At 56.2% G+C, this 57,671-nt stretch carries 36 protein-coding genes and 1 riboswitch (2 of these 37 only partly in view); of the genes, 16 read left to right on the top strand and 20 right to left on the bottom strand.

Annotated elements, in window-relative coordinates; translation table 11 throughout:
- Positions 1–3,492, bottom strand: the 5' portion of a protein-coding gene (locus tag ABEA92_RS09260; RefSeq protein WP_345683533.1) for a DUF4465 domain-containing protein. The gene continues 2,520 nt to the left of window position 1, outside the view; 3,492 of the gene's 6,012 nt are visible here — the first part of the coding sequence; it begins with the start codon at positions 3,490–3,492; its stop codon lies off the left edge, out of view.
- A gap of 82 nt (positions 3,493–3,574) precedes the next feature.
- Positions 3,575–4,423 (bottom strand): DUF1559 family PulG-like putative transporter, encoded by an 849-nt coding sequence (locus ABEA92_RS09255; protein WP_345683532.1) that lies wholly within the window; start codon positions 4,421–4,423, stop codon positions 3,575–3,577.
- Between the two features lie 298 nt (positions 4,424–4,721).
- A riboswitch (cobalamin riboswitch) is annotated at positions 4,722–5,010 on the bottom strand.
- 135 nt (positions 5,011–5,145) lie between these two features.
- Between ABEA92_RS09255 and ABEA92_RS09250 the strand changes: the two genes are divergently transcribed.
- From ABEA92_RS09250 to ABEA92_RS09240, 3 genes are all read left to right on the top strand, one after another.
- Entirely contained in the window at positions 5,146–6,024 is an 879-nt protein-coding gene (locus ABEA92_RS09250; RefSeq protein WP_345683531.1) for a 3-deoxy-manno-octulosonate cytidylyltransferase, read from the top strand.
- 62 nt (positions 6,025–6,086) lie between these two features.
- The gene (pyrG, locus tag ABEA92_RS09245) at positions 6,087–7,727 is read left to right on the top strand and encodes a CTP synthase (protein ID WP_345683530.1); all 1,641 of its coding nucleotides are present in this window, start codon (positions 6,087–6,089) and stop codon (positions 7,725–7,727) included.
- Between the two features lie 51 nt (positions 7,728–7,778).
- On the top strand, positions 7,779–8,273 hold the full coding sequence (locus ABEA92_RS09240) for a DUF1844 domain-containing protein (RefSeq protein WP_345683529.1): 495 nt from the start codon (positions 7,779–7,781) through the stop codon (positions 8,271–8,273).
- A 657-nt stretch (positions 8,274–8,930) separates the two neighbouring features.
- Here the strand turns inward: ABEA92_RS09240 and ABEA92_RS09235 are convergent.
- A complete protein-coding gene (locus tag ABEA92_RS09235) occupies positions 8,931–10,049 on the bottom strand; it encodes a DUF1559 family PulG-like putative transporter (protein ID WP_425572410.1) in 1,119 nt (372 codons plus the stop codon).
- Positions 10,050–11,000: 951 nt separating this feature from the next.
- On the opposite strand from ABEA92_RS09235, the gene ABEA92_RS09230 reads away from it, so the two are divergent.
- Complete coding sequence (locus tag ABEA92_RS09230) at positions 11,001–12,275, top strand: tetratricopeptide repeat protein (protein ID WP_345683528.1); 1,275 nt, start codon at positions 11,001–11,003, stop codon at positions 12,273–12,275.
- Positions 12,276–12,319: 44 nt separating this feature from the next.
- A complete protein-coding gene (locus tag ABEA92_RS09225) occupies positions 12,320–14,143 on the top strand; it encodes a CRTAC1 family protein (RefSeq protein WP_345683527.1) in 1,824 nt (607 codons plus the stop codon).
- A gap of 150 nt (positions 14,144–14,293) precedes the next feature.
- Here ABEA92_RS09225 and ABEA92_RS09220 read toward each other — a convergent pair whose 3' ends face one another.
- From ABEA92_RS09220 to ABEA92_RS09195, 6 genes are all read right to left on the bottom strand, one after another.
- A complete protein-coding gene (locus ABEA92_RS09220) occupies positions 14,294–15,403 on the bottom strand; it encodes a DUF1559 family PulG-like putative transporter (RefSeq protein WP_345683526.1) in 1,110 nt (369 codons plus the stop codon).
- Between the two features lie 129 nt (positions 15,404–15,532).
- Positions 15,533–15,748 carry a hypothetical protein gene (locus ABEA92_RS09215; protein WP_345683525.1) on the bottom strand — a complete coding sequence of 72 codons (216 nt, stop codon included), beginning with the start codon at positions 15,746–15,748 and terminating at the stop codon, positions 15,533–15,535.
- Positions 15,749–16,186: 438 nt separating this feature from the next.
- Positions 16,187–19,213, bottom strand: a complete 3,027-nt coding sequence (locus ABEA92_RS09210) for an FG-GAP-like repeat-containing protein (protein ID WP_345683524.1) — start codon at positions 19,211–19,213, stop codon at positions 16,187–16,189.
- Positions 19,214–19,305: 92 nt separating this feature from the next.
- Entirely contained in the window at positions 19,306–22,359 is a 3,054-nt protein-coding gene (locus tag ABEA92_RS09205) for a CRTAC1 family protein (RefSeq protein ID WP_345683523.1), read from the bottom strand.
- Between the two features lie 353 nt (positions 22,360–22,712).
- Entirely contained in the window at positions 22,713–27,491 is a 4,779-nt protein-coding gene (locus ABEA92_RS09200; protein WP_345683522.1) for a PVC-type heme-binding CxxCH protein, read from the bottom strand.
- Positions 27,492–27,634: 143 nt separating this feature from the next.
- A complete protein-coding gene (locus ABEA92_RS09195) occupies positions 27,635–28,621 on the bottom strand; it encodes an NAD-dependent epimerase/dehydratase family protein (protein WP_345683521.1) in 987 nt (328 codons plus the stop codon).
- A gap of 636 nt (positions 28,622–29,257) precedes the next feature.
- Between ABEA92_RS09195 and ABEA92_RS09190 the strand changes: the two genes are divergently transcribed.
- The 5 genes from ABEA92_RS09190 to ABEA92_RS09170 all read left to right on the top strand — a co-directional run bounded on the left by ABEA92_RS09190 (position 29,258) and on the right by ABEA92_RS09170 (position 38,236).
- Positions 29,258–32,530, top strand: a complete 3,273-nt coding sequence (locus ABEA92_RS09190; RefSeq protein WP_345683520.1) for a tetratricopeptide repeat protein — start codon at positions 29,258–29,260, stop codon at positions 32,528–32,530.
- Complete coding sequence (locus ABEA92_RS09185) at positions 32,530–33,480, top strand: MotA/TolQ/ExbB proton channel family protein (protein WP_345683519.1); 951 nt, start codon at positions 32,530–32,532, stop codon at positions 33,478–33,480. The genes ABEA92_RS09190 and ABEA92_RS09185 overlap by 1 nt, the downstream gene beginning before the upstream one ends.
- 8 nt (positions 33,481–33,488) lie before the next feature.
- Positions 33,489–33,911, top strand: a complete 423-nt coding sequence (locus ABEA92_RS09180) for an ExbD/TolR family protein (protein WP_345683518.1) — start codon at positions 33,489–33,491, stop codon at positions 33,909–33,911.
- 153 nt (positions 33,912–34,064) lie between these two features.
- Positions 34,065–36,746 (top strand): hypothetical protein, encoded by a 2,682-nt coding sequence (locus tag ABEA92_RS09175; protein WP_345683517.1) that lies wholly within the window; start codon positions 34,065–34,067, stop codon positions 36,744–36,746.
- Positions 36,747–37,033: 287 nt separating this feature from the next.
- Entirely contained in the window at positions 37,034–38,236 is a 1,203-nt protein-coding gene (locus ABEA92_RS09170; RefSeq protein WP_345683516.1) for an FG-GAP repeat domain-containing protein, read from the top strand.
- Between the two features lie 99 nt (positions 38,237–38,335).
- Here the strand turns inward: ABEA92_RS09170 and ABEA92_RS09165 are convergent, their stop codons facing one another.
- From ABEA92_RS09165 to ABEA92_RS09145, 5 genes are all read right to left on the bottom strand, one after another.
- A complete protein-coding gene (locus ABEA92_RS09165) occupies positions 38,336–39,118 on the bottom strand; it encodes a carboxylesterase family protein (RefSeq protein ID WP_345683515.1) in 783 nt (260 codons plus the stop codon).
- A gap of 66 nt (positions 39,119–39,184) precedes the next feature.
- Positions 39,185–41,014, bottom strand: coding sequence for an alpha/beta fold hydrolase (locus ABEA92_RS09160; RefSeq protein ID WP_345683514.1), 1,830 nt, complete (start codon positions 41,012–41,014; stop codon positions 39,185–39,187).
- Positions 41,015–41,085: 71 nt separating this feature from the next.
- Positions 41,086–41,781, bottom strand: coding sequence for a 3-keto-disaccharide hydrolase (locus ABEA92_RS09155; protein WP_345683513.1), 696 nt, complete (start codon positions 41,779–41,781; stop codon positions 41,086–41,088).
- 552 nt (positions 41,782–42,333) lie between these two features.
- A complete protein-coding gene (locus tag ABEA92_RS09150) occupies positions 42,334–43,011 on the bottom strand; it encodes a CDP-alcohol phosphatidyltransferase family protein (protein ID WP_345683512.1) in 678 nt (225 codons plus the stop codon).
- A 30-nt stretch (positions 43,012–43,041) separates the two neighbouring features.
- Positions 43,042–44,256, bottom strand: a complete 1,215-nt coding sequence (locus ABEA92_RS09145) for a M14 family metallopeptidase (protein ID WP_345683511.1) — start codon at positions 44,254–44,256, stop codon at positions 43,042–43,044.
- A gap of 341 nt (positions 44,257–44,597) precedes the next feature.
- On the opposite strand from ABEA92_RS09145, the gene ABEA92_RS09140 reads away from it, so the two are divergent.
- A complete protein-coding gene (locus tag ABEA92_RS09140) occupies positions 44,598–45,767 on the top strand; it encodes a DUF1559 family PulG-like putative transporter (RefSeq protein WP_345683510.1) in 1,170 nt (389 codons plus the stop codon).
- Positions 45,768–45,854: 87 nt separating this feature from the next.
- Here ABEA92_RS09140 and ABEA92_RS09135 read toward each other — a convergent pair whose 3' ends face one another.
- Positions 45,855–46,343 carry a hypothetical protein gene (locus ABEA92_RS09135; protein ID WP_345683509.1) on the bottom strand — a complete coding sequence of 163 codons (489 nt, stop codon included), beginning with the start codon at positions 46,341–46,343 and terminating at the stop codon, positions 45,855–45,857.
- A gap of 396 nt (positions 46,344–46,739) precedes the next feature.
- Here ABEA92_RS09135 and thiC point away from each other — a divergent pair, with 396 nt between their 5' ends.
- Both thiC and ABEA92_RS09125 read left to right on the top strand, forming a co-directional pair.
- The gene (thiC, locus tag ABEA92_RS09130) at positions 46,740–48,092 is read left to right on the top strand and encodes a phosphomethylpyrimidine synthase ThiC (protein ID WP_345683645.1); all 1,353 of its coding nucleotides are present in this window, start codon (positions 46,740–46,742) and stop codon (positions 48,090–48,092) included.
- 82 nt (positions 48,093–48,174) lie between these two features.
- Positions 48,175–48,516: a hypothetical protein gene (locus ABEA92_RS09125; protein ID WP_345683508.1), complete on the top strand. Its 342-nt coding sequence runs from the start codon at positions 48,175–48,177 to the stop codon at positions 48,514–48,516.
- An 80-nt stretch (positions 48,517–48,596) separates the two neighbouring features.
- On the opposite strand, the gene ABEA92_RS09120 is transcribed toward ABEA92_RS09125, so the two are convergent.
- The 4 genes from ABEA92_RS09120 to ABEA92_RS09105 all read right to left on the bottom strand — a co-directional run bounded on the left by ABEA92_RS09120 (position 48,597) and on the right by ABEA92_RS09105 (position 53,109).
- A complete protein-coding gene (locus ABEA92_RS09120) occupies positions 48,597–49,898 on the bottom strand; it encodes an MFS transporter (RefSeq protein WP_345683507.1) in 1,302 nt (433 codons plus the stop codon).
- 272 nt (positions 49,899–50,170) lie between these two features.
- Positions 50,171–50,536 carry a hypothetical protein gene (locus ABEA92_RS09115; RefSeq protein ID WP_345683506.1) on the bottom strand — a complete coding sequence of 122 codons (366 nt, stop codon included), beginning with the start codon at positions 50,534–50,536 and terminating at the stop codon, positions 50,171–50,173.
- Between the two features lie 45 nt (positions 50,537–50,581).
- Positions 50,582–51,394, bottom strand: coding sequence for a 4-hydroxy-tetrahydrodipicolinate reductase (gene dapB / locus ABEA92_RS09110; RefSeq protein ID WP_345683505.1), 813 nt, complete (start codon positions 51,392–51,394; stop codon positions 50,582–50,584).
- Positions 51,395–51,591: 197 nt separating this feature from the next.
- Positions 51,592–53,109, bottom strand: a complete 1,518-nt coding sequence (locus tag ABEA92_RS09105; protein ID WP_345683504.1) for a pectate lyase — start codon at positions 53,107–53,109, stop codon at positions 51,592–51,594.
- A 501-nt stretch (positions 53,110–53,610) separates the two neighbouring features.
- Here ABEA92_RS09105 and ABEA92_RS09100 point away from each other — a divergent pair.
- From ABEA92_RS09100 to ABEA92_RS09090, 3 genes are all read left to right on the top strand, one after another.
- Entirely contained in the window at positions 53,611–55,209 is a 1,599-nt protein-coding gene (locus tag ABEA92_RS09100) for an OprO/OprP family phosphate-selective porin (protein ID WP_345683503.1), read from the top strand.
- 75 nt (positions 55,210–55,284) lie between these two features.
- Positions 55,285–55,830 carry a hypothetical protein gene (locus ABEA92_RS09095; protein WP_345683502.1) on the top strand — a complete coding sequence of 182 codons (546 nt, stop codon included), beginning with the start codon at positions 55,285–55,287 and terminating at the stop codon, positions 55,828–55,830.
- A 69-nt stretch (positions 55,831–55,899) separates the two neighbouring features.
- Entirely contained in the window at positions 55,900–56,529 is a 630-nt protein-coding gene (locus ABEA92_RS09090) for an HAD family hydrolase (protein ID WP_345683501.1), read from the top strand.
- Positions 56,530–56,570: 41 nt separating this feature from the next.
- Here the strand turns inward: ABEA92_RS09090 and purD are convergent, their stop codons facing one another.
- A protein-coding gene (purD, locus tag ABEA92_RS09085; protein WP_345683500.1) for a phosphoribosylamine--glycine ligase crosses the window boundary here: on the bottom strand, positions 56,571–57,671 show its 3' portion. The gene runs 198 nt beyond the window's last position; only the last 1,101 of its 1,299 coding nucleotides appear in the window; its start codon lies off the right edge, out of view; it ends in the stop codon at positions 56,571–56,573.

Here is a 57,671-nt window from a genome sequence, read left to right as displayed (position 1 = left end):
CAACAGCAGGTAGTCGGGATCGTCGCCCGATTCACCACCAAACTTCTTGGCAAACGCGTCCCCTTGGATCATCGACAACGCCGCATAGGTGGTGTTGGTGACCATCAACGAATCGAACAATCCGTCACTGTTCTTTTGAATCACGGCGGCCGAGCTGCCGGTGACTCCGGTGCCCACCGCGTAGGTCGACGAGCCATTGGCACCACTGCCCGCAAACGCACTGAACTGGTTACCGTAGCCGGCCGTCGTTTGGTCGGTGGTGTTCGACAGCGCCCAACCGGACCATGATCCCCAGGCCGGATTGTAGCTGTTAGCAAAGACAAGGTTTCCGGATTGGAAACTTCCCGCACCGTCCTGGCCTTTGTAGAACGAGTTGTCGATCAACCGCTGTCCGGCATCTTCAAAGTCAGCATTGGCCGTCCCAAACGACTCGTCGAGCTCTTGCGAACCGAGCGTGACCACCACTGTCTGCTGATCATCATCGGCGATCGTGAGGGTCGTTTCGCTCGAGAGCGAATCTGCGGTCGCCGTGATCGTCACGACCGCGTCGCCGTCAACGACGATATCATCCACGATGTCCAACCGCACCTCGACCGAAGCTTGACCGGCGGGAATGGTCACCTCGACCGGCACTCGCACTTGGCTCGCGTCACTGACCGAAAGCTGTACGTCGAGCGGTTGCGAAAAGTCCATATTTTGTCGTGACACGGTGATCGACGGAGCCGGGTTGGCGGGGTCACTTGGTTCGGCGATGACGACGTTGTCGACGGCAAAGTAGGCAGGTGTGTTCATCCCAAACCCGCCGACATCCGAAGAACTCAAAGCGAATTCGAGCTTCACGGCGCCCTCGAGTGACGACACATCGACCACCGTCCAATCGTCGACGATGTAATCGAGCGAGTCATCATCGAAACGATAATCCGCCAAATAGAACTCGACCGTCCCGACCGAATCGCCTGCTTCGTCGACCCCTTCGATCGTCAACAAAAACCAATCCGGATCCGATCCATCGGCGCCGCCAAACTGCTTGGCAAACGCATCGCCGTTGGCCATCGACAACGCGGCATAAGTCGTATTGGTGATCGACAACTGCTCGAACCCAATCCCGTTATCACTATCGCGAGTGATGCTAGGCAAATCGGCAGCGTACCCTGACGACACGGCATACGTCCGCGAACCATACGCTCCGCCACCCGCAATCGCACTGTATTGATTCAGGTACCCGGGGGTCACCGTATCGGTCGTGTTCGAGATCGCCCAACCCGACCATGAACCCCAAGTGGCGTTGTAAGCGTTATTGAACGTCAAGCCGTTACTGATGAATTGGCCATTGCCGCTAGCCCCGTTGTCGAACGACTCGTTCGCCAAACCGACCCCCAAATCTTCAAACTGGGCGGTGGGGACAGCGTCGGATTCGCTCAGCGTGTTAGTGTTAGCGGTCACCTGGATCGCGGGTTGGTCGTTGTCGTTGACGGCCACCGAACTTGGCAGTGACAAGAAACCGGTCGCCGTCGCGGTGAACTGAACCGTGGTCGTGCCGTGATCGACATCATCATCGACAGCCGAGATCGCGAACGACGCCGAAGCGGCGCCTGCGGGAATCGTGACCGTCGAGGCAACCGCAGCAATCGTCGGCGAAGAACTCGAAAGCTGGACCGTCAACGCCTCGGTCGTATCCGAATAGATGCGTGTGAGCGTTCCGTAAACCGTGGTCCCTTCGTCAATCGATTCCGGTTCCACCGACACCATCAAGGTGGGCAACTCGTCGTCGGTGATCGTGATCGCACGAACCGCGCTCAAACCGCCTGAGGTTGCGGTGATCGAGGCGACGATATCCCCATTGCCGATGGTGTTATCGGTGACGCCGATGTTGAAATCAACAAAAGCCTGGCCTGCAGGAATCGTGACCGATGGCGGAATGATCAATCCGGCCGTGTCGCTCGAGAGTGAAACGGTCATCGCAGCGGACAAGTCCTTCTCGCCCCGCGTCACCCGTCCGGTCGTCGCGGTCGCACCAGCGTTTTCAACGATTGCATGATCGAGCACATCGACGGCAATTCCTGGTGTCAAAAACGACAACTCATCCATGGCAAAGTAGGCAGGAGTGTTCATCCCAAACGGGCCGACATCGGACGAAGTCACCCAAAATTCGAGCGAACTCGCATTGCCTAGCGAACTCAGATCGACGTCGGTCCACGTGTCGACGATGTAATCCAACGACGAATCATCACTGCGAAAATCCGCGAGGTAAAAGTCGACGGTGCCAACACTCGTTCCCGAATCGTCCTTTCCTTGGATCGTCAACAGGAACCAATCCGCATCGGTCCCCGAGGCGCCGCCGAATTTCTTTGCAAACGAGTCGCCGTTTTGCATCGACAAAGCGGCGTAGGTCGTATTGGTGATCTGGATCGACTGCAGTGCCCCGGCATCCTCGGGCAACGTAATCGTCGCGACGTCTTCCCCGGTCGCGGAGGCAAAGGCGACACCGTAGGTAGCGGAATCGTTGGCACCACCACCGGTGATGGCGCTGAATTGGTTCGCAAACCCAGGGGTCGACGTGTTGGTTTCATTGGAATACGCCCAACCCGACCAAGAACCATAGTCAAGCGAGTAGGCATTGTTTAACTGTGCTTCGTCGCTCGTGAATTCGCCCTTGGTGACTTGGTCCCCATAAGGCCCTTCGCTGGTCGTGCCACCGGAAACAGGCCCGTTCCAGTGCGACTCAGGCGTCAGCGATTGCCCGACATCTTCGAACCCAACCGACGAAACGTCATAGGCGGCTTGATTGATCACACCGATGGCATCCAGATCAAACCCCGCACTGCCCACCGTCGGATAGGGATCATAAACGGTATCGCCATTGGAATCGGTTTGTGATCCATCACCAACGATATCAATGATGCGAACGTAGCTGATTGCGTTGACATCTAAATCGGCACTCACGCCCGCCAAGTCATTCAGGTCAAAGGGCGTTCCAAAGCCTTGCCGATACTTTCCGGCAAAGCCATCAATGTTCGTCGGGTCGACGCTGCCAAAAGCGCCTACCGACGAACTGGTCAACGAATCGGTATCGAAACGGAAAAAGTCAGTGCCGTTGGAGGAGACTTCGACAAACGCGAGTTCGAGAAACGTGTCGGTCACACTGTTTTCGAAAACGGCGAAATCGGCCCCAAGTCCGTCACGAATCGGAATTTCAAACTGCAACGTGATCTCGCCGCCTCGGCCGAGCGAGACGATATCAAAACTGTTTCCCGCCGCCGGGCCCAACGCTTTGTCCGGTGTCTGGAACGTCTCGCTGACGTCGGAACCAGGAGCGTACTGCTGCCAATCGGTTGCCCAGGCGATGATGGCGGGATCATCCATTGCGATCGCCGTGCTGCCGGATTGGCCCGCTGCCGGAGCGTAAGGTCCGGCGGCCATCAAACGGCGGTCCTCGAGTCGTTCGGTAATCAGTCGGCGGCGACGGCGAAGTTGGTTTGTACGTTGACGCATAGGAGGTGTTTATCGTGTAGAGAGTATCTGTGTGCGAATGCTCAATCTCGAGCGACACAGGATGTTGCTAACCGTGTAAAAACTAAAAATCCGAGACCACTTCGTGACCCGCACGCGTGCAAATGGCTGCCAGCAGTGTCAGGTCCATGCTCTCGTTAAGAAAGCGAACCGATCCATCGGCAAAAGCTGCGTTGACGCCTTGCGGATGAAAACTTCGCATGTCGTTTTCAAAACTTGGCGCCTTGTTGATCGGGAAAGCTTGGTCAAACAAGTTCTTTCCGTTGATCCATTGCCCATCGGGAAAATCAGCGTCCTCGGACACCACGACGGTGGTGGAGGTGCCGTCCAAAATGTCGCGAAACCGGATCGCTCGGTCATAAATCATCACTCCCGAGGGCGGATTGTTGGTGCTGCGAATTCGTTCGCCATAGATGCCACCGTAATCGGTCACCCCGCGACCCTTTTTCAAATTGTCGCTGCGAGGGGTCGAAGGACAGATAAAGGTCGAGATGACCGATGCAGCGGCGGTGGCGTTTTTGGGATCATCGTAGGGAACCCCGAAATCAATCTGCTGCCAAACGGCGGTCTGTTCGATTTGCGGCAACATCATTGCCGACCAGGCAATCTCTTTGCCTTTTGGCCACAGCGGACGTGGTTGGATCACCCCAATGGGAAACTGACTGAACGCAGCGTGATAGTTTTGCAGCCCCAGCCCGATCTGATGCAAACGATTGTGGCACTGCATCCGACGTGCGGCTTCGCGTGCGGCTTGCACCGCTGGCAATAACAATCCCACCAGTGCTCCGATGATGGCAATCACGACCAGCAACTCGACCAGCGTGAAACCGCGGTCGCGATTGCGAACGTTGGATCGACCGAGGTGTGAAAACGAAACCGACTGCGGACGACAGGCCGCGAGCCTGTCCCGCACCGGGTTTGTTCGTTCACAATCGAGGAACCTCATCGACGTACCGCCAACGATTTAGAGGGGAAAGACCGATTGGATGTCGCCGAGCGTCCTCCGCCAAACTCGCAAAGGCGAAGGGCAGGGGGAGAGCCAATCGACGGCATTCATGCCAAGGAAAATCAACAACAGCGGCTCACTGCAAAACGCCCTTTGCACAGCGAGACGGTTCGATCGCGACGCTAACCTCACCCAAGAAGGTTTTTTTCAGAACGCAAAGTGAGCGACCGGGTTGCAGACAACTCGATCGCACGCAGCGCGTTCTAAAGCATCCGGTGACGCGGTAGGTCTTCTGACTCGGGATGCATGCCATCTTCTTCCGCCTTCTCATTCCTAAATGATCCGACGCCCAATGGCGACAAACACAATTTCAAGAACAATGGCACGAAAGAGTGAGAAGTTGGCGGTTCGCGAAAACGTCACCCCAAAGTGACATTCCCTCGCGAACAACATCCGTTACAGCGGCCGGGCCGTCTCGGAATTTCACCGAAGTTCCCTGTTTCCGCAAAACCCAAGATCCGTTGACTTTGCGGCACCGCTCACCGTTAACTGACGACTCTATCGGCTTGCCAAATCATTGTCAAACGCCCAACTTGCAAGGTCGCCCCGGTTTACCTTGCCCCACTTTTGACGGGATGATAGTGGGCGAGAGTAGGACTTTTCTTTCACACGAGGACTTCGGAAATCTGATGAATAATCGCTGCATGATCGTCATCCCCGCTCGCTTGGCGTCAACGCGACTCCCCGAAAAGCTGCTTCGCAGAGCGGGGGGCAAGTCGATCCTCCAGCACACGTGGGAAGCGGCGTCGAAAGCCAGCATTGCCGACGCCGTCGTGGTTGCCGTCGATGACGAAAAACTGGCCGAGGAAGTCAATTCGTTTGGCGGCCGCGTGGTCATGACCCGCGTGGACTGCCCGAGCGGGACCGACCGAATTGCCGAAGTTGCTGCCCAATTCCCCGATTTCGACGTCTTTATCAACGTCCAAGGCGACGAACCCGAAATTGATCCACACACCGTGGATCTTGTCGGCACGATGCTGATCCACGATGCGAACGCGGACATTGCCACCGTTGGGACCCCCATTCGCAGCGAATCACTGCTGCACGACCCGGCCTGCGTCAAAATCGTCGTTGCGGCGGGAGGATGCGAAGCAGGGCAGAGCAGGGCAGGGCAGGTGGACAACGCCGAGGCCAATAACACAGTGGGCAAGATTGCGAAGGACAACCAAGGGGATGCCGGCACCACACCGGCGGCCTCTCAATTCGCCGGCACCGCAATTTATTTCAGCCGCGAAGCTGTGCCGCATTGTCGCAGCGGGATCACCCCAGAGACGCTTGCAATGGAACCGCCTCTGTTTTGGCACCACGTCGGTTTGTATGCCTATCGCCGCGATTTTCTGGATTGGTTCTCCAAACAACCGCCCAGCCCGCTGGAGCAGTCCGAGCGTCTGGAGCAACTGCGAGCGATCGAAGCGGGCAAGCGAATTGTCGTCGGCCGCGTCCAATCGGCCGCCTCGGGAATCGACACCGAAGCCGATTTCCAAGCGTTTGTCGGGCGGATCGGCTAAAAGCGATTCGCTGGGCCTGCGACGACTTCCGTCTTTTTCCCATTTCGTTATGATTTCGTTCCATGACGAAACACATTTTTGTAACCGGTGGCGTTGTTAGTTCGCTTGGCAAAGGCTTGACCAGCGCTTCGATGGGGATGCTGCTCGAGCAGCGAGGGTTGCGGGTCCGCATGCAAAAGCTGGATCCCTATATCAACGTCGACCCTGGGACGATGAGTCCCTACCAACATGGCGAGGTCTACGTCCTGGATGACGGCAGCGAAACCGACCTCGACCTAGGGCATTACGAGCGGTTCACCTCAGGCCGACTTTCTCGCGACTGCAACTACACGACAGGGCAAATCTACCTGTCGGTGATCGAAAAAGAACGCAAAGGCCAATTCCTTGGCAAAACCGTTCAGGTCATCCCGCACATCACCAACGAGATCAAGTCCGTGATCAAGCGGATGGGTGGTGACGACGTCGACGTCGTGATTACCGAGATCGGCGGCACGGTTGGGGACATTGAAAGCCTGCCATTCCTCGAAGCGATCCGACAATTTTCGCTCGACGTGGGACGCGAAAACTGCCTGTACATGCACCTGACGCTGGTGCCGTACCTGAAGGCCGCCGACGAACTGAAAACCAAACCGACCCAACACTCGGTCGGCCAATTGCGTGAAATCGGGATCCAACCAGACGTGCTGGTTTGCCGCTGTGAACATTCGATCAGTCGCGATGACCGCGAAAAAATCGCTCTGTTCTGCAATGTGCCGGTCGAAGCCGTCATCGAAGAAAAAGACAAAGACTTCTCGATCTACGAAGTCCCGCTTTCGTTAGTCGACAACAAGCTTGACGAACTCGTGGTCAAGAAATTGGGATTGTCCGCATCGAGCTTGGATATCTCGCCGTGGACGGATCTACTGCACCGGCTTCGCAACCCGCACCACGAAGTCTCGATCGCAGTGGTCGGCAAGTACGCCGAACACAAAGACGCCTACAAATCGATCTACGAAGCGATCGATCATGCGGGCATCCATCACCAAGCTCAAATTCGTATCGGACGAATCCAAAGTGCCGATATCGAACGCGAAGGCGCCGAACGACTGCTCAGCGGTTATCACGGCATCCTGGTTCCCGGTGGATTCGGCGAACGAGGGGTCGAAGGCAAAGTGCAAGCGATCCAATTCGCACGCCAACGCGGTATCCCATTCCTCGGTATCTGCCTGGGGATGCAGTGCGCCGTGATCGAATACGGCCGCAACGTCGTTGGACTTGATGCCGCTCATTCGAGCGAATTTGACAAAGACACCCCACACCCGGTCATCTGCCTGCTCGACGAACAGCAAAACGTCACGCAAATGGGCGGCACCATGCGACTGGGCAGCCAACCGACCAAACTGGACCGCGACAGCATCTCGGGCAAGGCGTACGGAAGCGATCAAGTGGACGAACGCCATCGCCACCGTTATGAATTCAACAACGAATTCCGCCAGCAATATGAAGCCAGCGGAATGCGTTTTGCGGGCACAAGCCCCGATGGCGGGCTCGTTGAAATCGTCGAACTGCCTGACCATCCTTGGTTTGTGGCCGTTCAATACCACCCCGAATTCAAGAGCAAACCGCTGAAGGCACATCCGTTGTTCGCTGGGTTCGTCCAAGCGGCAGTCAACCGACGCCTGCATCGCGAAGACAAAGAAGCCCCCAGCGTCAGCCAGCGCTAAGCACAACTGAAATCAAACTCTCGACACATCATCGATTTCAAAGGTATTGTCATGAGCGACCCCAACCACGACGAAACTCCGTCCGAAGAACCAAAAATCATTGTTGACAGCGACTGGAAAGAGCAGGTCGCCAAAGAAAAAGAAGCCGCCAGCGCGAAAGCGGAATCCGAGTCAAGCGGCGACAAGGACGCGTCGGCGGAAGCAGAAAGCGACGACAAATCGGTAGCCGCCGAGCAAAAGACTCCGGCCGCAGGCGAAGCCCAAAAAGCGGACCAAGAGGCGGCACTGCAGAGCCCACCTCCGGCGTCGTTCGAAGTGCTGATTTCGATGCTGTTCACGCAAGCGATGGCGACACTAGGCCAGATCCCAGATCCAGCCAGTGGCGAAGCGAAAGTCAATAAGCCGTTTGCCAAACACTACATCGACACGATCGACATGCTTGGCGAAAAGACCAAAGGCAACCTCAGCGACGATGAATCCAAAATGCTTTCTGAGGCCCTCCACGCACTTCGCATGATGTACGTCAACACCAAAGCGACGCCGTAATCCACTTCTCCCCCAGACGCCTCGTGAAAACGATGCGTCTACGTTAAGTAGCGTTCGCGGCGCAAGCCTGGAACGCTGAAACATTGGGCTTGTTGTGATTTTTTGGTTGCGTTGGCTTTCTGCCACCTCTCCACCAACATCGTTGGGGGAGAGGTCGAACGGAGCCTTCAGCGACGTTCGGGTGAGGGGGCTGACTGAGCAATCCACTCGCTGGCGACAACGACGCTTGCACCCGAGCTGCTCGCCGATAGCGCGGTCGCCCCCTCACCCGAGCAACGCCTAAAGGGCGTGCTCGACCTCTCCCCCGACTTCGTCGGTGGAGAGGTGACTGCGTTATATGCTGAAAGCAAAACTCATCCCAATATCCGACGTCAATACCAGAGTTTTAGCAATCCAGCGCAAGGCCAATGCCATCTGCTTTCGTAGCGGTGCGGTGCGGGGCCCGCGCGGTTGCAGCAAGCAAAACGTTCGATATTTACTGAGCGAGGTCCTGCGCCGCTCCGCTAGAAACATCAACCGCTAGAAACATCAACCGCTTGGCGTTAGCGCGGACGACAGCTCAACGTTCGCTGCACACCGTTTGAATCACGCAACAAAAAAAGCGGGTCGACTCATCGGAGTCGCCCCGCTCTTTGCTTTTTGGAAAAAACAGTACGGCTACTCGAGCGTCTGCGTTTCTTTGCCCATCGCCGTCCCTAGCGCTCCCCACAAACCATAGGGACTTGCCATCCCGGGAACGGCGATCCCTACCGACTGATTGCCGGCCTCGATCGAATCGGTGATGAACTTGACCGCGCCGTCCCCCATCAACACGTGGGCGCCGCCCTGGTGCCGACTGCTCACCGTATAGGTCCCTTCGCGACCATCGCTATTGTGCGACATGCAGCTCTCTTTGTTCGGAGGCCGAATGGTGTTGATCGCGGTATACATCGGCAACCCGCACATCCAACGATGCCCCTTTCGCCACTCATCGACCTTGCTGTACTGAAGCTCTGCCGACGCAACGTAGAACTGCGGACGCGCCGGATCAATCGCATTGGCCGTACACTTCGGGTGCGTTGGGTTGAAATGATTGTCGCCATTGTCGATGAACACCGGCTGCGCAATGATCTCGCGACGACCTGCATCACAAACAATCTCGCCGCCCATGATCGTGTTGGACAATCCATCGAGCGTATCGCGGAAACCGGTCACGCGGCGAGTCTTGAACATGCCTCGTAAATGCATGTCCGCCGCTGGGTTCACCGTACTGTTTGCATCATCAACGCCCCCGCGATCGGTCCATGGGATACCGTCGCCGATACAGCAGGCGTAGTTGTTACTACCAAATTGTCCTGGCGCGGAAACATACGGATCGCTTGGGCAACGATAGGTCCCGATGGTGGTTCGCCATGGATCATAGCCGGTGTTCCAAGTCTCCGGACCCATCGCGGGCCAATTTCCGTTGACGGTCGATGGGTTACTGATCTGTTCCCACATCGACTGTTGCTCGACAAACGGCAAGATCCCCACCAAGAAGCTGAGGAAATTGACATTGGACCGCGTCCCCGGCGGTGTCGACCCACCAGCCTGCTTGGGCAATTGATTGTAGGCGGCGTGGTAGTTATGCAGCCCAAGACCGATCTGCTTGACGTTGTTACTGCACTGCATGCGACGAGCCGCCTCGCGTGCCGCCTGCACCGCAGGAAGCAAAAGCCCGACCAAAACACCAATAATGGCGATCACGACGAGCAACTCAACCAGGGTAAACCCCTGGCGTTTGACGTACATTCTCATAAGACCCCTCGATAAAAAGTGATAAGCAGGAGAAATCGACGGATTCCCCTGACAACCTGCCTCGCCACAAAAAACAAAACGCTAACACATATTGCCACGCCATCGACTTCAAAAATCGCCAGTCCCCCATACACGCGAACGCGCAAGAACCAGCCACAAACACGTCAACAAAGAGCAAATAGCAGGAGTAAACTCAATTATTACGCAGAAAAGCAGTGAGTTCCAATGAGTTTTCACGCATAAATCCTGATACATTTTACCAAGCCGAATTCGTGCCCGGGCTAACGCTACGGGCAGTGACGCCCACAGACGCGCAGCACGCGGGCCCTCGCTGAGCCGCCCCCAGTGACAAACCGACTGACTTCAGCCCACACGGACAAAGAAGAGCAAGCAAGAAACACAGCCACTGATCGCGTCAGCCACCTTGTCGAGGCGTATCCGCAAGCCAGCGGCGAGAATGCCCCCTCAGTAAAAGCGAACGACACCCGACAAGCCGTGCGACGAAATAGGTGGAACCGTGAATGACGGCATCAAGAAAAGATCGCAGGCCGGGCGATTGCGAATTCCTACTGCTGCCGGTCTCGAGGAGACGGAGCGGAATAATGCTCGGCTTGAGCCTTCAACTGCTCGGGGGTCGGAGGTGGCGGTGGCGCGGTGGTCATGTTCGGTGTCTCCTGACTACACCCGAGAACCAACATTGATATTAGCATCACGCCAACGGGCAGTAAAAAGACTCTCTTTTTCATCAATCCAGCACCAATAAAAAGGGGACACAAGGCATAGCGACAGAATCCACGCCAAACTTCATTGAAATTGTTTGCACGCTAAATCCTTGGATCAATGAGCGTCTGCGCAAAAACAATGAGATATTTTACCGACTGACCCCACATCGCCCCGCCACGTGCTAGAACACATCATCCTTCTTGTCTCGCTGTCCTAGGAAAACGGCCTATGGCCCGCAACGCACGCCAACCGCGAACGGCGGCCCACACCGCTGAGGGTGACACCAAACCAAAACACAATCGCGGAAAGATCGCGGCTCTATTGATCATCTTCGCCGGGGTTATCCTTGCGGTGATACTCGTTCGCCGATACCAACTGTTCCAGCTGCACACGGTGGTGCAATCCGCACGTGCGGTTCAGGATTGGGACCAAGTCGCCGCCGCAACGAATGTGTGGCTTGACCGCGATCCCGACTCGCCAATGGCTCGGATGTACGCAGCCGAAGCCGCCCAGCACCGCGGCTCGTTCGAACAAGCAATCAACCATTTATTATCGCAAATCCCGGCAACCGATCCCGCGGCGGCCCACGCAAAGGTTCAACAGGCGCAACTGTACCTCGGCCCGCTCAACCGCCCCATGATCGGCGAAACAAAACTTAAAGAAGCAACCCAGATCAACCCGCGATCGACCGAAGCCCAGCGTGAACTACTGCGACATTACGGGATCACGGCCCAGCGTGCCAAGGCGCTCGCGCAAGCGCGCCTAGCGATTGAAAACGAGAGCGATTCCCCGGCAACCTACGTCTACTTAATCAGCCTCGATTCGATCGTCTACAGCACTGGAAAAGAGACCAATGCGAGGTGGTTGGAAAGTGGCGAGAACAAGGAAATGTTCGAGGTCGCGATGCTGGTCAACGAGGCTCGCACGATCGGGCTAGGCGAATCCGCGGACGCCCTAGTCGACACCAACCAACGACAAACGGAACTCGCCCAACTGGAAAATCAACTACTCCTTACACTCGAGCGTTATCCCGAGAACCTTGAACTCTTAGCGATTCTGCTGAGCACGTACTCGGACCGTGGCGACGCCCAAAAGGTCGCCAAGCTATTGTCACAAGTCCCTGCCAGCGCCGCGAATGACGCACGCTTTTTTCGCTACAAGGGCTGGCTGCACCGAATGCGAGATGAATTCGCCGAAGCGGAACGGGCGTTTCGCCAAGCGATCACAAAAGATCCATATGATTGGAAAAGCCAAACTCAGCTTGCCGAGACGCTACGACTGCAAAACCGTACGAGCGAAGCGGAATCAACGCTGAAAATCGCGTCCATGGGAACGCAGCTACGAAAATCGATCCTCGGACTCTCGACGATCGAAACCTTACCAATGAACGTGCTCGAGCAATTGTACCAATACGCGGTCACGATGAACGACCAAAGCGTGGCCGACCAATTGGCAATTCGAATCGACCAAATTTCCAACGCAGCGACCACCGCTACCCCCTAGCGATCGCTGGACTAGCCTCTTTCTTCCTATCGAGGAACACTCGATTGATCCGCCGTCTTTCATTACTCCTAATCGCCGCACTCACACCCGCGATCGGATGCAAAAACGAGCAACCAAGCATACCGCTCGATCCGCCACAGGCCTCCGGCACCGTCGCGGCGGACACCTCAGGAGCGGGCAGCAAACTATTTGGCGAAGAACTGCAATCCGCAGGCGCCGATTCCGACTTGCAATCCCCTGGCGAATCCACGACCGCGATGGCCACGGATCGCATTCATTTCACCGATGTGGCGAAACCGCTGGGACTGAATTTCGTTTACCAAAATGGCGAAGCCGGTGAATCGCTGATGGTCGAGGCGGTCGGAGGTGGCGTCGGTGTGCTGGATTTTGACCGAGACGGACGCCCCGATTTATTCTTCAGCCAAGGCGGTGACCCGGCGGCGGACACCAGCCCACATCAGCCCGCCGTTTCGCTGTTTCGCAACACGCTGCCCCCACGTGACCCGCAGACCCATCCGCTGGACGACGTTGCCGCTGCCGCGGAACTTGGGCGATACGGCTACGGACAAGGCGTAGCGATCGGCGATTTCAATGCAGATGGGTTCGAGGACGTCTACCTCACCTGCGTCGGAAAAAACACGCTGCTTGCCAACCAAGGTGATGGCACGTTTCGCGATGTCACAGCGACCAGCAACACCGACGACGGCAATCGATGGAGCACCTCGGCCGCCTTTGCCGATCTTGACCGTGACGGATTGCTCGATCTGTATGTTTGCAATTATGTGACTTACGATCCAAAGCATCCGCTGAACTGCCGCAACTCGAAAGGCGAAAACCGTATCTGCCATCCACGCGAAATCCCTGCATGGCCGAACGCCTGCTACATCAACCAAGCCGATGGCACGTTTGCAGAGCAAACGAACGCACGCGGATTGGCTGCGGCAGGCGGCAAATCACTTGGCGTCGCCGTCGCCGATTTCAATGCCGACGGCGACCCTGACATCTACGTTGCCAACGACACCACCGCCAATTTCCTGTTCGACAACCGAGGAGACGGGCAGTTTGCCGAACGCGGTTTACTGCTTGGATGCGCGTCGAATTACGAAGGGCTGCTGCAAGCCAGCATGGGATTGGCAGTCGCCGATTTCGACCGCAATGGCTTCTTCGACATCTACTCAACCCACTACTACGAAGAATCCAATACGCTCTACCGCAACCTGGGCGCCGCAGGATTCCAGGACATCACCGGGCGCGTCGGACTACATACACCGACGCTACAATCGCTTGCATTCGGAACGGTGATGCAAGATTTTGATTGCGATGGATGGCAAGACCTGTTTGTGACCAATGGGCATGTCGAAAACTACGCTGACAACCCGATCCTGAAAATGCGGCCACAGTTTTTTCAGTACAACGGATCACGCTGGATTGAAACAAGCGAGCGTGTCGGCGAATTCTTCGCCGGCAAGTATGTCGGGCGAGGCGTTGCCACGCTCGACTTTGACAACGACGGAGACCTGGACATTGCGGTCGTCCACCAAAACACCCCCGCCGCCCTACTGCGAAACGACTCACAGCGAGGACATTGGCTGAAACTTAATCTGGTTGGTCGTCAATCACCTCGCCAAGGCACTGGATGCCGCGTCACGGTCACTGCCGGTGACGTCCAATACGTGCAAGAATTGATTGGCGGCGGCAGTTACCTCTCGACCTCCGAGCCGGTGCTCGTTTTCGGCCTAGGCGAGTTCGATCGCGAGTGCCGAATCGAAGTCCGCTGGCCCAGCGGACTCGTTCAGCAACTCGACCACCTCCACGTTGACCAAGCGATCACCATCGAAGAAGGCGACGACGGAGACTTACGTGAATAAGGGCCCCAAAGTCACCCAAACCTTGATTTACCAACAAAAAACCAGGGTGCACGAGATGTGCGGCCCTGGTTTTTCAATAGGATTCGAATCGAGTCACCGTTGATTCACCGGGGAATCAACGACTCTGTGCGAGCCAGGCGGGGACTCCGACTACTGGTCAAGCTGCTTGGTTTCATTTCCGTCCTTGGTTCCGAGGGCTCCCCACAAACCGTAGGGACTCTCTTGCCCGGGGACCGAACCGGTGCGAGGGATATTGCCCTTGGTTTGGTTGCCCGATTCGATGCTTTCGGTAACAAACTTGACCGCACCATCGGCGAACAACACATGACAACCACCTTGGTGACGACTTGCCATCGTGTAGCTGCCGTCCGATCCATCACCGCCCCATAGACAACTCTCTTTGTTGGGTGGACGCACGGTGTTCACGCTGGTAAACATCGGACGACCATCGGCCCAACGCTTTCCACGCCGCTGATCGCCGGCGCCTGTGTCGCTGGCATCCTTGTAGAACTGGGGACGCTGCGGATCGACATTGTCGACATAACACTGCTGAGGATTGTCAAAGAACGGATCGCGTTGATTCATCTTGGGTTGCCCAATGATTTCGAGCCGGCCAGCGTCGGTGACAATCTCCCCCGCCATGATCGTGTTGCTGGTGCCGTCAAGAATGTCTCGAAAACCGGTGAAGTAACGGGTTTCGAACACACCTCGAAGCCGCTGCTTGGCACCTTGGTCACCAACCGTTCCATCGGCGTTCACACCGCCGGTGTGAGTGGTTTGAAAACAATCTCCGATACATGCCGAGTAGTTATTCAACCCGGTTTCGCCAGGAACCCCGACGGTTGGATCACTGGGACAACGGTACGATCCGACGGTGGTTCGCCAGGGATCATAGCCTTTATCCCAGGGCACAGGACCCATCGCTGGGTAAGTCCCCAACGGGTTTGCGATTTGCTCATACAGAGCTTGCTGCTCGATGAACGGCAACACTGGAATCAACCAACTGAGGATCTTTGCATTGTTGACCGGGCCCCCATGGGTGCCGCCCGATTGCATCGGCAACTTGTTATACGCCGCATGGTAGTTATGCAGCCCCAAGCCAATCTGCTTGACGTTGTTGCTGCACTGCATGCGGCGAGCCGCCTCGCGCGCCGCCTGCACTGCCGGAAGCAGCAAACCGACCAAAACGCCAATGATTGCGATCACGACGAGCAGCTCTACTAATGTGAAGCCGCGCTGGCTTCGCTTGAAACGAATCATCTCAATTACTCCGAAAAAAAGAAAAGAACAAAAACCAACGTCATTCGCTTGGTAGATAACGCGATGTTTTGTGAGTGAGCGGAACTTCAAAATGGAAAGACGAAAACGGACGAAGGACTTTCACACGTCCTAGCGATACTGCTTGTCTCGCTGCTCCATCTCTTTCTGCGATTCCATGTACGCCTTTTGCTGTGCTGCCATTTCCTCAGGCGTCTGCACATTCGTTGGCGGAGCCGAGACCGTATTGGTCGTTGACCCTCCGCAACCGATGACCAACGGGGCAACCAAAAGCAACGCTGCCAAGACACTTGATCTTTCACGCATCTCAATTGAGATATTTTTCATTTGTATGAATCCAATTAGATGATAGACGTGTCGCACAGCATCAAACGGGCATGCCGAAGAGCCTGTGGTGTCGCTGGAATCAGCAAACGAAAAAGATATGCAACCGACACATCAAGGAAAACACAGCCGCACGAAACGGAGTCTACCTATTCCTTCGGCCAGTCAAACATAGAAAAATGGGCGCAACCACCATTTTGTGTTGAAAATTTTTACCGAAAGAAAGAAACGCAGCACAAAACTTCTGCAACCAGAAGAAATACGCTCTCACCGCCACAAAGCTCCCCGAACGAAGCATCTAACAGCACTAACGGCAACTAGGCCCCGACGTGACACACAGAACCATGCGATCGCGAGAATCGAAAGCCACTGAGAACGGCGACACCGACTTGAGTTTTTTCACCGCACAGCTTCACTATTTTACGCGGTGAGCGATTTGCGTTAGGGCTGGAGCAATCGAAATGCTTCGCCACTGCCTTCGCAGAGAACGTACTCGCCGCCTTGGCGTAGCGGTCCAAATTCTTCGCGAGTTCCGCTGGGCCATAGGACGCTAACTCGCTCAACCGCGGCTGCTTCAGCGAGCCCAAAACGGACACAACGCTCGCTCGAACATTGATACCCATTGCCAGCGAATAATTGCCCTACCAGCGACCTTCCTGCGATCTCCACCGACACGATCGCCCCAATCGGATCGCGATGTCCTTGCGTCGATTTCAGATAGAGCGCAATCGACGATGACTCTTTTTTAGCGATGGAATTCGTCGAGCGATTGATCAATAGCCCCACCGGATCAAACAGATGGGTGACCAACGCATCTTGGCGTCCATCTCGATCGACATCCAAATTGATCAAACTGCGAGCCAGACGCTTCGAGCTGAAGTACGGGCCTAGCTGGCTCGGTGGTAAGAGCGACCAGCGTCCCGCGGACGAGCGATGAAAGAACTGCATGGGCATGCGGTAGGCGTCTCCTTTGTCTTGAAAATCATTCAGATGCCCATTGGCCACCATCAATTCGAGACTGCCATCGTTGTCCGCGTCAAACCACTGAGTTCCAAACGCGAGCATTGGCATGGTGGGTTCAGCCAAGCCGACTCGCGAGGTCAAATCGGCCCACAATCCAGGGCGGATCTGTTCGTAGTACGTGTTGTATTCAGCGGCAAAATGGGTCAAGTAAAAATCAAAATCACCATCTTGATCAGGATCTCCTGCCGCGATCCCCATGGATGCCTGCGACAACGAACGCCGATCGACCGCCAACCCTCGAACCACCGCTTGCTCGCTTAGCCCAAACGCGCCATCGCGATCGGTCGTGGCCGACCAAAAGTGGTTTGCAGCCATATCATTGGCCACATAGACATCCAACCCAGGGAGCTCATCCAAACTGCCAACCACGATCCCCAAGCCATGAGCTAAATCATGTTTTTCAAGCCAAGTGTCAGTGACTTCGGCGAATCGCCCGTCCGGCTGTCCTTGCCACACGCGATCCTGTTGGGCAGGAAATGACTTGGGCAAACAGGCCATGACCTTGCCATCTTCATAACAAGGCACTTCAAACGGCCCCCGCCCACCGCAGTAGCCCACATCAAACAAATCGGCGAAACCATCTTGGTCCAGGTCGGCGATAGCAACCGATGTCGTCCAATCATCACCGCCCAATCCCGACGCCTCGGTCACATCGGTAAAGGTGCCATCGCCGTTGTTTTGATACAGACGATTACGCCCGTAGTTGGCGATGTACAGATCATCAAATCCGTCGCTGTTGATATCTCCGACAGCAAGCCCTTGTGCGAATCCGGTGTCCCCGAGTTGCGCCAACTCGGTAACATCCGAAAATTGTCCGGCCAAGTTTCGAAAACACCGATTCGGTGCTGAATTGGTTTGGTGGGGGTCGCCATCCATCGCGGTTAGATAAACATCCATCCAACCGTCCAGATCAAAGTCAATCGCCGCCGCACCGCCGGCACCTGATTGATAGATCCACAATCCCGCTTCGCCTCGTGCGGGCTTTTCGACCACGCAGACGTGATTCAGATTCCGCTCGGCCGCCTGTTCCTCAAAACGAATCCCACGTCCTTCGGCCCCCGCATCGGTGGCGTTGGCAATCGAGTTCCGCTTCGCACCATGCCAACGAACCTTGGGAAAATGGGACAAATCAAGATCGTTTGCCACCTGGGTTTCAGGCAACTGCCAGGGCGTTTTCGCCGTCAACGTCTCGCGAACCGATGCATAAACCTCACGTAATGACGGGTCGAGTTCGCGATTCATCAACGCCCCGGCCCGAAGCCATCCGGCAGCTTCCCATGGCCGGCCGAGCTCTTGCATTGCTTTGGCAACACGAACGGCGATCTGTTGCGAATTGTTTTGCCGCGAGTGCAGCAGATCGACCGCATCCCGCATCAGCGCCAACTTCCCCGCACGCTCAGAAATCGCTCGTGATTCCGCGTCCATCTGTAGTTCCGCCAGCACGATGGCCAAACGACTGAGCGCCTCGGCATTGTCCGCCTCAAGCTTCGCTGCTTGCCAGTAACTGCGAGCGGCTTGTCGGACATCGCCATGCCGCTCGGCCCACACCGCCGCAGCCATCCAGTACTGCGGCTGGTCCTCAATCCCTTCGGGTAGCGACGTCACCCATGCCTGGACGGCATCCTCGTCGCCAAGTTCAACGAGCGCGCGGCCGTAGGACGCTTGAGCAATGACGAACTCGGGATACTTCGCAACCACGGGGGCAAGTCGCTCGCGCACCTTGGGCCAGTCTTCTCGATAGGCGTCGGCACGAGACAGCGAAAACTGTGGACGCAGATCATCAGGAAAATGCTTGAGCGAATACTCGCTCATCGCCGCGTCATTTTGAGGGCGAGCCAGGTCCGACAACATGATCAATTCGTTCACCCCGGCGTGGCCTCGCATGACAAGCCACTGCAGATGCGGCCCCGCTTGCCGCTGCATCCCGAGGGCCGCCAAAAGCCCCGCCAAGTCGGTGCGAACCGAAGGCTGTTTGGGGTACAGCTGTACCGCGGTCTCAAGTAGCTGTACCGCTTCAAATGGGCGGCCCAGATGCATCCATCCCTTGCCGACTTTGTCCAACAACGCCAATGATGGCTTTGCGGAATGATCGACAGCGGATTGATATAGCGAAACCGCGTCCCCGACCCTCTGCGAGGCCGCCGCAATGTCACCGGCAAGCTCTAATACGACCGGATCCTCGGGCCGAACCAATAATGCCTCCTGAATCCTCGCCTGGGCGGCGGACAAGTCACCGCGCTGCATCGCGAGACGGGCCGCTTCGTCCGCTGCCACGACAGGCTGTTCCGCCGTCGTCTCTGCCGTCTTTGGCGAATCCGTCGTCTCGCGGCCGCATCCCACCAACAACATTGCAGCCAAACAAAGCAGCACAAGCCTCTGCGGCAGACCGAACCGGAAGCTCGCTCCGAAGCCAGATTCGCTTGGCGTATCACGCAAATATTTCATAGTCAAAAAGAAGGGCGACTCGCCCCCGCCTTCGAGAATTGATCCATAAAGCACCCGGCGAGTGCAAAAGTAGGTGACGTTGGACGACCAGGCTAGCGGGGAACTAGACGATCATCATGCTCGACCACCAAATAGCTTTGGTTCGTGTCAACGCCTGTAAAGATCTGCCGAGCGCCCGAAGGCCACTCGATTTTGATCTCCGCCACTTGCGAATGTGCTGCCACTCCAAAGTCGACTGTCGATTCATTGGTGCAGAGGTAGCCATCGCCTCCGATCACCCAGCTGTGCCACACGTCATCGGCGTGGCGCACGGTCACGTGAGCTCCGACAGCGTCGCGTTCGCTCGTGACGCCTACCAAGTCCAGTCGTAACCAATGCCCGCCTTCGGTTCGGTTTTCTAACAACGCGACAGAGGCATCAAGATGATTTGCCACCAAATCGGGGCGTCCATCTCGATTGAAGTCCAACTTCGCCAGCGTCCGCCCGAGAGTCGGCGTGGACCAAAACGAATCCGCCTCGGTAGCGGTCACGTCCAAGGCGAATCCGCCGTGGTGACCGCGAAATAGCTGCGGTGGCATGCGAAAGGGGATCTCAGGCGTATTGTTTTCCACCGGATCAAACACGTGACCATTCAATACCGCGAGGTCCAGCCAACCATCACGATCAAAGTCGGACGCCTGCGTTCCAAAGCCGACCGTCGCTCGGCTCGGCTCGGCAACCCCATACTGTGCCGCGTAGTCGGTAAAGAAACCTCCGCTGCGCTGCAGAAAAAGGTTCGCGGGTTGCTGCCAATAATTGGTTACATGCAAATCCAACAGGCCGTCGCGGTTGAAATCACCTGCGGCGATCCCCATGCATCCCTGTTCTTCACCGCTTGCACCCGAGGCACAGCCTCGCAGTGCCGCTTGATTGGTGATGCCGAACGTTGACGAACCATCGCCCTGCCGGCTGACCCAAAAATGGTTCTCCTTGGTGTCGTTAACAACGAACAGATCGTTGCCGGCGGAATGATCAAAGTTTGCGATCACTCCCGCGAAGCCATAATTGGGCGTTTCGGCGAACCGGTTATCCATTTCCCAGGGACGCCAATTCCCGTTTGCATCACGCCGTAGAATACGATCGTTCGCCTGTCGAAAAATTCGCGGAGTGCAGTCAAATCCCTGGCCCCAGCACTGTGCCGTCAGCGCCGCCGGATCGTCGATGTAATTGATCTCGACGATTTCAGGCAAGGCATCCCCATCGAGATCACCCACCGCGATGCTGGTGGTCCAGCCGCCGGATCCTGCGACCGTGGATTCGGTAAACGTGCCATCGCCATTGTTGATGTAGATCCTATTGTCACCGATGTTAGCAACCACGAGATCTAAAAAGCCGTCTTGGTTCAAATCGGCTGCGGCCACGCCTTGGCCATACCCACGGTCATCGGTACGTGCGTGATCGGCCACATTCGTAAACTGCTGCCCAGCGAGGTTTCGATACAGCCGGTTTGGCTGTGACCCGTCGGCGACATTTGGCAATCCACCGGCTTGGCAAAAGTAAAGATCCGTCCATCCGTCCAAATCAAAGTCAAACGCCGCGATGCCGCCACCGGCGGTTTGGTACATCACGATGTGGGCGTCGTTGGCGGATTGATTATTGAGGTACTGAAAATCGATGCCTCGCTCTTTTGCAACATCGACAAGCTTGATCGAGGCAGCGGAAGTGGATGGCGTGCCAAGCGATGCGTTTGCGGACGAGTTTGCCGACAAAGCCGGAGCAAGCTGGAAACGGTTCGAGACGGTTGCTGCGGTCGATTCAGCGGTGGACGCTTCGGCTGCGAGCGACGTCAGATCGGGCAGCGGATACTGCGACGGATCGACACCACAGGTCAAAAACAGGGGATCGTCGGCCGCAGAGTCGCTCGCGGCCAACTCCTCACGTCTCTCACGAAGCTCGGGCAATTTTTGATCGAGTTCGTTGCGATCGTGCGCTGCGATAAACTCCCACGCCACTGCTTCCCAAGGCCGATTCACTTCGCTCAACGTCGCTGCCAGCTGCTGCATGTCTTCGCGTCGCGTGTCTCGTTCAAAGCCGATATTGATGGCCCATTGCCAACACTGCTGCAAAACCTGCTGCCGAGCGGCGACACGTTCTGCCGCCGCAGCGTCCCCGGTTGCCGCCAACGCCTCGGCCAATCGCAGATAAGCCACCCGGTCAGTCGGATCACGCACGACCGCTTCGCTCAAACAGCGAACCGCCACCTTGGGCTGGCCACGACGTAGCATCCACTGGCCCATCGCGGCCCAATACTCCGGCTCGGCTTCGATTCCCGCAGGCAACGTCGCAACCCAATTGGCAAGCAGGTCCTCGGCCTGCATCACGTTATAGACTCGGCCCACAAAGGCCGCGATCGCAGTCGATTGTGGAAAATCAGCATACAACTGCTCTGCGATTTGCCGTGCTTGGGACACATCGTCTTGAACCAACATCCGCTTGGCACGAGCCAATTGATGCAGCGGTGATCCCGAAACCAAATCGATTTGTTCATCATGAAACGGCACGCTAAGCGTCGTCAAACTCAGCAATTCTTTCTCGGTAACGTCGCCCAGCCGAATCAGTTGGCGAACATGCTCGGCAGCTTCCACGCGTCGACCTTGGGAATTCAAAAGCGATGCCATGCGTCGATGAAGCGGCGGCAAATTGCCGTAACGCTGGATCATCTCTTCAAAACGGGCTTCCGCCTCTGGCAGCTTTCCGGCCTGCATCAACCAATCCGCCGCCTGCCCCTGGGCCGCCAAACCGGCCTGCGGATGATCTGCGGGGATCAGCGTCAGATACTCCAGCGCATCGTCCAATGCTCCGCGTCCGTGACTGCACCGCGCCGCAAGAAACAATAACGGCGGATCAGTGGGGTCGAGGGCCAATCGGCGACGGAGTCCTTGTTCCGCTTCGTCAAATTCGCCGGCATCGATCCATTGCTTGATTTCGTCGACGCTGACATTCGAATCGACTCCGGATTCGACGTCCGCTTGCGACGGGGGAATCGTCGCGGGAATCTCAGCCTCGGTCGATGACGGGACCGATTGCGGACCAGGGTTTGCGGGTCGCTCACAACCGACCGAAGCAAGCATCAACGCAATCCCACCCAAAAAAACAGAGAGGATCATCCATCGATCAGCGTGGCGAGAAAAGGGAATCACGTTAGAGCGACATCGTCAAATGAGGAATAAAACGGAACTTAAAACCGGTCACGGAAGTCGTGCGTGACATTCGAGCAAGCCTTTTTGGGCAACGCGGTGAAGCATTTTTCATCACCCGAATGCGTGCGTAAGGGATTGTTCTTGGAAAGCAGATCCCTCGCTGAATGTCGGGTTGTGATAAAAACGCAACATCAAAACTTACGCGCCGAATGCTTAAACCCAGCTAATCAATGCTTCACCACGTTTCCTGATGGAGCCGAAATTCTTGACGAATTCCGCTACGACAGGCTCGACACGTGATCCGTCCTTATACTGTAGCGTCACTTCAAGAAGATGTAATCGAGTCCGAACATGAACGCTTGGGTGGCGGCGGGGTTGGCTCCGGTCAATTCGACCTCGATTTGGTTGCCCCCTTTGTTGAGCGAGTGGGTGCCCAGCGACACCGGGCCGGTGGCCACGACGTCGGATCGATGGAACAGATCGATCGGCGAGGACGCTGGGGCATCGTTGATCGAAAACTCGACAATGCCGTAATCGTGAGCCTTGGTCATCGCCACAAAGACTTCGTACGTTCCTGCTTTCTCGACGTCAATCGACAACGTTAACTTGTCACCGGGTTTGCCACCGGTCCACCACAGATGCGTCCCATCGCTCCATTTACCCGCCTTGAAACCACGCATATTTTGTGGCTGCACCCTTCCTCGTGACACACTCAGCGACGTCACGGTTTCGGCTTCGATGGCTCTCGGGACGCGGTTCGTTTTCGGGTCGATCACCGGCACCGATCCGGGCAGCGGCACCTGAACGGGACTGGCCAGATAGGCGATCAGATCTCGCACCTCGTCCGCCGACATCGGATCCAACTGGCCTTCGGGCATCATCGATGTTTTGGAAAGCGTTCGCTCTTCAATTTCTTCTTTGTCGAGAATCACTTTCTCGTTGGCGGTTTGGATGACGAGTGCCGTCTGCGTTTCATCTTTCAAGAGTCCGGTGATCACGCGGCCATCGGTGGTCAGCACCTGCGTCGCTTGGTAATCGCGTCCGATCAGTGCGTTGGGATCAATGATATTCTGCAGCGAGTAATCGATATCGGCTCGATTGGATCCGGTAATGTCGGGGCCAATGTCGCTGCCGCTGCCAAACAATCGATGGCATTTGCCACAGGTTTCGTTGAACAGGACACGTCCGTGAGGAAGATCGGCTTTGCTGAGCACCTCGGCGGTCAACTGCTGCTTTAACCGGGCAATTTGCTCGAGTTTCTCGGCAGGCGATGTTCGCGCGGTCCCCCACACGTCGTTCACCCGCTGAGTCAGCGAGGGGTCACCAAGCGATTGGATTTGCCGGATCGTAAACGCCGACAAGTCACCGCGTGGGATCTTGCCATCCGACACCGCAGTGAGTAGTTCGGCGGCAAACGAGGCTCGCGAAGCCAGGGTGGCGATCGCATCGGATTTTTCGTCACCGGAAAAGCGATCGTAATGAGCGATGATTGCTGCAGCGCCCTCGATCTCACTGTAATTGGCCATGCCGCGAATCGCTTGACGCCGCAGACGCGTGTCCTCTAACAACGAAACCAGAATCGGCAGCAGTTCCTTGTCCTTCCCGTTGACCAGCGCCGCCAGGGCACTGGAGCGCGAGTTTGCATCGAGATCGGCGTTGGTGACGATCCCACGCAGCTGAGGGAAAATCGAGGCGTCACCAAATTTGACCGTGATCGATTGGACTTGCGTGGCAATTTGTGGATCCTCGCTGGCGGCGAGTTTCTCGTAGACCGCCGGCCACTGCTTGGGCATTTTCAAACGAGCTTGATTGGCGATCGCCGCCGAGATTTCCGTCAACACCATTTTCTGCGTTTCGATGTCCTCGAGCGTGGCGAGCTCAGCCAAAAGATGATTGATCGCGTCGGGATCGGCCGCAGCGCGGCGATAGATAAATTGCCGCACGACCGGCAAACGCGACTGTTTCGCCAACGCGAGTGCACGGGGCGTGTCTTCGACCACCGACGGCTGCGCCGCGTACCAAACCATCAAAGGCAAATTCGCATCGTCGGCGTCGTCGGCGTGCCGAACCAGTCCCGATAAAATCGACCAACGATCATCGATCGGCAATCGCTGCAGCGAACTCGCCAACGCCAAGCGGACATGTGCCGAAGAATCGGTCGCCGCCATGTCGGCCAATTTCGGTAGCAGCGAGGTGCTTGAATCTTCCATTTCCAACTGGATCGCCCAAGCCCGCAGGTACTCGGATTTGTGGCTTTGATCGTCAAGCAGTCGCTCAATGTGCTGCGTCGTCAACAAGCCACATGCGTGCAGCGTCCAAACGGCACGCAGTCGCACCGGCACCTCGCGGGAACTAAACGCCAACTGCTCGAGCGACGCGGTGAGCTGCTCTTTCTGTTGTGAGTCCAGCGGCGTTTGCGATCCGGCAGCAAAACATCGAGACTGCAAGATGCATCTGGCCGTTCGCGAATACCACTCGTTTTCATGAGTGTGGTAGGCCACCAAGGCATCATTGTCTTCGATCGACAAATGGACCGGCTTGGATTCGGTGCTGCCAAAGCGGATTCGAAAGACGCGGCCGTTGGTACGATCCCAAACTTCGCGATCGGTGCGGTGACAAGCATTCTTGTCGTACCAATCGATCAGATAGACACTGCCGTCGGGCCCGTACTTCATATTGATCGCACGGAACCATCGATCATTGGCGAACAGAAAATCGGCGCCGTGCGAGGCAACGTAGCCACTGCCCGAGCGGCGAAGCAGATCATTGTTGATGCGGTTGCCATGAATATTGGCCATTAACATTGATCCCCGATACTGGATTGGCCAATTGTCGCCCTGATAAATCATCGCACCACAATGAGCATGACCACCGCCTGCGGCGCTTGTGTCACTGAGTGCACTGGCTTCGTTGCGGCCACCCCACCATGCATGGTCCCCAATGCTGCCGACGTAGTGGGCATGGTCGGCGATCGTTTTCAGATCGTTGTAAACGTAGGGATCAAAATGACGCCCCGCTTGTCGTTGGTATCTCCCACCTTGGATGATGTGATACATGTGCGGGATCACACACGCCGTGACAAACGCTTGCCCATACTCGTTGAAATCGACGCCCCATGGGTTACTGGTTCCATGTGCAAAGACTTCAAACGTGTGACGGATCGGATGGTATCGCCAAACGCCGGCGTTCAGCGGCGTGCGGTCGGCATCCGCGGTTCCTGGCGGTCCGACTTTGGAATGCGTGAACACGCCGTGGCAACCGTACAACCATCCATCGGGGCCCCAGGTGAAAGCGTTCAGTGTCTCGTGCGTGTCTTGGTACCCAAACCCATCCAACAGGATCTCTGGTTCACCATCGGGCACGTCGTCGCCATCGCGATCGGGGATGAACATCAAATAGGGAGCCGCGCCGACCCAAACGCCACCCAACCCGACTTCCAAACCGCTGACCAGATTCAATCCTTCGGCAAATACCGTTCGTGAATCAAATACCCCGTCGTGATTCTCATCTTCGAGGATGATGATTTTGTCCTTCCCTTGGCCGTTCGCAGCACGGGTCGGATAGGTATAGGCTTCGGCGATCCACAACCGACCACGATCATCCAGTGTCATGGCGATCGGTTGATGCACCATCGGCTCGCCCGCGGCCAATTGAACGCGAAAACCCTCGGGAACCGTGATCGCCTGGGCTGCCTGTTGTGGTGAAAGCCCCTCATTTTCAGGAAGCCCATCGGTGGCCGGACGAGCGTCCATGCGACGCGGGCGAGGCTTGACGCTGGACGCGACCGTTCCGGCGGCACCGCCACGCTGTTGCCAATGCACAAACGTCCCTTTCTTGTTACCGACGAAGACATCGAGGTCGCCGTCGGCATCGAGATCGGCGACGTTGACCTCGGTCCCAACGCCCGAATCGTCGTCGATCAAATGTGGAATCCACTGTACCGCTGCTTCAGTATCCTCATCATCTGCCAAGGATAACCGTGACAATTCGAACCAATACACAACGGCCGGATCGCCCGGATTTGAATCTCCTCGCGGTCCATGGGCCCAGTGACGCTTGCCAGTCAGAATGTCATCCAGCCCGTCGCCATTGATGTCCACAAGCTCGACGGCATGAATTTGTGAAAAGCAGACGCCGTACGGATTTTCGGCTGCGGTCGTGCCCATGATCGAATGGGGGTTAAACGTGATCGCATCATCGACTTTGATTTGCTCGTACCACACCAGCCCGAATCCATGAGCGTTGATCGACGTGATGACATCGTTATCCCCGTCGCCATCGACATCCGATGCAAACATCTGAGCTCCGCCGGTGCCTGGCGAAAAGGCAAACGGGTGTTGCTGCCACAGCGGATCCCCCTCGAGCGAATCGGGCTGTTTCCACCAACCATTTTTTTCGATCAGGTCCAAGCGGCCATCGCCATCGATATCGCCGACGCCAAGCCCGTGAGTGAAACGCCCGCCGGCAACTTGCGTCGAGATGCGGCGGAAATGCCACGGAGCTTCAGGCGTTTCCGAATTGATTTCGGCAAACCCGAAATAGCCATCTTGGCTGCAAACGATCTCGCGTTTGCCATCGCCGGTGATGTCCACGAACGCTGGTGATTCATTGTCCACACGATCGAGCACTTGGTGCCTGGGCCAGAAACGATCGGCTCCTTTGGGATTCTCGAACCACGACGCGTCTTGGCCTGGGAACCCAAACACCAACACGTCATCCCAACCATCGCCGTTGAAATCCTCGGTGTAGGCAAAGAAGTTATTCGAGTAGCCGTGAGGGTCGAAGACGTCTTGCGCGTAGAATCGCTGCGACGTCTTGAAGTCGGGGCCGGCATACCAGAACGGTCCCGAGGCGATATCGGGCACTCCGTCGTGATTGAAGTCCCCCGAGGTCGCGCCCTCGCTGAAGAAATCGCCTGAAATCCGCTGCGTTTTCCAGTCTACCGTTTCGCTGGCCCTAATTTTTCTGGCCCTAATTTCTCTGGCCCCCGATTCGCTGGCACCCGATTCGCTGGCCATCACGACCGGGTCGGCGGCGAGCCGCGGTCCAACGGCAACCCAAAGCAGCGTGGCAATTAACAAGTGACGCGCGACAACCATTCACTCACACTCCGGTCCAGCGGTTTTGAGCTGGCGAAATCATGCCAGCTTTGCTCGCGAAAGACATTTTCGCGAAGGGGGGGCACCGATGAGTATAGCTGGAGGCGACGGTGGAAGTGTGGCTTACAGGGTTGCTGCGACGACTAGAGCGAAGATTGATATTTCGCGACCGCGTCGATGATCCCGTCGAGATCTTTGGTCGGAGCGTAGCCGATCGCTTCACGAATTCGCGTCAGATCGGGAACACGCCGGCGAATGTCTTCGAAGGAATCATCGTACGCGTCAGCATACGTTTGGAACTCGATCGTCGCTTTCGGATTGACTCGCTCGACAACACGCTGGGCCAGCTGCAGAATCGACACAGGCACATCGCTGCCGATGTTGTAAACGCGACCTGCGGTATCCGGTTTGTTGACCAAATCCGATACGGCTCGGACGACATCGTCAACATGCGCAAAACATCGCACTTGTTTTCCATCGTCGTGAACCACCAACGGTCCCCCTCGCAGTGCTGCTTCGACAAACCGCGGCAACACCATCCCGTAGGCTCCGGTTTGCCGAGGACCGACGACGTTAAAGAAACGGCCGACGACGACGGGCAACTGTTTTTCTTTGTAGAACGCCAGCCCCAGAAATTCATCGATCGCTTTGGAAACGCCGTAACTCCAACGCGGCTTGGTCGTCGCACCAAAGACAAGATCGTCTTCTTCGGACCAAACCTCTTTGGGGTTCTTGCCATACACTTCGCTGGTGCTGGCAATGAAACAAGGCACAAATTTACCTTGGCTTGCTCGTTCCCCCAATCGATTCAAAATCAACTGAGTCGGATAGACGTTGCGTTCGATGGTTTGAATCGGCTGCTTGGCAATCAGTGCAACGCCGACGGCGGCGGCCAAGTGGTACACCCGGTCGGCGCGATCGACGACTTCGTTGACCAACGACTCTTCGGTGACCGAACCTTCGATGTACTCGACGTTGGGATGATCTAGCAGCCCTTGGATGTTGTTTTTGCGTCCGGTCGACAGGTCATCGACCACGATCACGCGGTGCCCTTGCGAAAGCAGCGATTCCGTCAAATGCGAACCAATAAACCCTGCTCCACCTGTGATTACCGAAGTCAGCTCACTCACCGTCGATCCGATCATTAAAAAGAGAAGAAAAAGTTCGCAGCAGAAAAATCCTGCCGAGGTTGTTTAGTGTAGCCGAAGCGTCGCATGACGCATCGGGGCGAACAGCCCACTGCCCCTAACTACCCCGAACTGCCTATCCAAAAGGCGATATGCCGCTAACGAACGACACGGGCGGTTAACCCGCCAGCACCACAGAACCACCACTGCGTGATCGTCGCCAAACGGCGTCGTCTGCGCTCACTTCCACAGCACCGAGTCACCGCGATCGCTGGATCGAGCCGTTTTGGCTTCCTTCTTTGCTTTCGTCAAATCATGACACTGAGCATGGGCAAGAGCCCAAAACTGCCGTGTGGGAGAGGTTTCCAGATTAGATGGATGCTAACGAATCGGGGCTCTTGTTAAACTGTAGTGGGCTTGATCGTGAAACTATCGCCTGTGGCGGCATCTCGCTAGAATTAGTCGTTTACGAGATTGCACGGTTCTCGTTTTAATAACAGGCTCGCACCGTTCGACAATTTGCTGAAACATCGTTCGCCGAAACACTGTTCGCTGAAACACCTACGCTCATCCGGGGGGGTCATGTTCGTGTTGAAACCGCAGGTCCGCTTTTGCCTGTTCCGAATCGAATTGCCTAGCATGGATGCTTGCCGGCGAGCCATTTTGGGTTGGCTTGCCTGCATCGCATTGCTAGGCACGAGCAGCTTGGGCGGACATGTTTGGGCAGAAGAATCGAGCGAAGAATCGATTGCCGCCTATGCGGACGCCGCGAATTTTCAAACCAACGGGGCTCTCGAACTGGCGATCGAGCATTGGCAACGCTTTTTGAAGGAGTACCCGCAGGACCCGATGGCGTCCAAGGCGGCCCACTTTCTAGGCGTCTGCTACATGCAGCAAGAGAATCCTGACTACGTCGCTGCCGCGGACGCGTTTGCTCGTGCCCTGAAGGATTCGGATTACGAACTACGCGAAGAGAGCCTCGTGAACCGTGGTTGGTGTCTTTATTCCGCAGCGGGCGAGGCTCCGAATCGAGACAAAGATCGATTGCGAGAGTCGATTCAAGCGTTTGAAACGCTCCGCAAAGAATTTCCCAAAAGTGCGTTCCTCGATCGTGCGTTGTTCTACAGCGGCGAAGCAGCCTATGGGTTGGGGGACGCCAAGCAGGCGGTCGCGAATTACGACCAATTGTTGGCATTACCCACCGCGAAAGAATCTCCGCTTCGATGCGACGCGTTGTACGCCCGCGGCGTTGCCTATGAAGAGCTTGACCAATTCGACAACGCGGTGGCATCGTTTCGCCAACTCTTAGGCAGCTGCGAAAAGAGCGATCTGGTCACCGATGTCCATTTGCGGATTGGTGACACCGCCATCATGAAGAAAAAATACGGCGAGGCGATTGAATCGTTTGATGCCGCAATCAAATCGACTGACAACGCCGAAGACTTGTCGTACGCAATCTTCCGGCAAGCGTTTGCATTGGTGCAAGCCAATCGGCCGGGCGAAGCCGCCGAGAAATACGAACAATTGCTGAACGAGTTCCCCGATTCTCCGTACACGGCGTCCGCCACGCTTGCTTCGGCGCAAAGCACCTATCGAAGCGGCGACGTCGACGAGGCGGCGAAACGGTTCGAACGAGTTTTAGAACAGAATAATCCCGAAGCATCGACCGAAGCGGCGCACTGGTTGGCGCGAATTTACCTTGGCAAAGGGGACGCAGCCACCGCATCGAAGATCGCCAAAAAGCAGCTCGACAAGGCGGCCGAAGGCAAATTTGTCGTTGCGTTAAAATTGGATTTGGCGGAAAGCTTGGCGATGAACCCTGACACGCTGCAGGCGTCGCTCGAAGCATTCGAGCAGGCTTACCGCGATGCCCCCCAGGACGAGCTTGCCCCTCGGGCGCTTTACAACGCGGCGTTCTCGGCGCTGCAGTTAAACAAATCTCAACAAGCCATCGAGCTGGCGACGGAGTTTCTCGAGAAATTCCCTGGCGATACGCTTGCTCCAGACGTTCGTTTTGTGAAAGCCGAGAGTCTGTTTCTGATGGGCGATGCCGCCGCTGCAGCGGAGATGTTCAAAGAACTGGTTGAACAATCCGATCCAACGGACACGTTGCAGCGTCCGATTTGGATTGTCCGCGCCGCAACCGCACTGAACACCGCCGGCCGGATGAACGAGACGATTGAGATGCTCGAAAACGAAACCGACCAATTGCCTGAGAAATCGCAGCGTGCCGAAGCTCAATTGTTACTCGGTCAAGCCTATTTGATGGCTGGCAACGCAGCGAAATCTGCCAAGGCGTTTCGTGCATCACATCAAGCCGATCCAAGTTGGCCACGCGCATCTGAAGCGTTGCTGATGTCCGGCCAAGCCTTGTTTGCATCCGGAGACAACGCCGCAGCGAAATCCGCTTGGACCACGATCATCAAAGAGGATCCGAACAGCCGGATGGCGGATCAGGCTCGATTCAAACTGGCTCAACTCGCCAGCACGAAACAAAACACAAACGAGGCGATCCGGTACTACGAAGAGATCGTCCAATCCGGCGCCGACCCCGGTTTGATGCCGTACGCGTATTACAGCCTCGCTCAATTGTTGATGGAGAACGGGAAGTACGCCGATGCGGTGAAATCGCTGGACACGCTGCTAAGCGACTATGGATCGCATGCCATCCGTGCCGAAGCGCTGTTGGCGCGTGGCATTGCGACACGAAACCTAAATCAAAACGATGCTGCACGCCAAGATCTCGAAGCCTATTTGAAGCTCAATCCCAAAGGCATCAACCTCGGTCACGTGCTGTACGAATTGGCCCTGATCGATCAGAAACAAAAGAAGCCCGAAGAAGCAGCCAAGCGGCTCGAGCGATTGGTGGCCGAAGTCCCTGACTATCCCGATTTGGACAAGGTCTTGTACGAATTGGGATGGTCCTATCGCGAATCGGGCAAACAACAAGCCGCAGTCGATTCGTTCACCAAGCTGATTGCCAAGTCCCCCAACACATCGTTGACCGGAGAAGCAGCCTATTTTGTCGGGCAAAATCATTACCAGAAACAAGATTGGTCCGAAGCGGCAAAGTACTTTCGCACCTCGGCTAAAAACACCACCGATTCTGAACTGTCCGAAAAGGCACTCTATCGACTTGGTTGGTCCCACTTCAAAGCCGGCAACATTGACCAGGCCGCCGATGCATTCAGACAACAAGCCGAACAGCATCCCGACGGCTCGCTTGCATTTGACGCTTTGATGATGGTGGGCGAATGTCGCTTCAATGAACGGAACTACGAACAAGCTCTTCGCGGATTCGAGGTCGCTCGAAAGCAGATCCAAGCCGACAACGACACTGCAAAAACCGTACGGGATGCGGCGGACCGTCAAGCCAGAGAACTGGTGCTGTTGCACGGAGGCCAAAGTGCCGCCCAGCTAAAGAAATGGGAGGAAGCGATCCAGTGGTACGATGAACTTCGCGGACGCTTTCCATCGACGCAGTACTTGGCCCAGGTCTTTTATGAAACCGGGTTTGCCTATCAACAGACCGGTGACAACAAACAAGCGTTGCACTGGTTCGGCGAAGTCGCTGACAATTACCGCAACGAAATCGCAGCGCGGGCGAGGTTCATGATCGGCGAAATCCATTTCGCAGACCGACGATTTGACCTCGCGATCCCAGAGTTCCAACGAGTCATGTACGGCTTTGGTGCCGAACAGGCTCCCGAATCGATCAAAAATTGGCAAGCCAAGAGTGGTTTCGAAGCCGGCCGGTGCAGCGAATTGTTAATGCAACAAGCCCGCACACCGGCAGCCAAACAGAAATCAAAAAACTTCGCGGTTAACTTCTTTCAATATGTTGTTGAAAAACATCCGAAGCACGAACTGGCGGGAAAAGCACAAACGCAATTAGAGGCTTTGAAACAGTAGTGAATTTTACGAATCCCAATCCGAATCGACTGCACCGCATGGCGTTGGCCGTGGTGGTTGCCCTGTTCGTGATGCTCTCGCTGGACGCCTTGGTGCTCCATAGCCAAGATGCGGGGCAGATGCGTTTCGACGCAGCCGAGATTCAATCAGTGATGCAGGATGAAAACCCCGCCGCGGACGCTGCCATCGCCGAACCCTCATCGATTGATCTGCTTTCGCTGATCAGTCGTGGTGGTCGGTTCATGATCCCGATCGGCATCATGAGTTTGTTGGTCGTTGCCTTGGCAACCGAACGGCTGTTGACGTTGCGTCAGAGCAAGATTATCCCGCGGACGTTGGTCGACGAACTGTATGCCATCTCCGAACCAGCGGAAAACTTCAGCCCCAACATTGCCTTTCACACCTGCAACGATTTCCCTTCACCGGCGGCGACCGCCATTCGCACAATGTTGCTGCGAACCGGGCAACCGATTGGCGAGATCGAAGACGCCGTCAAAGAAACGATCCAGCGTGAAGCCGATGGTCACGCCGCCCCGATTCGATGGCTCAATCTGGCCGCCGCCGCAACGCCATTGATGGGACTGCTTGGCACCGTGTGGGGCATGATTGTCGCGTTTCATGAATCGACGACATTGACGGCCGATCGCAGCCGCAGCGAACAATTATCCGAAGGCATTTACACGGCATTGGTCACGACGTTGGCGGGATTGATCGTGGCGATCCCGGCGGCAATTTTCGCTCAATACCTCGAAAACCGCTTGGCGAAATTGTTCAATCAGATCGAAAAAGTCGCCTTTGATCTGACCCCGCGAATGGCTCATTTTGTCGGTCGCCGAAGACTCGACCATCAAGGGATGCTGCACAACATCGAGCGAGCCAAGATGAACTCGGAACCGACGCGTCCGCCAGCGCCTCCGGTGCCGCCGAAGGTGCGAAGTGAGGCAAATTAAGACCAGCCATGGCTGTTGAAATCAAAAAATCGACTGTCGCCGGAACGCTTAGCTTGACGCCCTTGATCGACGTCGTGTTTCTGCTGCTGATCTTCTTTCTCGTCACCAGCGAGTTTGAAGAGCAGGAGCGACGGATCGACATCTCGTTGCCCACCGCGACCAGCGCGGTGCCGATGACCAGCAAACCTCGTGAAATTGTGATCGATATCAACCCGGCTGGCACGATCTATGTCGGCGGCCAGGAAACGAGCTTGGATGCGTTACAAGAACTGTTAAAGAACGCCGTCGCCGCGAATCCGATCAGCCAAACCGTGGTGATCCGAGCCGATCGCGCTACGGCGTTCCAACCGGTTGTCAGCGTGATGGACGCTTGCAACCGTACTGGAATCAGTGACTATTCGGTCACGACAACCGACGGGCCTGATCAATAGCGGCAAAGCGTCATCCACCGATGCCGATGTGATACTGCACTTTCGAAAAACCATTTTCCCTCGGACCCTTGCAGCAAAGTGAACCGCCCCAAACCTCTGCCGAAGCACCGATCGGTTCCTCCGCCGAATCGGTCTGTAGAGTCCAGCGATGCAATGTGGCCATTGGACGTGTGGTTAGTCGCATTGTCGTCGGTGGTATTGTACTTGATCGCGACACGGCTTCGATTCGATGATCCGCGATGGCTGTACAACGCTTACACCTACGTCATCGCGGTGCCACTGATCGCATTGGGGATGTCGTTTGCGCTGCGAGGATTGGTTTCGCATTATGTTCGCAAATCGATTCAGGTTGGCTTTCTGTTTAGCGTCTTCATCCATTTGATGCTGCTGATTTTGGCAGTACACGTGGTCATCTTTAGCCAATTTTTCCCTGAGCCTGTCGCGGGGGTTAAACCCGAACGATCCCCGATCCGCAAAACGGTCCCCGAGTATTTGTTTCAGACGCCCAAGGAAGACGCGGTCACTCCGGATTGGTCCGAACCGGTGGAAGTCGAAACGGCATCGCGAGTGATTCCTAAAGAGATGCGTCAATTGCCGCCGGTGACTCACTCGGCGCCGCAGTTAGAGATGCCCAAGCCCAAAGAGATCGAACCGCGTCCGATGCAAAAGTTCTTGATGAAGCGTCAAGAGCCGTCGCCATCGCAGCCTCGTCCGGCCAATTCTCCCGCGAAGTTGGCTCGCCGCGAGCAATCGAGCGAGAAAATGAGCTCGCCGAAAACGACACAGCCCGATGTGCCGAAGCTAGACAGCGAAGCCATGCAGCAACCCGAGGCCAACCCGGCGGAACGCAAGATCGCCGAAGCGACTCCACGAAAAACGACGCGTTCATCGGCTCCGCAATTGAGCGTGACACCGGATCCGACGAAGATGCTGCCAACGCCGCCAGCGCAACGCGTTGCCTCGGCCGCCCGCAATCGTTCCGAAGCGATGCCGACGGTGGGCGACCTTGGTTTGACCAGCCGCAGTCGACCACGAACGACGCCCACGGCATCCGCGCCGCCTGCCGGCGCGGCACCGGCACCTCAATCGGTCGCAGTGGCATCGATCAGCAAGTCGGCCGATCAAATGCTCTCGCCGGTGGATGTTCCCTTCCAACGGCGTGGTAACACTGCGGGGGCTCAGCTTTCACCGCTTGATAGTGCCGATGCCATGAGCACGCCATCGCCCGCGTCCGCTTCGGCAAGCCAAAGCAACGTGATGCGACGAGATTTGTCCGCGATGATGGGAGTCCCCGATGTGGGCGAGGGCGGTTCGTCGCAAGCCAGACCGGACCGTTCGAGCCGGGGTGATCGCAGCGAGTTTGCTCCGGTTGGCGTGCCGACGATTCCTGGTGAAATGGCATCGCTTGCCGCGGCAAACGACGCGGTGCCTAGCGATGCGATGAGCGACCGCAGCGAGCAGGACAGCGTCAACGGTCCACGCAGCGAAACATCCTCGAGCATTCCGTCCCCGATCACGTCTCCGAACACCGAATTTGGTCCGAGTTTGGACGTGATGATGCGGGAATCGATTGCCGGATTGGCCGATCGCCCCGATTCCTTTGCCGGCATTGTGCCGTCGAACGATCTGCCTGAAATCGGCGAACTTGAGATTGCCGACCAGCCAAGAAAACGTCGCGAAGTCGGTGGCCCCGTGATCCCCGAGGGGACCGAGATTGCCGCGGTCGAATCGTTCAACCGGCGTGTGATGCGAACCCAAGGCGGTGCCGCCCCGACGCCGGCCGGAATGGTCGGTCCCGCGACCGAAGAAGCCATCGAACTCGGATTGGCCTACTTGGCCGACACCCAAAACGATGACGGCAGTTGGTCGCTTTCCGGACATGGCGAGCCTGTCCTGTTGGAAAGTGGCACTGCGGCCACGGGATTGTCGCTGCTTGCGTTTCAGGGCGCCGGCTACACTCACAAACGACATCAATACGCCGACACCGTTGCCCGCGGCATCGCGTTCTTGGTCAAAAATCAAAAAACCAGTGGCGACCTGTACCGTAGCGAGAATCCGCTCAGCGACCGAAACGTGGGTTTCTACAGCCATGGGATCGCGGCCTTGGCTTTGTGTGAAGCGTATGGGATGACTCAAGACGAAGAACTCAAAGAACCTGCCCAACGCTGCATCGACTACATCGCCAACACCCAACACGCTCGCTATGGCGGGTGGCGTTACGCCGCCCAGGTCAGCAGCGACACAAGCGTATCGGGGTGGATGATGATGGCACTTAAAAGCGGCGAATTATCGGGATTAGAAATTCCTGATAATGTCTACAAAGGGATCGACCGCTGGCTTGATTTCGCGCAGCAAAGTGAATCACGCCCTGACCGCTATCGTTACAACCCGTTTGCCGCGAACACTCCGTCGCAACGCCATGGACGCACTCCGACGCATACGATGACCGCAGTGGGGATGCTGATGCGAATGTACTCGGGTTGGAAACGTGAAAACGAGGCGATGCAATCGGCGGCCGAATACCTGTTGGAAGCGCCGCCGGAAATGGGAACCCGTGATCGACCGTTGCGTGACGGATACTACTGGTACTACGCAACCCAGGTGATGTTCCACATGGGCGGCAAGTATTGGGACCAGTGGAATGACTATCTAAACCCGCTGTTGTTGGAGAGCCAAATCAAAGAAGGTTCCAAGGCGGGCAGTTGGCACCCGATGTTGCCGGTCGAAGATCGCTGGAGTCCGCATGGAGGACGGCTGTACGTGACGACGATGAACCTGTTGAACCTCGAGGTCTATTACCGCCATTTGCCGATCTACGACGACGCCGCCGAGTAAGTCGTTGATCGCTCCGCGATCAGAACGTGGATCGCGGGGAACGTGTGATTCGATTGCGGAGGTAGCGGAACTCGTGCGTGAGTTTCGGTCATCCCAAAAAACGAAAGTCTTGACGACTTCCGGTACAATCAAATGCGTCGTTTATAAAATCGACGTCCCGAGCGATTCACGACATTAGTTGGTCCGACGCTTCTAAACGGGTGGAAGAGCGAATCAGCTAGGATCATAATAGCCGTTCCGCGACGTCGTTCGCATTGCCCGCTTCCTCACGTCTCCCCGAGATCCTCATGCTCAACCGACTTCTGATGCCCATCGCGGCCGTAGCGCTGGTGACGACTTGCGTCCACGCCGAAGTTCCCTCGTTCGAAAAAAACGTGCTCGATGCACAAATCGGCAACGTTTGTTACGCCGTTACCGCAGCGGACGTCAACAACGATGGAAAGATCGATGCGGTTGCGATAAGCGAAGACGAGGTGGTGTGGTATCAAAATCCCGACTGGACTCGGCATTCGATGATCAAAAACGCGGTCTCACCCGACCACGTTTGCATCGCAGCCCATGATATCGACGGCGATGGGAAGGTCGATTTTGCCCTGGGTGCCGGTTGGCCTACCAGCGGCGGCACGATCCACTGGCTGCGACGTGGTGAGACGCTGGACGAACCCTGGCAAGTGTTCAATATCTCATCCGAACCATGGACGCATCGCATGCGATGGGCGGATGTTTTAGGCCGTGGCAGCAAACAGCTTGTCGTCTCGCCACTCAATGCGAGCTCAGGTTCAGGCATCCGCCTGATGGCGTTCCCGATCCTCAGTGATCCTGAATCGGGTCCATGGAAACCAATCGTTATCGATGGCAGCCTGAACCGCGCCCACAACCATTGGCATCTGCCGTCGACCGAGGACAATGGCGCCGAGCAAACGCTAGTCGCTAGCGAAGAAGGAATCACGTGGATTGGCAAGCATGAAGCGAACGGCTTTCAAGTCAAACGAATTGCCTCGGGCGCCGCAGGCAAATCACCAGCCCAGCGGGGCAGTGGCGAAGTCAAAACCGGACGACTGTCTCCGTCCACCTCGCTGATCGCCACGATCGAACCGATGCACGGCAATCAGGTAGTGGCTTACATCGGCAACGACGTCACCGATGAAAAACAGCAACGCATCGTCTTGGACGATACCTTTTCGCAAGGCCATGCCGTTTGGTGTGCCGATCTGGATGGCGACGGAGCGGACGAAATCATCGCGGCGTATCGAAATCCTGGGGACGGCCCCGTCAAAGGCCCAGGGATTTTCATCTACCAAGCCGATGACGAACGCGGCCAACATTGGTCACGCACGACGCTCGACCCGATGATGGCATGCGAGGATCTGTGGTGTGACGATTTTAACGGCGATGGCAAAGTTGATATCTTGGCGGGCGGACGTGCCACGCACGATGTCAATCTGTACCTGAATCAATCCGGCAAGTCATCGACGACCGCGAACGACTAGCGGAAGCCACCCCATTCCGTAGTGGATCTTGCTAAAGATCCCGCGTCAGGGATCCCGCAGAAAGGATCTTTAGCAAGATCCACTACGGGGGTGTTTGAACTACTTGGCTTTTGTCTGCTCAAACATCCACTTGATCGCGCCGGCATCTTGCGAGTAGGCATGGTCCCAACTGTTGTGGCCGACGCCGGGCAATTCCGTGTATTTGATTTTCTTGCCTCCGGCGTCTTTGATCGCAGCGACCATCTTGCGAGACCGATGGACCGGTACCGCATCATCGGCATCACCGTGGAAAACCCAAATCGGCAGATCAACAAGCTTCGACGCTTGCGTGTCGTCCCCGCCGCCACAAACGATGATCGCTGCGGCGAACCAATCCGGGTGCCGTGCGGTCAAATCCCACGATCCGTATCCGCCCATGGAAAGGCCGGTCAAGTAAACGCGTGATGTATCGATCGGATTTTCGGCGATCGTCCGCTCGAGCATTTGTATCGCCGCTTGCATTTGATCCGATGGCGACTCGGGCATCGCGGTCGCCTCATGATCGCTCCAATCGACATCGACCCATTTCTTTTCTTTGCGGCACTGAGGTGCCAACACAAAACAGGGAAACGCTTTGCGATTCGCTTCGCTGGCCATCTCGGTCGGGAAATACTTTAGCTGCGACGTGTTGTCGTCACCTCGTTCGCCCGCTCCATGTAGAAACAAAACCAGCGGATATTTCGTTCCCGGTTCGATCGTCTCAGGTTTCATCAAACGGTACTCGAACGTCTCGTTGTCATACGAACCGCCGGTGTACTGGATGCTCAATTCATCGAAAGGTTGATCGGCCATCAGCAAATTACAAGCAAGAGAAAGGAACAGGAAACAAACAATTCGGTTCATCGATGGAACTCGGCTGGTGAACGGGCAGGGCAGGGGAGGGCAGGGCAGAGGGACATGCCGCGACGTTTATTTCATCGGCGGTCCGGCGATCGGCTGACCATTGGTCGTCAACACCTGGATCTCGTGAGCACGATGCTTGCCATCGTAAGTCCATACAATTTGCTTCGCTGGCGTCACTTCAAGGACTTTGATTCCTTTTCTCGCACCGTAGCTGGCGATCACGGTATTGCCGTTGGGCAACCGCTGGGCGCCACAGGGGTCCACCAGCGGCGAACCGGGCAAGTCATCATTGTTAACCTCCCAAACGACCTCACCGTCGGGAGCAAATTCCACAACTTTGTTGCCGTGCGTTAACGTGACCACGGTATTGCCATTTTCAAGCCGGATCGCTGTGAACGGCCAATTCTCGGCTTTCCGCCCCCCCAACGATTCAAGGTCCGTTTTGATTTCGTGGACCACCTTTCCCGCCGGGGTGTATTCCTTGACTTTGAATGCCAACAGATGGGGAACGAGGTAGTTGCCACTGGGCAATTTTCGAGCCATCCGTGTTTGCATATGAGCGTTATCGGTTTCCGGTTGCAGCGGGAACTCGATCACAACGGAACCGTCACGATCCACTTCCATCAGCCGAGGTTTCTTGCCCAATTCGGTGATCAGCGTGTTGCCGTTTTCGAGTCGCTCGACGGTGCCGATCTCTGCGTTTTCGTTGGACTTGCGATACTGAAATACAACTTTGTGATCGCGATTCAATTCTTTGACGATGTCTTTCCACGCGATCAATACATTGCCGTTTGGCAGAACAAAACCATCACGCGCAGCGGGTTTCCCCGCGTTCCAAATCTCGTTGCCTTGCTCGTCCAAGATCCCGGTAAAGCTAGGCCCGGCAATGAACAGCGAATGCTGCACGCCATGGATCGAAGCGAGTGCAAAAGCCACGATCGGTGCCGGGTCTTTCAAACTATGTGGATGATGTCCAAGTCCCGGCCGACGCATCACCTCAATTTTGCCGCCTAGCTTTTTGTACTCGGCCACCAATCGATCGCCGTTCTCGGCCGGCGGAACAACATTGTCGGCTTCGTTGATCAACGCAAAGATTGGAACGCCAGCATCGGCCAATGGTTTGAGCCGATCCAGCGGCCCCGCTTTGAACGACGCGGACTGCTCGTCCGTCATTCCATATGCCTGTAAACAGCGATCCCATTCGCGAGGGGCACCGATGCCGGTTCCCTTGCCGCCGGGCCACGAACGTATGTCCATTACGGCGTTGTCTGCGTAAATGCCGCTCACTTGGTCTGGATGCACACTGGCCCATCGCATGATGATCAACCCACCACGACTCATGCCTTCGAGAAACGGTTTCGCATGAAGTCCTAGCTTTTGGCTAAGCGAATAGAAGGCGTCCCAGCGCTCAATTGCAGGATCGGCACCAAACAACCCTCCGACGTCGCAGTAACAAACATGCCAACCACGCTCGAGCATCGCCCGATCAAACTGGGGTTCGTGCCCCCAAAACCGCGCTCGCCAAACCCACGGATTCCCGCTGGCGGCTTGCTTGGGGCTTACGATTTTGCAGTCCACTCCGTCCAGTTCGAAGTTGTACTGCGTGAACCCTTGAAATTCAGCCGTGGTCGGCTGGATGCCTTGCGATTGAAGATCGCTCGCCAAGCGTCCCTCGCTGGACGCAGCGTCATCCGCCGAGGACACGCCGGCTGGAATCGCGGTCGTTGCCAACAAGGCGACCAGCAAGAACGGACTTAGCCCCTTCGGAGTCATTGCTGACGAAGCGAACCTCGCCAAGCGTTTGGACCAGCGTGGAAAACGAAAGTCTTGACGACTTTCGCTACGGGAAAATCCGTCACCTATTATTCCGACGGTGCTCTGCTTCAATAGCGTCATGGTTGCAAGCGAATTAGTTTGAGTAGCGAGAATAGGGAGTGCGTAGTGGGAACACGGGTTGCGACGAGAGTTTAGGGCAACTCACGAATTCGAAGTTTGCGAAATTGGATTGGCGATCCTTCGCTTTCCAAACAAAGGTAACCTTCGGCCGGCTCGATCCCCGTGCCTCCAGAAACCTCTTCGCCGTTGACCCACAGTCGGACTTCGCCATTGATACCGCGAATGTAATAGTGATTCCAATGACCATGTCCTTTGGCAAGATGTTTGCGTGGGAAGCTGCGACTGCCATCGGGCGACAGCGGTGGAAACGGCGTCATTTTCACTCTGACCGGAAAGACATCGCCGTTGGTACCAAACCAATCATAGCTCTGGCCTCGCGATTTTCGCATCTCGGTGTAACCGTGATCGAGAATCTGAACTTCGATCCCCGCGGGCAATCCGGGCTTTCCCGCCTTGGTGATTTTTTCGATTGACTCAGGCGTTGTCCAAACAAAAACACCCGAGTTTCCGGCGGATCGTTCATGCATCCACTCGACCACCATTTCAAAGTTCTTCACTGGCTTGGTCGTTCGCAGCACCGAGACGGGCCGCCCGGTGCAGTGCAACACGCCATCCTTCCATGACCACGTGTCCTCCGCACTGTTGACGTGCGTAAAATCGGATTCGCTCAGCGATCGCCACCCCGGGCCGTCATCGTCGATGAAGGCCCGCACGGCGGATGCGGATTCAGCGGACGCCGGCTCGGTTTCTTGTGCGTGGGCGTTCACCGCAATGCCGAAACAAACAAGACACAGGGCGGAACAGAGGGGGGTAATGGAACGCGAAGATCGAGGCATGGGCGTCACCGTGGCGGAGGGATTTATCAGGAGGCAGGTGCTTGGTAGCTTTCACATCGCAATAGCATAACCACTGTGATGCTAAAAAGGGTCGCCCGCCCAGAAAGTAGCCATTCCACCGCAAATTCCGGCTGATTATTGACGCAGCAGTTGGGTGGTTTGCGATGGACTTTCTGCTACCTCTCCACCAACTTCGAGACTGCTGATTTAGTTAGCCGTTTTGGCCAACGCTGTGAAGCATTTTCCTGCTGTGTTTTATGGTGTTTTAACGTAGCGGAAGTCGTCAAGACTTTCGTTGAACGAACCCTGTTCCCGAAACTCTTGACGAGTTCCGCTACGAAATGCTTCACAGCGTTCCGTTTTGGCGCTAGCCACGGTTTCGTCACCACCCAACCGGGGCTAACGCCCAAGCCGCTAACAAAAGAGCGGTGATGCCGTACTAAATCAACAGTCTCACCTCGTCGGTGGAGAGGTAACTGCCACTCACCGCTCACTTTTCGACCGCAAAATCGCAGCGATTTTCTGTAGCCGCCGAATCGCCGTGATGATTCCGCCGATGCAAATCACCGCTAGTGCGGTCGCGACGACCGTGATCGTCGGTTGTGATGGGATCGACTGCCACGCAGCGGGCAGAATTGCCATCGCGATACAGGTGACGATCATCAACGCCATCCTCTGCGGTTTGGCAAACGGCCCGGCAAAGACTTGGCCTGCGTCCACACTTGCGCCAATCGCGCGAACGTAAGCGACAAACATCGCAATTAGCGCCGCTGCAAACCCGAGCAGCGGATACCCGCCGACGGCGTACCCCGCTCCGATAAAAATCGCGGAATCCGAGATGCGGTCAGGAACCTCGTTAAACAGATCGCCCACCGGCGAACTCTTGCCGCCTTCGACCGCGACCATTCCGTCTAACAAGTTCGCAATCAGTCGGCACTGAATCATCGCAGCGGCCAGAATCCACAATCCCCGCTGCGTGATCACAGTATCACTCGCTGAGGTGGCGGCCATGGCACACCCTGCGGCAAACGCCAGTGCGATGCTCGTGCCTGAAATTTGGTTTGGCGTGATCGCGGTCCTCGCCAATCGAGCGGCGAGCCACTGAAACACTGGCATTTGGCGTGATTTTATCGGGCGACGATTGGCAACCGGATCATTCATCAAAAGCCTCTCGTGATCGCCCAAGTCCTGTTAGCGTTGAATCGAGACCTGTGCCGCCGCCATTTGCGAATCAGGCTCCGGTAGCGCCAACAACAGCTTCATCATTTCTTCGGCCGAACCACTCGCGACGCGACGGATGGTTTCGCGATCGGTTTCATCACCGAATTCATACGTGATCGCGGTGACACCAAGCGTATCGGCCACCCAAGCTTTGCTGGTCGAACGGTGAGCGTGGTGATTGTCATCGCCGTTGACGTGGTAGTTGGGAAATCGTTTTTGAATCGCCGAGAGCCAATTGTCGGTGAATCCCGCGGGATACAAATCGGCATCACGAGGTGGCGTGTAAAACACGTCGTCATAGGTGCTGTGGAAATCCATAAACAGACACAACTTTTGATCGGCAGCGTTGCGACACTTCAGCATCTCGTTGCGTAACGCACGCGTCTCGGGCTGGGTAAAGTGCATCCAATCACGATTCAAATCGACTCCGTTTGCATTGCATCGCCAATTGCCCAGCGCCACACCATCGGGATTCACCGTTGGCACGACGACGGCGCAGTAGCGTTTGCGAAACGATGTCGCCAACTCATTGTCAGACGTTAATGCGTCGACAAAATGCATCATCCCAATCGCACCGGAGACTTCGGGTGGATGTTGACGCGCGATAATGAAAACAAAGTCGGGGTGATCGGTTTCAGTAATATCCAATCGGTACAGCGGACGTCCTTGCACCGATTTGCCAATCACCGATCGCTTGACGTGCGGTTGTTGGCTCAGATCCGAAGTCCACTTGGCAACCGTCCCGCTGCTTAGCAGTTCTTGACCCGCCACCCACAACGGCTTGCCATCCACCGGGATTTTTAGTCGCACTTCGGTTCCGGCAGGATGTCGATCGGCCATCAGATGTTCGGCACTCTCCCAATTCTTACCATCACGGCTGATCTTGGGATCGTAGCGATGCGATCCGCCGACATATTTTAGTCGTACCGAAATCGTTCGCTCTTCGGTCGAGTTGACTCGGAACGCATACCAAGCACTGTCGTTGATTGGATCCGATTCGGGTTGGATTGTGACGGCAAAATCATCGTCGGCGATTTGGACGCACTCGTTCATTCGTCCCCCAGGGAATTTACTGGTAAACGAAACCGAGCGATCTTCGCTATGGAAGGTGATCCCGAGCGGATTGTCCAAGATCTCGGATTTCGCCGCAGGAGCGAATCCGAGCACGATCAGCAACGCAATCAATGCGTAACAAACAGGATTTTGCCAACAAAAAGCGGCTGTTGGCCTGGGAATAACGTCATTTGGTGAGATTGAGCGATTTGGCATCGGTGGGCTCCAAGCTGTTTAGCTGTGGTCAAAATGGCGGGACCGCGAGCCTACTGGATTGACCGACCGCAGAGCAATATCAGCCGCGACCCGCCAAACGAGGGGAAAACGATTCCTAAGACGGAAACGTCATTTTCTTGGACTCGGCGTGGTTGATTTGCTAATCTCGTAGCTAGAGCTCTCGGACTGCAGCTGTTCCGTCGACGGCGAAATCGTCTCTTTTCTGGCTCTTCTATTTACTAGCAAAAGGTGTTGTGATGCGAATTCGGCTCTCAGTTCACCGCGTCCGTCGAGACGCATTCACGCTGGTCGAAATTTTGGTCGTGATCGCGATCATCGGAATCCTGGTCTCGTTATCGTTGCCCGCGATTAGCGCCGCCAAAGAACGAATGAACCGAGCCAAATGTGCCGACCAGCTGCGACAAATCGCGATGGCGACGATCAATCATCAAACCAGTCACGACACATTACCCGGATACCTACAGCAGTTTGGCGAGTTTGCTGGCGGCATGGATCCCGCGGATCCCGGCAGCTACGGCGGCAACGTTCCTCGTCACATGAAGATCGGGGGATGGCAGGTTGCGATTCTCGCCAAAATGGATCATCAACCGCTCTATGATCGCTGGAGTTTGGATCGGTATCCGTTGTTGTCCGACGGGGCTGGCGAGCGAGCTGCAACCGAAGAAGGCTACAGCACGATTGCGGCGCCAAACGTCGAATTCTATCAGTGTCCTAGCGCCAGCGGCACGATGGCCCGCCATGGAATCAATCACTACATCGCCAACACCGGTATGCATGTCGATTCGTTTCCGTTCACGTACACGCGTCCGACCGATGGCCCCCGCACCGTCACGTTTGCCGATTCGATGTCCAAGGCGAACGGGGTGTTCAACAATCGTTACGCTGGATTTGATCCTGGGAATGCCACGGTGCTTGTGCCGACGGGCAAGCGGATTCGCACCGACGATTTTCGCGACGGTGCGACCGGCACGATGCTGTACAGTGAAAACCATCAAGCCCAACCTTGGCACCTGACTCGATTGACCGGCAACACGGATCACTTGACTGCCATTTCGACGGTCGGCGGAAAAGAGGTCACGGTCTATCCGGTGGAATCACGTTACTTGCAAGGCAGCGTGTGGCATTTTGAAGACGAAAAATTGTTCGCCGGCGCTCCGGCACCGCAGCCTCTACACAAGATCAACGGCGGTGACACGTACAATCTAACCATGACCACCAGGAACATGGCGGATGTCGCCCGTCCCTCGTCGCTACACACGGGCGGCGTGAACATGGCAATGGCCGACGGCAGCGTCCGCTTTGTGCTTGAATCGATCGACTATCGCACCTATCAAGCCCTGATGACCCCAAGCGGCCACGCCAGCGACGTGCCGATGAACGAGTACATTCCCAGCGACGAAATCTGAGGATTCGCCAAGGCACGCACTCTGGCGACGATGGTCGCGTTGGAACTTACCAGTCGCAAGGGGCGGCCCCATGGCATTGCAAACGACTCAGGTAGCTTCAATCTTAAGAATCTGCCTGCGGACATTTGGCAGCATCTCGTAGCGTGGATTGCCCGACGCATCGACTCCTGCATCAGGAACGACTCGCAGGAACTTTAGATCGAAACGATTCTCAAGCTTCGCCATGATCGCCTTGAGTGACCGCATCTTGTTCTTGGGCAGATCGAGCAACAAGTCTAACTCCGGCAATGACTGGGCGTCTTCAGCAGCGTTGGCAATGCGAACCAGATGCTTCCAGATATGGCGTTGCTTGATTCGCCGCAGCTTCATCGGCAGCGGCAGCGCCGCCACGTCTTCGCCCTGGGGCTTGCTTGGACTGTTGGCATCCGCCGCGAGTCGGTTGCCCTTGCGTCCGCGCCGTCCCACGCTGTCATTTGCATCGCGATCACAATCCGGAGCATTGATCGCCGATCGCAATTGCTTGATTGCTTTGCGGCAATCGTTCGTGTCGTCAAGATTTACCATCAGGTAGGGCATCGGTAGCCTTTCAATAAAAATAGGTTATAGCACGCCCTCACACCCAACATTTGCGTGAGCAACGCTTACGCAGCACGTAATCATTGTACGCAAAGATCTCATGCGATCAAGGACTAATCCGCTCACCGGATCGCTCTACCGTAAACCTGACGCTGCGGAGCAGCCGTAAGCCGAAGTTTTTGCGTTAAGGACACTTCGCAACACTCCCGCTCGCTCTTTGGCGTTCTAGTAAGGTTTCGAACTCGGTAACCGGGCTAATTTGGTGGGAAATTGAGATCTCGGAGGATCGAGAGCCGGGTACATGCCCGGACGCCTACTCGATTTCGCTCTGGCAGCGTATAAACAGGGCTCCGATCTCGACGTTACTGAGACGGCACAGCAAAGAATCATCCGAGGCTGGCCGTCCGATGGAGCAAAAACATGAGCAAAACACAAATTTTGGCGGCACGCGCAGGCGAAATCACTCCCGAAATGGAGTTCTGTGCCAAACGAGAAGAACTCGCCGTCGAACTGATCCGTGACGAAGTCGCGGCTGGACGAATGGTCATCCCTGCAAACAAGGTCCACGCCGCCGGGGCTCTCGAGCCGATGTGCATCGGGATCGCAGCAAAATGCAAGATCAACGCGAATATCGGCAACAGTGCCGTGACCAGTAACGCCGGCGAAGAACTGCAAAAACTGCACACCGCGGTCCACCACGGTGCCGATACCGTGATGGATTTGTCGACCGGCAAAGACATCGACAACATTCGCAAACAGATCATCGAAAAGAGCCCGGTGCCGATCGGAACCGTACCGATCTACCAAATGCTCGAAGAACTCGGCGGCAACATCGAAGACATGACCGCTCAGCACTTCTTGGACATGGTCGAGCACCAAGCCAAGCAGGGCGTCGATTACATGACCGTCCACTGTGGCGTCAAGCTCGAGCATCTGCATTTGAGCGTCAATCGCGTGACCGGAATCGTCAGCCGCGGGGGATCGCTGATCTCGAAATGGATGATGGCTCACAACAAACAAAATCCGCTGTACACCGCCTTTGATGATCTCTGCGACATCATGCGCGAGTACGACGTGACTTGGTCGCTTGGCGATGGGCTTCGCCCGGGTTCGATCGCGGATGCTTCGGATGCCGCTCAATTCGCCGAACTCGAAGTGCTCGGTGAATTGACCAAACGGGGTCAAGACAACGGAACGCAAGTCATGGTCGAGGGACCAGGACACATTCCGATGCACCAAATCCAAATGAACATTGAAAAGCAAATCGAGCTTTGCAATGGCGCGCCGTTCTACGTGCTTGGCCCATTGGTGACCGATATCGCGCCGGGTTACGACCACATCACCAGCGCCATCGGCGCCGCGATGGCCGGCTGGCACGGAGCTGCGATGTTGTGCTACGTAACCCCGAAAGAGCACCTTGGACTACCGAACGAAGAAGACGTCAAGCAAGGCGTGATCGCTTACAAGATCTCGGCTCATGCGGCCGACGTTGCACGCGGACGCAAGGGAGCCCAAGACCGTGATGACGCGCTCAGCCGAGCCCGTTTCGCGTTCGATTGGAACGAGCAGTTCCGCTTGTCACTGGATCCGGAAACCGCACAGCGTTACCACGACGAAACGCTGCCGCAAGACACGTTCAAAAGCGCCCACTTCTGCAGCATGTGCGGACCGAAGTACTGCTCGATGAAAATCACCGAAGACATCCGCAAGATGGCCAATGAAGGCCAGCTCGTCGAAATCAAAGACTAGTTTTGCGGGATGTAAAACCGAAGTTCGGTCGTAGCGGAAGTCGTCAAGACTTTCGTTACAGCGGCCCGACGGTCTGCAACGTGTGAGTAAGCACATCTACCTCGCACTTGCCATCGACAACGCATTCGAAAGACATAAAGCCCAGGGTTGCAACCAGCACCTGGGCTTTTTTCATGGACTCTGGGCTTTTTTGTGGACGCTGGGCGGGTGCAAGTTCACCGGCAAGCGGCCTGGAGGATTAGAGATGGCAGCGTGCAAGTTCAGGCTCACCAACCTTTCGCCAGAAGGTGGTGATTCGTATTGGCCGGCAATCATCCACGCTCTGGCAATCATCCACGCTCTGGCAATCATCCACGCTCTGGCGAGCGTAGCTACGGAACGTAAATTCCGCAATTTGCCGTCTCTAAATGCTTCACAGCGTTGACCCAAACGGCCAACCTAAGAACGGCGTTGTCGAACTAACGCAGCAGTCTTTTTGTTGGGAGGGTAAAAAAAGCATCTCGTTTACTCGCGGGCGGCGATATCGGCGCCGCTGCCGATCAAGATGCCGGTGCCTCGCAATTGCCACAGAAAGAACGCGGCTCCGGCGGCCATCAAGAGGCTGCTGAGCATGAAGATATGCTGAGGGGAATCGCCAAACGCGGGACGAATCGCCCAGTACAGCAGAGCCGCAACGGTTAAAAACACAAACGAGACGGCGTTCGCGGTCCCCAAGAACCGGCCTCGCTCGCTATCAGGCGACATGTATTGCAGCAAAGCCTGCAGCGGAACGATATAGAATCCGGCAAAAAAGCCCGCTCCAAAGATAAAGAAGCCGACGTTACTAAACGCCACTCGTACCATCGGCTGCAAATCGGGAAGCGACGGCGGAACAAACGACAACAACGCAAAGAAGACAACCAAACCCGCAGCTCCGATCGGGATCAAACGAGGCTCGATGTGATGCCCGGACAACAATCCTGCCACGGCACAGCCGACTCCGATTGAAACTCCCAAAACTCCCATCAACACGCTGGCTTCGGTACTCGAAATCTTGAGCACCTCGGTGTACTCGGGGACGATAAACAGTGCGATTCCGGCCAGCAGGTAGAAATAGCCCCACGCCATCATCACCATCAACAGTCGCGTTTTGGACATTTCACGGACGGTCGTGATGTAGGTGCTGAGCGGATTGAAATCAAATTTTGCATCGCGATCGCCTGCGGGTAGTGGCGTCAACAGAAACGCCGACACCAGTCCCGCGATCGCGATCAAAACCAACACGACCATAGGCAGCCAAATGAGGCCGCGAATTTGGTCAGGAAAAAATGCGTCACTGACGACGCCTGCGACCAGCGTTCCGACGATCACGGCGACGTTGGTCATCATATTGATCGTTCCGTTGGCACGGCTGAGATCCGAATCATCGACCAGCTCGGGAATCATGCCGTATTTTGCTGGCCCAAAGAACGAGCTTTGACAGGTCAACGCCAATAACGCCAGCAGCGTGACCCACAAACTGCCCATCAGAAAGCCGATTCCGGCGAGGATCACGATCGGGATCTCGATGATTTTCACCCACATCGTCACGGTTCGCTTGGAATAGCGATCAGCGATTTGGCCAGCATAGCCCGACAGAAAGATAAAGGGCAGCGTGAAACAGATCCCTACGATCCCTTGGCCCCCTTCGCCAAGATCGCCGGCCCACAAACCGCCTTGAATCACCATGAACGTCAACACCCCCTTGAGGACGTTATCGTTCATGGCTCCGAAAAACTGAGCGGCGAGCAGTCCGAGGAAACCGCGTCTGAGGAGATGGCTTGGCACGTTTTTTCGCTTGATGAAGGGTCACGTTCGGGGGACCGCGAAATCTTAACAGAAACGCCCCTCGCGCCGCGACGCCGATGAGAACCGAGGGCCGGGCAGGCAACGCGGTGAAGTATTCAGAGGCGGCAAAATACGGTATTTGTGTTTCGTAGCTACGCTCGCCAGAGCGTGGATGGTTGCCGCGCAATGACGAATCACCACCTTCCAGCGAAGGTAACTACAGAGAAGGCTTCACGAAAAACACACAATTGCCAAACACACCACCGCCGCAATCAGTGACGATAACGGTCGATCACCTCGGGCAGCGGGTAGGCGGTGACGTCCCGATCTTCGTCGCTGGCGGCGATCTCAAGCAGCCGCTCGTAGCCGCGTGTGATCAACGCGACTCGCTCGGCCACAAAATCGGGATCAAGATTCGCCAACCCCATCTCGCCTGGGACCACGACACGCTCAAAGTCCGGATGGTCGATAAATTGAGCGAGCACGGGATTACAGCGAAGGTGCCGCTCGGGGGTCGTGTGCAACACCTCGGGGTCGAGTTCACCGATCACATAGCGAAGATACAGATCACTGTCGACGATCGCGGACACATCCTGGCCGCAGACTTCGCACAGATAACCTTGATCACACTTTGCCATTCGAATCTTTTTCAGTACGCAGGGCAGAAGCCCATTCCGAACAACCTACGACTCGAGTCCTAGCACGTCGAACATGTTATAGAGTCCCTTCGGGCGACCTTGCAGCCATTTTGCTGCGGCCAAAGCTCCAGCGGCGTAACAATCGCGGTTGCTGGCGGCAACGTTTAGTTCAATTTTTTCGCCAAGCATTCCGAACACGATCGTATGCTCGCCGGGATTGTCTCCGACACGGACGGCGTGGTAACCAATTTCGTTGCGGGTTCGTTCGCCGGTGTGACCTTCACGTCCGTGGACATGCAGCGTTTCGTCGCTCAGTTTTTTGCCGATCAGTTCACCGAACTTTAGTGCCGTGCCGCTGGGGGCGTCGGCTTTGAAGCGATGGTGACGTTCGATGATTTCGACATCCAAGCCGCCCTGAACATCGCCAAGCGTATCGGCGACCTGTTCAGCAAGCTTCATCGTCAAATTGACCGCCAACGACATGCTGGGCGCCCAAACGATCGGAATCAGCTTTGCAGCCGCTTGCAGTTTCGTTTTCTGCTCGTCACTTAGTCCCGTGGTGGCAACGACCAATGGCGTGCTGGCCTCGACACACGTTTCGATGCAATGATTCAGCGCTTCGGGAAGCGAGAAATCGATCACCACATCGACTTCTTCGGGCCAATCCGAGGCAAGCGGAACGCCGATCGGAGCGAATCCAGCGACGGCGCCGGCATCTTGGCCTAGCAGCGGGTTTCCGGCGTGATCGATCGCGGCAACGATTTGGAATTCGGTATCTTCCGAAGCCAGAGCAACGACACGTCGCCCCATTCGTCCCGCGGCACCATGAACAGCAAGTTTGATTGATGTAGTAGTCATACGGTTAATGTAACGCGTCACCGACCCTTGGGGTAGCGGAATAGAAGCACTGAATCTTTGTTCCCAATCCACGTCGAAAACGCCTGCCCAACGCGAGCGTGATGTCGCCGCTGAAACGGAGGGCTAGTTGATTTATTGAGCCGCGACGCGTCAGCGGCCGGGTCCTACGCACGCCCCGGTGCCTTACGGCCCACGGCTCAGTGTTGCTCGAGATACTGGCTGAGCGTTTCGATGTTGGCAATCATGGTTGCCGAAGCGATCACACCTTCTTTCGGCGTTACCTTTTTCCCCCGCTCGTCGCGTACAAAGCCTGGCTCGAGCCAACCGCCGTTGGCGGATTGCGAGCGGATCAGCTCGGCCACTTGTTGCCCCGTCACTTTGCGATCCACGGACAATGGATTCGCGGCCGTGATGGCTTGATAGTCTCGCTCGATTTCGTCGAGGTGCGAATCGACGACAAAGCCATAGTGATCCGGCATGCTGCGATCGTCGTAGGTGATTTGGTAGTCCTTATTAAAATAGATAGGACGATTTGTTTTCAGTTCGTAGTAGCGGGCGAGTCGACCATCGCTGCGAAGACAAGTCCGTAAATATTCAATCGCTCGTGGCAGCGGCTTTAGAAAACGCTGCTCACCGGTTTCGCGGTACAGGACCAACAAGGTTCGCAGTGCATCCTGAGACTCGCGGCCGGAAATCGCAGGCGGCTCGAATTGGCGATCCCACACCGGTTGCATGTGCCGATCGTATTGCTGGGCCCATGCCGGTTGCGGCTCAGGCATTTGCGAACGCAACAAGAAATCGCCTCCTGCTATGGCACTGCTGCGGTAGCGATCATCGCCATAGACGCGAGCAGCCACCAACATCGTTTCGATCATATTCTGAGTGATCCGGTCGTTCAGCATGTAGCACCCTGAATATGTCTTTGCCCACGTCCGGCTCCACGATTCGGGATAGCTCGCCGCGATCACGGGGTAGTAATCGATACTGGGCGGCGTGGTTGAAAACCGGTCATAGTTGTGTCCCCATGCTCCTGTCGGGTACTGAGCCGCGATCGTGGACCGCAGCGCATACTCGACCGCTTCATGAACGACCGCATCCTCGAACCCCAACGTTTGATCTAGTTCGCAGAGAAAGCGGATCGAACACGGGGTGGTGTCATCATCGATCAACGTCATGTTGGATTTGAATTGTCGTTTCTTCCAAATCTCCCAACCGCCGGGATAGGGTGTCGGGGCCGTGGTAAATGCCTTGGAAAGCGAATGGCCGGAATGTTTTACCAGCACTCGATAGGGAAGTTTGGCACGCAGCGCCGGATCAAATTCGATCGAGTATCCCCAACCTCCGCTCTGCAATTGGCCTTGGATCAACGCATCCCCGACTGCTTTGGCGGCATCCAAATGAACCGCGTCACCGGTGGCACGATAGGCAGCCAAAAAAGCGAGTCCAACCGCGGGCGTTCCAGGCGGCTGAACCCAAACTCGATTGGCACCGGCGACCCCTTCGCCGTGACTGTAACGCCCATCGACGCTGGACACCCAAGCGTAGCCGCCATGATCGGCCACGCTCCGCGTCATCAACTCCGTCGCCGCGCGAAGCGACGCCCTCACTTGATCGCCCGATGGTACCGATTGTGCGGAACCTAACGACTGGGACGCCATGAGCAGAAAAGCAAATCCACTCAATCGAAGGAACGCAGGATAAAAAGCTCGGTTCATGGACCCGTTTTCCGATAAGACAATGGCTTCACCGTTTCTTAACAAAACCGATCTAGCCGTGAACGCAGCGTGCAAAAAAGGGCTTGTCAAGGCACGCAAACCGCGACAATCAAACGATGGGTGTCTTGCATCTCTATAGGGAAGACCGCCCTTTCACTCAAACTTCACATTACCCTGACGATTGTAATGGCTCTGTGGATCCAAAGCATTGATCCTACTAGAAAAACTGAATCGATCGTAAAGTTGCCATTTTTCGGCAGAAGCGAATTGCCGCACTTCGCATGGGTGATCTGATCGATCCCGTCCGATACCCCTAATGCCATGACTCTTATTGCAAGCACTCGCGAACAAAGCATCGTGACCGATTGCAGTGAAGGTTTTCAAGTGTCGACAGGACGTCGGCTTTCCCAGACGGCAACGAAGTGACTGGCCCTTTCCAAAGGTCCCCATCCCAGTGGATTGGCCAGCACTGCCATTACAATTACATGGAAGTTAAAGGCGATGCGATTCACGTTTCGTACCAACCAACTGCAAGCCAAGCTTGCAGCCGCGGGAGTCTTCTTGGCTTTCGCGACCAACAGTGCCGGAGTGGTGTTCGGCGATGGCCCCCTCACGTTCCCAACGATGAGCGGAAGCCAAATTCAGGCAACAAGCTACAACCAACCTTTCGGTCTGTTAGATGACGGAGAGATTGGCCGAGAAGAATCAAGCGAACCGGTCGAAGAACCGATCGTCGAGTCGGTACCGGCAGCGGATTATAAAAAGCTGCTTGAACGCGTCGACGACATGGAATCGTCTTGGGAGAAATACCAAGACAAGCTCGCTGACGAAGCGGCGGAGAAGAAAAAGAAGCCGACCATGAAGATCAGTGGTCGTGTGCACTTGGACAACTGGAACTTCCTCGAGTCCGACGCGGGTACCAATTTCTTGGAAACCGGCGATCCGCTGGATGATCCCGAGGACCGCTGGGATTTCCGTCGTTTGCGGATCGAATTGTCCGGCGACATCCCTAACAACATGCTGTACCGGTTGCAGGTCGATTTTAACAATCCAAGTGAGCCCGAACTCAAAGACGGCTACATTGGCTGGAAAAACCTACCTGGCAATCACACGCTGTTGTTGGGTAACCAGAAACGCCCGATCGGCTTGGACCATCTAAACAGTAGCCGTCACAACGTGTTCGCCGAACGTCCATTGGCGGTTGAAACGTTCAACGAAGACGCTCGTCGTCTTGGTGCAGCGATGTACGGCTATAGCGACGACGAAATGTTCAACTGGCGATACGGTGTTTTCTTGCTAGAAAACATTGCCACCGATGGCCGTTACCGCGGTGACGACATGCAGGCCGGCGTGTATGGCCGGTTGGCGGCGAGCCCCTGGTACGACGAAATCAGTGGCGGCCGCGGCTATTTGCACCTGGCAATCGCTGGATCCGCAAACGATACCGATCCCGACGGCCAAACCGACGCGGACCAAAACAGCAACGAAGCTCGTTTCCGCACGCGTCCATTGGCGCGATCCGATTCACGTTGGTGGAACACCAATCGCATCTTGGGTGCCGAGGACTACCAACAACTCGGTTACGAATTCATGCTTAATATCGGCGCCTTGCAAATCACCAGCGAATACTACGGCAACTGGGTAGGACGCGACGCTGCGGGCGGCTTCTCAGGTGAAGACTTGTTCTTCCATGGCGGTTACATCTTTGCATCGTACTTCCTCACCGGCGAACACATTCCGTTGGACCGAGTATCGGGAACGATTGACCGAGTCAAACCATTTGAAAACTTCTTCTTGGTTGACCGATGCACCGGAGGCACGGGTTCCGGTTTGGGTGCAGTCGCAGTGGCCCTTCGCTACGACTATCTCGATCTTAGCGACGAAGACATTCGTGGGGGCGACGGCCACGCGGTCACCGCCGGACTTAATTGGTACTGGACCGCCTACTCGAAAGTTCAAACCAACTTGATTTGGGGTTCGATCAACAACGGTGGGCAAGGCCAAGAGAACAGTGGCCCCAGCGGCACCACGGTGCCGTTGGCCGCAGGCGTCGATGGCGACTTCACCGCACTTGGTTTTCGCTTCATGGCCGATTTCTAAGCTTCGCTTGAAAATCGTCCCCTTACCCACCGCGTAAAATTGATCCAATCATTTGTCCAAGGAAAGGACCCGATCATGTTCTATCAAACTCTTCGAATGACGCTCGCCACCGGCTTGCTCGTATTCGCAGCGATGCCGTTCGCCGTGAACCAAGCCGCAGCGGGATCCGGTCATCATCTGCTGGACCAAACCGGCTGCTGCACCAAATGCCCAGCGTGCGACCACCGCTGCAATTTTTCAGTCGACGTGGTCGACGAGACCAAGACTTGCTTTGAAGTCGAATCCAAAGTGATCTGCATTCCCCGCGTGGTTTTCCCTTGGCAAAAGGGAAACTGTGATGCGGTTTGCAACAACGGTGCGAAAACCCGTCGCATCTGCGTTTTGAAGACCAAAGATTACAAGTGCCCCAAGTGCGAGTACTCGTGGTCGGCCGAAAAGAAAGCAACCTGCTGTGACACTCACAGCGTCCCTCCTGCGATCGAGTACGCACCGGCCCCGGTGCCGGCCGAAGCGGTTGCTCCGGAAGCCCCCCAGCCTTATACGCTTCCGACCCCCGCGCAAGCATCGCGTCCAAGTGAAGACGCGTATTACTCGCTGTTCGAAACCATCTCCAATCGCTAGTCTAGACGAAACGAGAGTGACGTTTTTCCGTGGCCAATCTCGCAAGAGATTGGCCACGTTCGTTTGTAGATGCCCCTTCCCGAAAGCACCACGGACAAACAAGTGGACGACCTTAGCCGCTATGGCGGATTGATCTTTGATTGCGACGGTACGCTTACCGATTCGATGCCGCTGCACTTCGAAGCATGGCGTGAAACAATGGCCCGTTTCGGCATCGAGTTTACCGAACAGCGGTTCTATAGCATGGCAGGCATGCCCACCGATAAAATCATTCGCGTCTTGGCCGAAGAACAATCGGTCGACGTCGACCCCGAAGTCGCCGGGGCTGAAAAGGAACAAGCGTTTCGCCAGCGGATCCCCCGGTTGCAACCGCTCAAACGCGTTTGTGATATCGCCCATGCCCATTTCAACGTGGTGCCGATGGCGGTCGCCAGTGGCGGGGACCGCGAAGGCGTGTGGGCCCAGATCAAGCACTTGCAAATGGAATCGCTGTTCGCCGCGGTCGTCACGGCCGAAGATACCGAGAAACACAAACCGGAACCCGACGTGTTTCTGAAGGCTGCAGAGCTGTTGAAGGTCCCACCGGCGACCTGTCTCGTTTTCGAAGACTCGCCGCTGGGACTAGACGCCGCCGCACGAGCGTCGATGGACTGTGTCGATGTCCGCGACTTTACGTTTTACGAGGCGGGGCGAGCCTAAGTCGTAGCCCAGGCTGCTAGCCTGAGAGTGCGGCACGGCGATCAATTGGAATGTTCGAGCGCCTTGTCGCTGATGTCTTTACGACACCAGGCGCCTTGCCAGCGAATTTCCTTGACCGCCTTGTACGCCTGCAATTTCGCACCACTGATCGAATTTCCGATCGCAGTCACCCCCAGCACACGTCCTCCGGCGTTGACGACTTCGCCATCCTTGGTGGCCGTGCCGGCATGAAAAACCTTGACGTCGGTTAGGGCTGCGGCGCGATCGAGCCCGCTAATCACGCGGCCTTTTTCGTAATCACCGGGGTAACCTTCGCTTGCCATCACGACACAGATACTGGGGCGTTCATCCCATTGGAGTGGTTCGAGTTCACCGAGTCGGCCATCGATCGTCGCTTCGATCACGTCGACCAAATCGGTTTTCAAACGCATCAGCAGCGGTTGGCATTCGGGGTCGCCGAACCGCACATTGAACTCGAGCACCTTGGGGCCAGCGGAGGTCAACATTAATCCCGCGTACAGCACGCCCTTGAAGGGGCGGCGAGCGCGTTTCATCGCGTGCACGATCGGAACCAACACGTCGGCTTCGATTTTTTCCATCATCGCCTCGTCGACGATCGGCGTTGGACAATACGCCCCCATGCCACCGGTGTTAGGACCGGTATCGCCATCGTAGGCAGGTTTGTGATCCTGCGCGGCGGGCAACGTCATGATCGTTTCCCCATCGGTGATCGCCAGCACGCTTGCCTCTTGGCCGATCAATTTTTCTTCGATGATCAGCTCTTTGCCGGCTTCGCCAAATTCGCGTTGGTGGGCGATCCGATCAATCGCCTCGAGCGCTTCACTGCGAGTGCTACAAACGATCACCCCTTTGCCCGCCGCCAAGCCATCGGCTTTGACGACCACATGCACCGGATCATTCGGTTCGGAATAGCGATCTTTGATATAGCGAGCCGCATCCTCGGCGTCACGGAACGTCCGATAGCCTGCGGTAGGAATGTCGGCCATGTGCAGCAGGTTTTTGCAAAACACCTTGCTGCCTTCGAGTTCGGCGGCCGCTTTGGAGGGGCCAAACACCTTTAGCCCCTCATCCTGCATGGCGTCGACCAACCCGGCGACCAACGGAACCTCGGGCCCCACGAC

Source organism: Novipirellula caenicola (assembly GCF_039545035.1).
Classification (GTDB): domain Bacteria; phylum Planctomycetota; class Planctomycetia; order Pirellulales; family Pirellulaceae; genus Novipirellula; species Novipirellula caenicola.
Note: the sequence above shows the minus strand (reverse complement) of the source record. Positions and strands in the feature narration are given on the sequence as shown.

What these genes read in the sequence shown, in the direction of transcription:
- ABEA92_RS09170 (WP_345683516.1), top strand. Translation starts at nt 37,034, where the DNA reads ATGCTCAACCGACTTCTGATGCCCATCGCGGCCGTAGCGCTGGTGACG.
- pyrG (WP_345683530.1), top strand. Translation starts at nt 6,087, where the DNA reads ATGACGAAACACATTTTTGTAACCGGTGGCGTTGTTAGTTCGCTTGGC.
- ABEA92_RS09135 (WP_345683509.1), bottom strand. Translation starts at nt 46,343, where the DNA reads ATGCCCTACCTGATGGTAAATCTTGACGACACGAACGATTGCCGCAAA.
- ABEA92_RS09140 (WP_345683510.1), top strand. Translation starts at nt 44,598, where the DNA reads ATGCGAATTCGGCTCTCAGTTCACCGCGTCCGTCGAGACGCATTCACG.
- ABEA92_RS09210 (WP_345683524.1), bottom strand. Translation starts at nt 19,213, where the DNA reads ATGAAATATTTGCGTGATACGCCAAGCGAATCTGGCTTCGGAGCGAGC.
- ABEA92_RS09090 (WP_345683501.1), top strand. Translation starts at nt 55,900, where the DNA reads ATGCCCCTTCCCGAAAGCACCACGGACAAACAAGTGGACGACCTTAGC.
- ABEA92_RS09095 (WP_345683502.1), top strand. Translation starts at nt 55,285, where the DNA reads ATGTTCTATCAAACTCTTCGAATGACGCTCGCCACCGGCTTGCTCGTA.
- ABEA92_RS09235 (WP_425572410.1), bottom strand. Translation starts at nt 10,049, where the DNA reads ATGAGAATGTACGTCAAACGCCAGGGGTTTACCCTGGTTGAGTTGCTC.
- ABEA92_RS09160 (WP_345683514.1), bottom strand. Translation starts at nt 41,014, where the DNA reads ATGACGCTATTGAAGCAGAGCACCGTCGGAATAATAGGTGACGGATTT.
- ABEA92_RS09250 (WP_345683531.1), top strand. Translation starts at nt 5,146, where the DNA reads ATGAATAATCGCTGCATGATCGTCATCCCCGCTCGCTTGGCGTCAACG.
- ABEA92_RS09240 (WP_345683529.1), top strand. Translation starts at nt 7,779, where the DNA reads ATGAGCGACCCCAACCACGACGAAACTCCGTCCGAAGAACCAAAAATC.
- ABEA92_RS09215 (WP_345683525.1), bottom strand. Translation starts at nt 15,748, where the DNA reads ATGAAAAATATCTCAATTGAGATGCGTGAAAGATCAAGTGTCTTGGCA.
- ABEA92_RS09100 (WP_345683503.1), top strand. Translation starts at nt 53,611, where the DNA reads ATGCGATTCACGTTTCGTACCAACCAACTGCAAGCCAAGCTTGCAGCC.
- ABEA92_RS09165 (WP_345683515.1), bottom strand. Translation starts at nt 39,118, where the DNA reads ATGAACCGAATTGTTTGTTTCCTGTTCCTTTCTCTTGCTTGTAATTTG.
- ABEA92_RS09180 (WP_345683518.1), top strand. Translation starts at nt 33,489, where the DNA reads ATGGCTGTTGAAATCAAAAAATCGACTGTCGCCGGAACGCTTAGCTTG.
- ABEA92_RS09230 (WP_345683528.1), top strand. Translation starts at nt 11,001, where the DNA reads ATGGCCCGCAACGCACGCCAACCGCGAACGGCGGCCCACACCGCTGAG.
- ABEA92_RS09205 (WP_345683523.1), bottom strand. Translation starts at nt 22,359, where the DNA reads ATGATCCTCTCTGTTTTTTTGGGTGGGATTGCGTTGATGCTTGCTTCG.
- ABEA92_RS09190 (WP_345683520.1), top strand. Translation starts at nt 29,258, where the DNA reads ATGGATGCTTGCCGGCGAGCCATTTTGGGTTGGCTTGCCTGCATCGCA.
- ABEA92_RS09105 (WP_345683504.1), bottom strand. Translation starts at nt 53,109, where the DNA reads ATGAACCGAGCTTTTTATCCTGCGTTCCTTCGATTGAGTGGATTTGCT.
- ABEA92_RS09175 (WP_345683517.1), top strand. Translation starts at nt 34,065, where the DNA reads ATGTGGCCATTGGACGTGTGGTTAGTCGCATTGTCGTCGGTGGTATTG.
- ABEA92_RS09150 (WP_345683512.1), bottom strand. Translation starts at nt 43,011, where the DNA reads ATGAATGATCCGGTTGCCAATCGTCGCCCGATAAAATCACGCCAAATG.
- ABEA92_RS09200 (WP_345683522.1), bottom strand. Translation starts at nt 27,491, where the DNA reads ATGGTTGTCGCGCGTCACTTGTTAATTGCCACGCTGCTTTGGGTTGCC.
- ABEA92_RS09115 (WP_345683506.1), bottom strand. Translation starts at nt 50,536, where the DNA reads ATGGCAAAGTGTGATCAAGGTTATCTGTGCGAAGTCTGCGGCCAGGAT.
- ABEA92_RS09220 (WP_345683526.1), bottom strand. Translation starts at nt 15,403, where the DNA reads ATGATTCGTTTCAAGCGAAGCCAGCGCGGCTTCACATTAGTAGAGCTG.
- dapB (WP_345683505.1), bottom strand. Translation starts at nt 51,394, where the DNA reads ATGACTACTACATCAATCAAACTTGCTGTTCATGGTGCCGCGGGACGA.